The organism is Pseudomonas morbosilactucae (assembly GCF_023241715.1).
Lineage (GTDB): Bacteria > Pseudomonadota > Gammaproteobacteria > Pseudomonadales > Pseudomonadaceae > Aquipseudomonas > Aquipseudomonas morbosilactucae.
Map to the genome: position 1 here is coordinate 1 of NZ_JALQCW010000075.1, position 57,671 is coordinate 57,671.

The 57,671-nt window shown below is 62.3% G+C and carries 39 protein-coding genes and 5 pseudogenes (1 of these 44 running past the window's edge); 23 read left to right on the forward strand and 21 right to left on the reverse strand.

What is annotated here, in order from left to right:
- The 6 genes and pseudogenes from M1B34_RS25250 to M1B34_RS33785 form a co-directional block, all read right to left on the reverse strand.
- The coding region (locus tag M1B34_RS25250; RefSeq protein WP_279653456.1) for a helix-turn-helix domain-containing protein at positions 1 to 503 on the reverse strand (503 nt) is incomplete at its 3' end.
- 72 nt (positions 504 to 575) lie between these two features.
- Positions 576 to 1,799 carry a multidrug effflux MFS transporter gene (locus M1B34_RS25255; protein WP_268266540.1) on the reverse strand — a complete coding sequence of 408 codons (1,224 nt, stop codon included), beginning with the start codon at positions 1,797 to 1,799 and terminating at the stop codon, positions 576 to 578.
- A 141-nt stretch (positions 1,800 to 1,940) separates the two neighbouring features.
- Positions 1,941 to 2,559: pseudogene (locus tag M1B34_RS25260) on the reverse strand (DUF3156 family protein).
- Positions 2,504 to 4,003, reverse strand: coding sequence for an APC family permease (locus M1B34_RS25265; RefSeq protein WP_268266541.1), 1,500 nt, complete (start codon positions 4,001 to 4,003; stop codon positions 2,504 to 2,506). Before M1B34_RS25265 ends, M1B34_RS25260 begins: the two are co-directional and overlap by 56 nt.
- Before the next feature lie 254 nt (positions 4,004 to 4,257).
- A pseudogene (locus M1B34_RS34170) lies at positions 4,258 to 4,476 on the reverse strand (methyl-accepting chemotaxis protein); the annotation flags it as partial.
- An 81-nt stretch (positions 4,477 to 4,557) separates the two neighbouring features.
- Positions 4,558 to 5,217: pseudogene (locus M1B34_RS33785) on the reverse strand (PAS domain-containing protein); the annotation flags it as partial.
- A gap of 232 nt (positions 5,218 to 5,449) precedes the next feature.
- Between M1B34_RS33785 and M1B34_RS25280 the strand changes: the two are divergent.
- Together M1B34_RS25280 and M1B34_RS25285 are read left to right on the forward strand one after the other, a co-directional pair.
- Complete coding sequence (locus M1B34_RS25280) at positions 5,450 to 6,937, forward strand: aldehyde dehydrogenase family protein (protein WP_268266542.1); 1,488 nt, start codon at positions 5,450 to 5,452, stop codon at positions 6,935 to 6,937.
- Positions 6,938 to 7,175: 238 nt separating this feature from the next.
- Positions 7,176 to 7,811 carry a LysE family translocator gene (locus M1B34_RS25285; RefSeq protein WP_123334060.1) on the forward strand — a complete coding sequence of 212 codons (636 nt, stop codon included), beginning with the start codon at positions 7,176 to 7,178 and terminating at the stop codon, positions 7,809 to 7,811.
- A gap of 27 nt (positions 7,812 to 7,838) precedes the next feature.
- On the opposite strand, the gene M1B34_RS25290 is transcribed toward M1B34_RS25285, so the two are convergent.
- The 4 genes from M1B34_RS25290 to M1B34_RS25305 all read right to left on the reverse strand — a co-directional run bounded on the left by M1B34_RS25290 (position 7,839) and on the right by M1B34_RS25305 (position 11,498).
- A complete protein-coding gene (locus M1B34_RS25290) occupies positions 7,839 to 8,582 on the reverse strand; it encodes an SDR family oxidoreductase (RefSeq protein WP_268266543.1) in 744 nt (247 codons plus the stop codon).
- Between the two features lie 72 nt (positions 8,583 to 8,654).
- Positions 8,655 to 9,758 (reverse strand): alkene reductase, encoded by a 1,104-nt coding sequence (locus M1B34_RS25295; RefSeq protein ID WP_268266544.1) that lies wholly within the window; start codon positions 9,756 to 9,758, stop codon positions 8,655 to 8,657.
- A 55-nt stretch (positions 9,759 to 9,813) separates the two neighbouring features.
- A complete protein-coding gene (locus M1B34_RS25300; protein WP_268266545.1) occupies positions 9,814 to 10,395 on the reverse strand; it encodes a TetR/AcrR family transcriptional regulator in 582 nt (193 codons plus the stop codon).
- Between the two features lie 182 nt (positions 10,396 to 10,577).
- Positions 10,578 to 11,498, reverse strand: a complete 921-nt coding sequence (locus M1B34_RS25305) for a LysR family transcriptional regulator (RefSeq protein WP_268266546.1) — start codon at positions 11,496 to 11,498, stop codon at positions 10,578 to 10,580.
- A 309-nt stretch (positions 11,499 to 11,807) separates the two neighbouring features.
- Between M1B34_RS25305 and M1B34_RS25310 the strand changes: the two genes are divergently transcribed.
- Positions 11,808 to 12,647: a pirin family protein gene (locus M1B34_RS25310; protein ID WP_268266547.1), complete on the forward strand. Its 840-nt coding sequence runs from the start codon at positions 11,808 to 11,810 to the stop codon at positions 12,645 to 12,647.
- Positions 12,648 to 12,719: 72 nt separating this feature from the next.
- Positions 12,720 to 13,799 carry an alkene reductase gene (locus tag M1B34_RS25315; protein ID WP_268266548.1) on the forward strand — a complete coding sequence of 360 codons (1,080 nt, stop codon included), beginning with the start codon at positions 12,720 to 12,722 and terminating at the stop codon, positions 13,797 to 13,799.
- A gap of 11 nt (positions 13,800 to 13,810) precedes the next feature.
- Here the strand turns inward: M1B34_RS25315 and M1B34_RS25320 are convergent, their stop codons facing one another.
- Positions 13,811 to 14,674: an aldo/keto reductase family oxidoreductase gene (locus tag M1B34_RS25320; protein WP_268266549.1), complete on the reverse strand. Its 864-nt coding sequence runs from the start codon at positions 14,672 to 14,674 to the stop codon at positions 13,811 to 13,813.
- A 100-nt stretch (positions 14,675 to 14,774) separates the two neighbouring features.
- Here M1B34_RS25320 and M1B34_RS25325 point away from each other — a divergent pair, with 100 nt between their 5' ends.
- The 7 genes from M1B34_RS25325 to M1B34_RS25355 all read left to right on the forward strand — a co-directional run bounded on the left by M1B34_RS25325 (position 14,775) and on the right by M1B34_RS25355 (position 19,123).
- Positions 14,775 to 15,674, forward strand: coding sequence for a LysR family transcriptional regulator (locus tag M1B34_RS25325; RefSeq protein ID WP_268266550.1), 900 nt, complete (start codon positions 14,775 to 14,777; stop codon positions 15,672 to 15,674).
- Positions 15,675 to 15,878: 204 nt separating this feature from the next.
- Positions 15,879 to 16,514 (forward strand): TetR/AcrR family transcriptional regulator, encoded by a 636-nt coding sequence (locus M1B34_RS25330; RefSeq protein WP_268266551.1) that lies wholly within the window; start codon positions 15,879 to 15,881, stop codon positions 16,512 to 16,514.
- A 363-nt stretch (positions 16,515 to 16,877) separates the two neighbouring features.
- Entirely contained in the window at positions 16,878 to 17,261 is a 384-nt protein-coding gene (locus tag M1B34_RS25335) for a nuclear transport factor 2 family protein (protein ID WP_268262367.1), read from the forward strand.
- Positions 17,262 to 17,319: 58 nt separating this feature from the next.
- The gene (locus M1B34_RS25340; protein WP_268266552.1) at positions 17,320 to 17,706 is read left to right on the forward strand and encodes a nuclear transport factor 2 family protein; all 387 of its coding nucleotides are present in this window, start codon (positions 17,320 to 17,322) and stop codon (positions 17,704 to 17,706) included.
- Between the two features lie 62 nt (positions 17,707 to 17,768).
- Positions 17,769 to 17,948, forward strand: a complete 180-nt coding sequence (locus M1B34_RS25345; RefSeq protein ID WP_268266553.1) for a Rossmann-fold NAD(P)-binding domain-containing protein — start codon at positions 17,769 to 17,771, stop codon at positions 17,946 to 17,948.
- Between the two features lie 26 nt (positions 17,949 to 17,974).
- Positions 17,975 to 18,616, forward strand: coding sequence for a Rossmann-fold NAD(P)-binding domain-containing protein (locus M1B34_RS25350; protein WP_268266554.1), 642 nt, complete (start codon positions 17,975 to 17,977; stop codon positions 18,614 to 18,616).
- A gap of 57 nt (positions 18,617 to 18,673) precedes the next feature.
- A complete protein-coding gene (locus M1B34_RS25355; protein ID WP_268266555.1) occupies positions 18,674 to 19,123 on the forward strand; it encodes an SRPBCC family protein in 450 nt (149 codons plus the stop codon).
- Between the two features lie 42 nt (positions 19,124 to 19,165).
- Here M1B34_RS25355 and M1B34_RS25360 read toward each other — a convergent pair whose 3' ends face one another.
- A complete protein-coding gene (locus M1B34_RS25360) occupies positions 19,166 to 19,753 on the reverse strand; it encodes a TetR/AcrR family transcriptional regulator (protein ID WP_268266608.1) in 588 nt (195 codons plus the stop codon).
- 165 nt (positions 19,754 to 19,918) lie between these two features.
- On the opposite strand from M1B34_RS25360, the gene M1B34_RS25365 reads away from it, so the two are divergent.
- Positions 19,919 to 20,794: a LysR family transcriptional regulator gene (locus M1B34_RS25365; protein WP_268266556.1), complete on the forward strand. Its 876-nt coding sequence runs from the start codon at positions 19,919 to 19,921 to the stop codon at positions 20,792 to 20,794.
- A gap of 108 nt (positions 20,795 to 20,902) precedes the next feature.
- On the opposite strand, the gene M1B34_RS25370 is transcribed toward M1B34_RS25365, so the two are convergent.
- The 5 genes and pseudogenes from M1B34_RS25370 to M1B34_RS25390 all read right to left on the reverse strand — a co-directional run bounded on the left by M1B34_RS25370 (position 20,903) and on the right by M1B34_RS25390 (position 24,577).
- A complete protein-coding gene (locus M1B34_RS25370) occupies positions 20,903 to 22,162 on the reverse strand; it encodes a cation:dicarboxylate symporter family transporter (protein ID WP_268266557.1) in 1,260 nt (419 codons plus the stop codon).
- Positions 22,163 to 22,272: 110 nt separating this feature from the next.
- Positions 22,273 to 22,698 (reverse strand): VOC family protein, encoded by a 426-nt coding sequence (locus M1B34_RS25375; RefSeq protein ID WP_268262360.1) that lies wholly within the window; start codon positions 22,696 to 22,698, stop codon positions 22,273 to 22,275.
- Between the two features lie 357 nt (positions 22,699 to 23,055).
- On the reverse strand, positions 23,056 to 23,487 hold the full coding sequence (locus M1B34_RS25380) for a carboxymuconolactone decarboxylase family protein (protein ID WP_123334061.1): 432 nt from the start codon (positions 23,485 to 23,487) through the stop codon (positions 23,056 to 23,058).
- A 27-nt stretch (positions 23,488 to 23,514) separates the two neighbouring features.
- Positions 23,515 to 24,134 (reverse strand): annotated as a pseudogene (locus M1B34_RS25385) (FMN-dependent NADH-azoreductase).
- Positions 24,131 to 24,577 (reverse strand): GNAT family N-acetyltransferase, encoded by a 447-nt coding sequence (locus M1B34_RS25390; protein WP_268266558.1) that lies wholly within the window; start codon positions 24,575 to 24,577, stop codon positions 24,131 to 24,133. Before M1B34_RS25390 ends, M1B34_RS25385 begins: the two are co-directional and overlap by 4 nt.
- Before the next feature lie 86 nt (positions 24,578 to 24,663).
- Here M1B34_RS25390 and pdxR point away from each other — a divergent pair, with 86 nt between their 5' ends.
- Positions 24,664 to 26,076, forward strand: coding sequence for a MocR-like pyridoxine biosynthesis transcription factor PdxR (gene pdxR / locus M1B34_RS25395; RefSeq protein WP_268266559.1), 1,413 nt, complete (start codon positions 24,664 to 24,666; stop codon positions 26,074 to 26,076).
- A gap of 27 nt (positions 26,077 to 26,103) precedes the next feature.
- Here pdxR and M1B34_RS25400 read toward each other — a convergent pair whose 3' ends face one another.
- Together M1B34_RS25400 and M1B34_RS25405 are read right to left on the reverse strand one after the other, a co-directional pair.
- Positions 26,104 to 28,344 (reverse strand): ATP-binding protein, encoded by a 2,241-nt coding sequence (locus tag M1B34_RS25400; protein WP_268266560.1) that lies wholly within the window; start codon positions 28,342 to 28,344, stop codon positions 26,104 to 26,106.
- Positions 28,341 to 28,955, reverse strand: a complete 615-nt coding sequence (locus tag M1B34_RS25405; protein ID WP_268266561.1) for a biliverdin-producing heme oxygenase — start codon at positions 28,953 to 28,955, stop codon at positions 28,341 to 28,343. The genes M1B34_RS25400 and M1B34_RS25405 overlap by 4 nt, the downstream gene beginning before the upstream one ends.
- A 412-nt stretch (positions 28,956 to 29,367) precedes the next feature.
- Between M1B34_RS25405 and M1B34_RS25410 the strand changes: the two genes are divergently transcribed.
- The 4 genes from M1B34_RS25410 to M1B34_RS25425 all read left to right on the forward strand — a co-directional run bounded on the left by M1B34_RS25410 (position 29,368) and on the right by M1B34_RS25425 (position 33,708).
- Positions 29,368 to 30,345 (forward strand): helix-turn-helix transcriptional regulator, encoded by a 978-nt coding sequence (locus M1B34_RS25410; protein ID WP_123334075.1) that lies wholly within the window; start codon positions 29,368 to 29,370, stop codon positions 30,343 to 30,345.
- 148 nt (positions 30,346 to 30,493) lie between these two features.
- On the forward strand, positions 30,494 to 31,381 hold the full coding sequence (locus M1B34_RS25415; protein WP_268262353.1) for a transporter: 888 nt from the start codon (positions 30,494 to 30,496) through the stop codon (positions 31,379 to 31,381).
- Between the two features lie 23 nt (positions 31,382 to 31,404).
- Positions 31,405 to 32,568, forward strand: a complete 1,164-nt coding sequence (locus M1B34_RS25420; RefSeq protein ID WP_268266562.1) for an MFS transporter — start codon at positions 31,405 to 31,407, stop codon at positions 32,566 to 32,568.
- 33 nt (positions 32,569 to 32,601) lie between these two features.
- Entirely contained in the window at positions 32,602 to 33,708 is a 1,107-nt protein-coding gene (locus M1B34_RS25425; RefSeq protein WP_123334080.1) for a class II histone deacetylase, read from the forward strand.
- Positions 33,709 to 33,786: 78 nt separating this feature from the next.
- On the opposite strand, the gene M1B34_RS25430 is transcribed toward M1B34_RS25425, so the two are convergent.
- Both M1B34_RS25430 and M1B34_RS25435 read right to left on the reverse strand, forming a co-directional pair.
- On the reverse strand, positions 33,787 to 35,208 hold the full coding sequence (locus M1B34_RS25430; protein ID WP_268266563.1) for a diaminobutyrate--2-oxoglutarate transaminase: 1,422 nt from the start codon (positions 35,206 to 35,208) through the stop codon (positions 33,787 to 33,789).
- A gap of 26 nt (positions 35,209 to 35,234) precedes the next feature.
- Entirely contained in the window at positions 35,235 to 35,450 is a 216-nt protein-coding gene (locus M1B34_RS25435; RefSeq protein ID WP_268266564.1) for an MbtH family protein, read from the reverse strand.
- A 214-nt stretch (positions 35,451 to 35,664) separates the two neighbouring features.
- Here M1B34_RS25435 and M1B34_RS25440 point away from each other — a divergent pair, with 214 nt between their 5' ends.
- From M1B34_RS25440 to M1B34_RS25465, 6 genes and pseudogenes are all read left to right on the forward strand, one after another.
- Positions 35,665 to 36,630, forward strand: a complete 966-nt coding sequence (locus M1B34_RS25440; protein WP_425273544.1) for a TauD/TfdA family dioxygenase — start codon at positions 35,665 to 35,667, stop codon at positions 36,628 to 36,630.
- 7 nt (positions 36,631 to 36,637) lie between these two features.
- Positions 36,638 to 45,571 carry a non-ribosomal peptide synthetase gene (locus M1B34_RS25445; protein ID WP_268266566.1) on the forward strand — a complete coding sequence of 2,978 codons (8,934 nt, stop codon included), beginning with the start codon at positions 36,638 to 36,640 and terminating at the stop codon, positions 45,569 to 45,571.
- 8 nt (positions 45,572 to 45,579) lie between these two features.
- Positions 45,580 to 48,708, forward strand: coding sequence for a non-ribosomal peptide synthetase (locus tag M1B34_RS25450; protein WP_268266567.1), 3,129 nt, complete (start codon positions 45,580 to 45,582; stop codon positions 48,706 to 48,708).
- Between the two features lie 4 nt (positions 48,709 to 48,712).
- Positions 48,713 to 53,482, forward strand: coding sequence for a non-ribosomal peptide synthetase (locus tag M1B34_RS25455; RefSeq protein ID WP_268266568.1), 4,770 nt, complete (start codon positions 48,713 to 48,715; stop codon positions 53,480 to 53,482).
- A gap of 3 nt (positions 53,483 to 53,485) precedes the next feature.
- Positions 53,486 to 54,536 (forward strand): annotated as a pseudogene (locus M1B34_RS25460) (TauD/TfdA family dioxygenase).
- Positions 54,537 to 54,612: 76 nt separating this feature from the next.
- A protein-coding gene (locus M1B34_RS25465) for a non-ribosomal peptide synthetase (RefSeq protein WP_268266569.1) crosses the window boundary here: on the forward strand, positions 54,613 to 57,671 show its 5' portion. Its footprint extends 1,579 nt past the window's final position; the window shows 3,059 of its 4,638 coding nt (coding positions 1-3,059); its start codon is at positions 54,613 to 54,615; the stop codon falls past the right edge of the window.

Below are 57,671 nucleotides of genomic sequence, written 5' to 3' on the forward strand. Positions count from 1 at the left end.
CGTTTGGCATAGCCCTCGGACGTGGCGTAAATCAACTCCACGTGCAGGCTGTCGACGATGCCGAGGTAGGCGTCGCAGAACACCTCCAGTTGGTCAGGCTGGGCCCGCGCCCAGGCATATTGCTCCTGGGCGGCGTGCTGGAAGTACTGGCGGATCTTGGCCAGGTAGGCCTCGAACCCCACGGTGATGACAGGGCGGATAGACGCCGGTGGAAAGTAGGCCGTGCGCAATAAAAAGCGCAGGTGCGCCGACCCTTCATAACGCCCGATCAGCCGCTCAAGGTGCAGGTACCCGGGCACGCTGCTGCGCTCGCCCTCCTCCTCAAAACAACCGGCGATGTACTGGCGCTCATGGTCCAGGGCAATCTCGAACACCGTCTGGTACAGCGCATCCTTGCTGACAAAGTGAGCGTAGAGCGAGGCCTTGCGCATGCCCGCGCGGACCGCGATTTCATTAAGGGACGAGGCGTCATAACCCAGGTCGGCAAAATGTTCGACCGCCATCGCGCAAATATTGGCGGCTGAAGGGGTGAGTGGTTTTTTCACAGAGGATTCCCTGACTCATTGAAATAAGGCTCAGTGCCCGGCCATCGATTTGGAGGCGAGCGCAGCGTTGCGCGTCGCCCACCCGGTCAGCCCCCAGACCACCAGGGCCGACAGCAGCAAGAGTACCGCCCAATCGAGCAAACCGCTTTCCACCGCCGCACCGGCCAAGGGCGTGGCCGACGAAGAAATCATCAACTGCAAGGCCCCGAGCAATGCTGCGGTGGACCCCAGTGCCCGCTCCTGGGACGCCATGGCCAGCGCCATCAGTGTCGATTCACACAGGCCGAGCCCGAACAGGCTGAGGACCACGCCAGCCACCACGGCGCCCAGGGGCGCGGCCATCATGGCAGAAACCAGGGTCAATGCCGCGCCCAACAGCATGCACGCGGCGCCGAGCTGGGACAGCGTGCCGAGGCCAAAACGGCTGACCAGCCGCCCCGCGCTGATGGCGCCGAGCAGGATCGCCACCCCAGAGCCGCCGAACACGTAGCCGAAGCTGGACGCCGACAAACCGAAATGGGCCTGATAAACCAATGCCGCACCGCCGATGTAAGCGAAAAGGAAGAAGAACACCGCCGCCACCGCCAGGGCTGGGCGCAGAAAGCCGGGATCGGCCGCGATGTGTTTGTAGGTGCGGGCGATGGCCCGTGGCTGGAACGACAGACGCTTCTCCGGGGCCAGGGTTTCCTTCAGCACCAGGAAGGAATTGAGCCATACCGCCGCGCCCAGGGCCGCCAGCACCAGCATGATTGCGCGCCAGCCGAAGTGCACACTCAAAAAGCCGCCCAGGGCGGGGGCGATCACCGGCGCCAGGCCTTCAATAGTCATCAGCAAGGCGAAGATCTGCGCCGCCCGTGCGCCTTCGGCGACATCCCGCACCATGCTCATGATCACCACCAGCGTCAGGGCGCTGCCCAGGCCCTGGACAAAACGCGCCAGCAACAGCCACTCCAGGCTCGGCGCGACTGCCGCCAGCAAGGAGCTGAGGATGAACACCAGCAGGCCCACCAGCAATGGCCGACGCCGGCCCAGGGTATCGACCACCGGCCCGAACAGCAGTTGCCCCGCGCCCATGGCCAGCAGGAACACGGTCAGGGTCAGTTGCACCTGGGTATAGGAGCGGGCGTACTCCTGGGCGATGTCCGGAAGGCTCGCCAAATACATATCGACGGCTGAAGGGCCCAGGGCGCCGATCACGGCGAGTGAGGCGGCAAAGCGCAGGTGGGATTGGGTACCGCTGGCTGAAAAAGTCATGAATGTTCCTGAAGCCTGAAAAAAACAACCTACCGACAGGTAGGTAGCCAGCCAAGCTTATCTGCCGGCCTATCCCAGGTCAATTCATTAACAGGTTAACCAACCGCGCCAACCCAGAGCACAACGGCCTCAAAGCCCCCCTCAAAGCTGGCTCAACAGCCGCGGCAAGCCCGCCAGCACCGTCAACAGGTGATCACGCTGTTCGCCGCTCAAGGCGATGTAGCGCCGAAACGCCGGCATGCGGTTGACCACCTCGCTACCGCCCATGTGCTCGAGGCGCACCTGCCACTCGCACCCGCTCAACTCGATGCTCAGGCGCTTGAAGTCGAGCAGCATCAGCGCTTGATGCAGCGTGCTGTCGTGCTCCAGCCCGGCCTGGAGCCGGGTCAGCAGCGCCGGTTTCCCGGTGCGTTGCCGGTAGCCCAGCCCGGTGCGGCGAAGGGCGCCGCGGTGATGCAGTTCAAAGCGCGCGTTGCCCTCCTCCGAGGTGCTGGCCGTGACCCTGAACTCGGTCATCACCAGGTGCATCAGCAACTGCGATTCGGTGCGTTCGACCAGTTCCACCCGCACGCCAGGTGCTGGCAGAACCAACTCGCCCGGGCCGGCCTGTGGTGGTAAAACTCGCCAGGCCCAGGTTGCGCCGTAGGTACTCAAGCGTGACCCCGGGCCGATAGCCGGATGGGGCCCGCTGGGCGCTGAACGCTTCAGACAGTTTTTGCCGCAGCATTGAGATAACCGTGCTCAAGGTTGCCAGGCTCATGGGAAAACTCCTTGGCCAGCACTTCTTCTACCGAAGCCGGCTTGAATGGATTGACCTTCTGTACCACCAGCGTCCAGAACAACGCGTAGGTGGCGGTGATCCCGAGCATCACCCCGAACGGCACGTAGATATCGGCAGGGTTCATGCCCGGTGGGGTGATGAACCACATGCCCAGCAAGATGCCGACACTGGAGAGAATCTGCGGCAACGGGAAGAACGGCGAGCGGTAGGCCCGTGGCAGATCGGGGCGACGAATGCGCAGGATCACCACCGACAGCGTGACCAGCAGGTAGGAGAAACTCCAGGCACACACGGCGGCCAGCACCAGGTGCATGATGTTGTCGGTATTGCCCCCCAGCCACAGCGCGTAAAGGCACGGAATCAGCATCGCCACCAGAATGCACAGCAGCGGCGTCTTGAAGCGCGGGTGCAGGTAGGTGAAGACCTTGGGCAGCGCGCCGTCCACGGCCATGCCGTAGAGAATCCGCGGCACACCGGCCATCAGCGTGTTGATGGTCGCCGCCCCGGCAAACAGAAAGCCCAGGCCCAGCCACATCGGGCCGATATGCCCCATGACCTGCTCGGCAAACTTGGGAATGGCCATTGGCGTGTCGAGCAAATGCACGCCGGTGGCGGCGTCCAGCAGCACGTTCTCGACCTGGCGTTTCATCGCTGCGCCGTAGATAAACATGCAGGTGGCCACGCTCAACAGGCCGAGGATCATGGCCTTGGGCATGACCTTGGCTGAGTTGCGCAGGTCCGGCGCCAGCGGGGTGACGAACTCGCAGCCGACGAACATGAACATGGCCATGCCCACCAGCGACAGAATGGTGATCAGGTCGGTGCCCACCAGCGACACGCCGAACCAGCCTTCAAGTTCCACCGCCGGGGCCGCGATCAGCCCCAGCACGCCAAACACCATCAAGGTGGTCCACATGCCGAAGGTCAGGATGATCTCCGCCTTGCCAAAGGCGCTGACGCCAAAGGCATTGAGAATGCCGAACACCACGACAAAGCCCACCCCCAGCAGCCAGGAACCGCCGGCCGACTCCGCCAGGGTGTTCAGGTGTTCGAAGTTCACCAAGGCCATGACCCCGGAGAGGATGGTTTCCGCGGTGCCGGCAAACACGTGCACGATCAGGTACGCCGACAGGGTGCCGGTGATCGCGAAGAAACGCCCCATGCCGCAGTTGATGTAGTCGTAGACCGAGCCGGTGGTCGGCAGGATCGACGCCGCCTCAGCGAAGGTGCTGGCCTGGGCCAGCATCATCACCACCGCAATCAACATGGCCACCGCGAAGGCGCTGCCGCCAATGCCGAAGCCCATGGTCGCGGTCAGGATCACCGGGCTGGCCATGATCAAACCGATGGTGCTGGCTAACGCGGTGGGAAAACCAACTGACCCCCTTTTCAAATGCTCGGTGAGACGGTCATTGATCGACATGGTGCGGATCCTCGAAAGCGGATTTCTCAGTGGATGTATCGAGCCGTTCAATGAGCCGGCAATGGCGCCGGGCCCAAGCGGTTCCTGATCGGAACGACATCGTGTTCAGGGTCACTGTGCGCCCCTGTCACCCTGAGCGTCTTGCCCATGGCTGCCGCCGGTTTTGTTACTGCCTGCCAAGTCTGCGCGTAGCGCCGGCAGGAGCAATCACTCGGCGCCCCGCAGCGGCAAGCCTAGTGCCGGTCCGGCCCGTGCTGATGCAGCATCGTCTGAATCTGCTGGGTGGCGTGGCGGGTGCTTTCCGCCAGCTTGCGCACCTCATCGGCCACCACAGAAAAGCCGCGCCCGACCTCCCCGGCCCTGGCCGCTTCGATGGCGGCGTTCAAGGCCAGCAGGTTGGTCTGGTCGGCAATGCCCTTGATCACACTGACCACGGTGGCGATCTGGCCGTAGGTCGCCTGATTCTGCTCCAGCAGTTGTTGGTGGGTGATCTTCGCGGAGTGTTCATCGCTGATGTCGCGGACCGCGCCGATCACCCGGGTCAGGCGCCCCTGCGGATCACGCACTGCCCGCCCCCGCTCCCGGCACCAGATATAGCCACGGGTCTTGTGGCGCATCCGGTACTCGAACACGTATTCGCCGCTGCCGTGGCTGGCGAGAATCTCCCGTTCAAAAATCGCCATGATCTTCGGCAAATCGTCCGGGTGGGTGATGCTGACTTGCGCGTCCCAGCCATCGGGCAGCTCATGGGCGGCATAGCCCATCAGTTGGCGGAACTGATTGAAGATGCGCATTTGGCTGGCCGGGTCTTGCAGGTCGCCGTTGACCACGGTGATGTCCCAGCAGCCTTCGGTCAGGGTCGATTGCAGCAGCGCCCAGATCTGCGCCTCCTGCTGATGCTGGTGGGACAGCGCCCGCTGCTGGCTCAACTCGACGTCCAGGGCCTGCTCACTGAGCCGACGCTGCGCCAGTTCCAGTTGCAGCGCTTGTATTGCCTGCTCGCTGCGCTGCAACTGTACGGTTTGCTCGCGGACGGCGGCCTGAGCCTCCAGGCGTTGCCGGGCGTCTTGCGCCTGCTGCTGCGCCCACTGCCGCAGGCAACCCTGCAAGGGCGGAAAAGCCTCCAGCGCTGGCGCATCCAAGGCCCCACCGGCCAGCCAGGGCTCAAGGATGGCGGCGAGTTCGTGCAGCTGTTTATTTTTCCGGAAGAACATCAGCCAGCCCTTTGTTCAGCGAGTCGAGGCCCTCGATCTGATCGCAAATCGCCAGCGAATACTTGTTCCAGGCTGCTGGGCGGCTTGCTCCTGCCTGCCAAGCTGCACTGCAAGCGGCTGTACCAGCGCGTACTGGCAGCCACAGACATAAGCCCCGGCAGCCACAGTCAAGCCGCCGCGGAACGAGCGGCTTAACCTCGGGCTTTTCTTTGTTCGCTAACTGGAAAAGCCCATGAGCGATATTTCGTTACTGCCCAGCGTTGAAGCCTTCCTCAGCCGCCGCCACGCCTTGTTCATCGACGGCGCCTACGTCCAGAGCCATTCCAACGAAACCCTGGAGGTCATCAACCCGGCCACCGGCAAGGTCATTGCCCAGGTCGCCGACGCCGACCCGGCCGACATCGATGCGGCGGTGGAATCGGCCGGCCGGGGCTTCAAACACTGGTCCCAGGTCGCCCCCGCCGTGCGGGGCAATGTGCTGCTGAAACTGGCTGACCTGCTGGAGCAGCACCGCGAGGAACTGGCCCAGATCGAAACGTGCCAGTCAGGCAAGATCATCCAGATTTCACGCGCCTTCGAAGTGGACCAGGCCGCCCACTTCCTGCGTTATTACGCCGGCTGGGCCACCAAGATCAGCGGCCAGACTATTACCCCGTCGCTGCCGTCTTTCGCCGGCGAGCGCTACACCGCCTTCACCTTGCGCGAACCGGTCGGGGTGGTGGTGGGCATCGTGCCGTGGAATTTCTCGACCATGATCGCCATCTGGAAACTCGCCTCGGCGCTGGTGACCGGCTGCAGCATCATCATCAAGCCCAGTGAGTTCACCCCGCTGACCATCCTGCGCATCGCCGAACTGGCCATCGAAGCCGGTCTGCCGGCCGGCGCCTTGAACGTCTTGACCGGTGGCGGCGCGGTGGGCAAAGGCTTGATCGAGCACCCGGGCACCGACAAGGTCTCGTTCACCGGTTCGGTGCCCACCGGGATTGCGGTCGGCCGCAGTGCCATGGGCGCCGGCCTGACCCGCGCGACCCTGGAACTGGGCGGCAAAAACTCCGCCGGGTTCCTGCGCGATGTCGACCTGGACAAAGCGGTCAACGGCATCATCGAAGCCGGCTTCCTGCACTCCGGACAAATCTGCGCCGCCGCCGAACGCTTCTTCGTCCACCGCTCGCAGATCGACCCGGTGATGGACACGCTCAGCCAGCGCCTGAGCGCACTGAACATCGGCTCGCCACTGGATGAGCGCACCGAGTTCGGCCCGGTGACCAACCGCCAGCACCAGTTGAAGCTGGAAGGGTTCTTCGCCAAGGCCCGTGCCGAAAACAACCGCATCATCCACGGCGGCCACCTGATTGACCGCCCGGGCTGCTACGTCGAGCCCACGGTGATTCTCGCCAACAGCGTCAACGACACCCTGCTCAACGAAGAAACCTTTGGACCGATCGCCACCTTCTTCCCCTACGACAGCGAAGACGAGTTGCTGGAACTGATGAACAACACGCCCTATGGCTTGAGCGCCAGCCTCTGGACCAACGACCTGAGCAAGGCGCTGCGCATGGTGCCGGCCATCAACGCGGGCACCGTGTGGGTGAACATGCACACGATGCTGGACCCGGCCGTGCCCTTCGGCGGCAATAAATCCTCGGGGGTCGGCCGCGAGTTTGGCAGTGCTTTTATCGATGACTACACCGAACTGAAGTCGGTGATGATTCGCTACTGATCGCGGTGGAGTAAGGGGGGATGGGAAACGATTGTCCCCCCTGTTACTGGACGGCGCGGTGCAGAGCATGCGAACGCTGTATGACGTTTTGTCCGGCCATCTGTGTCTAACACTGTTTTTTTCAGCGCCCTACTATCGGCTGCGTCATCCCGTTGCAGGCCTCGGAAAGGGCAAAAACCGTTGTGCATTGATGTACCGGGGCTGGCCATTCGTTATCTGTCGCTTGAGGAGTTAGACGATGCCCGAGTTATCCACCCTGCTTGCCTACGGCCTGATCTCCCTCGGCATGGTGCTGACGCCCGGCCCGAACATGATCTATCTGATCTCGCGGTCGATCTGCCAGGGGCCCATGGCCGGGCTGATTTCCCTGGGCGGCGTGGCCTTGGGTTTTCTCATCTACATGCTGTGCGCCGCCTTGGGCATTACCGCCCTGCTCCTGGCAGTGCCCTATGCCTATGACGCCTTGCGCCTGGGCGGCGCGCTCTACCTGCTGTATCTGGCCTGGCAGGCCGTCAAGCCCGGAGCCCGCTCGGCGTTCCAGGTACGCGACTTGCCCCAGGACAGCCCGCGCAAGCTGTTCATGATGGGGTTGGTCACCAACCTGCTGAACCCCAAGGTCGCCGTGATGTACTTGTCGCTGCTGCCCCAGTTCATCACCCCCACCGGCCATGGCTCGGTGCTGGCGCAATCGCTGGTGCTGGGCTTTACCCAGATTACGATCAGCGTCAGCGTCAACGCGCTGATCGCCATCATGGCGGGTTCCATCGCCGCCTTTCTCGCCAGCCGCCCCCTGTGGCAGAGCGTGCAACGCTGGCTGATGGCTACGGTCCTCGCCGGCTTGGCGGTGCGCATGGCGTTCGAAGGGCGGCGGTGAGGCGGGCTGGGGGCATTCAGCTTCGGCTTACCAGTCCTGGCGGGTCGGCGAAATAATCAGGTCGTTGACGGTGACGTTGGCCGGCTGGTTCAAGGCATAGACCACGGCCTGCCCAATGTCCTCGGGGGCGATGGCGATCTTGTTCAACTCCTGGGCGGCCTTGCGCCCAGCCGGGTCGCTGACCTTGTCTGCCCAGCCGGTGTTGATCACGCCCGGGCTGATGGTGTTGACGCGAATGCCGTGCTGCACGCCCAGTTCCTTGCGCATCGACTCCGTCATGGCCTGAACGAAGAACTTGGTGGCGCTGTAGACGCCAGCACACGGCCCTACCTGGTGACCGGCCACGGAATCCATGTTCAGAATCTGCCCCGCCTGTTGCTTCAGCATCAACGGCAGCACCGCCGCGATGCCGTTCAGGTAGCCCTTGATGTTGACGTTGATCATCTTTTCCCAGTCATCGACCGCCAGGTCTGCCCAGCTGGAAAACAGCATCAGGCCGGCGTTGTTGATCAGGATGTCAACCGAGCCAAAGGCGTCTTGAGCGAACTGCGCCAGGGCCCGCATATCCTCCAGGTCGGTGACATCACTGACCCGGCCCAGCGCTTCGCCGCCATTGGCGTTCAACTCGCTGACGATGGCGTCCAGGCCTTCCTGGTCCAAGGCGGCTGCAACGATGCGAACGCCTTTCGCCGACAGTGCCCGTGCCGATGCAGCACCCAGGCCGGACGATGCGCCGGTGATGATGGCGGTCTTGTTTTGCAGGTAGTTCATGGAGGTTTCTCTCGACAGTGACTGCCCGCTCTTGTCGGGCAGTGATGGGTGATCGCGGATGATCAGGGAGGCTCAGTAATGGCCGACAGGCCAGTCGGTATAGCCCTTGGCACCGCCGCCGTAATACGACTCGCGCGGAGCAATGGTCAGTTCTGCACCCCGCCGCAGGCGCTCCACCAGGTCGGGGTTAGAGATGAACAGACGACCGAAGGCAACGGCGTCGATCTTGCCCTGCGCACGCCGCTCGATGGCCATTTCCAGGTCGTAGTTGTTGTTGCCGATGAAGGGGCCGGTGAACTGCGCGCTGAGGGCGTCCATGTCCACACCGGCGGGGACCTCGCGGGAGGTGGCGGTCGCCCCTTCGACGAAGTGCAGGTAAGCCAGATCGAGGGCGTTCAACTGCTGGATGAGGTAGCCATGCAAGGCCATGACATTGCTGTCCGGCGGCGTGTTGCCGGCGTCCGGTGTGACGGGCGACAAGCGAATGCCGACGCGTTCAGGGCCCCAGATCTGGACGATCGCTTCGGTCACTTCCAGGGTGAGCCGCGCGCGATTCTCGATCGAACCGCCGTAGTGGTCGGTGCGCTGGTTGGTGGAATCGCGCAGGAATTGGTCCAGCAGATAGCTGTTGGCCGAGTGCACCTCCACACCATCAAAACCCGCACGTTTGGCATTCTCGGCAGCACGCTTGTACTGCTCGATGATCCCCGGGATCTCATCGGTCTCAAGTGCTCGCGGCATCGACACAGGCACAAACCCCTTGGTGGTGTAGGTCTCGCCCTCGGCCTGGATCGCCGACGGCGCGACCGGTGCGGCGCCGTTGGGCTGTAACTCGACGCTGGAGAAGCGCCCCACGTGCCACAACTGGCTGACGATCTTGCCGCCGGCGGCGTGCACGGCGTCGGTCACTGTCTTCCAACCGGCCACCTGCTCATCGCTCCAGATACCCGGAGTCGCGGCATAACCCCGCCCTTGTGGCGAGATGTTGGTGGCCTCGGCAACGATCAGCCCGGCGCTGGCCCGTTGGGCGTAGTACTCGGCGTGCAGTTCATTGGGAATGCCATCCTCGGCGTAACGGCTGCGGGTGACAGGCGCCATCACGATGCGGTTGGCAAGTTCCATGGCCCCCAGGGCGATGGGGGTAAACAAATCGGTGCGGTTACTGTTGTCAGTCATGCTGAACCTGAATTAAATAGACCAGTCGTCTAGTGAAGTGATAAATAAAAAAGGCCTACGACAAGAGCCGTTTGGCCATGGTCAGGGCGTGGTCGAAAGCAACCTTGTCTTGGCCGATTTTTTTCATCAACGAGGCTCCAAGCCAAAGCTGATAAAGGGATTGCGCCAGCAGCGAGTCGGGAATGGTGCAGGTGATCGATCCGTCAACCCGACCCTGCCCGATGCCGCGTTCGAGCCGGGCCATGACCGCCTGGGTGCCCTTGTCGAGCACCTGGCGCATGGCTTCGGACAGGTCGCACACCTCAGCGCCCAATTTGACCACCAGGCATTTGTCCGTCGGCGAATCTGAGCATTGGGTTTGCGCCCAGTACTGGAAGTACCCGAGCAACCTTTCTGCAGCGGGCGCCGGGCCAGCCAACAGGGTGTCGACCGTCGCCAAGTAGTCGGAAAAGTACTGCTCCAGCAGTGCCTGGCCAAATTCGTCCTTGGATTTGAAGTAGTGGTAGAACGAGCCCTTGGGGACTTCGGCAGCGCCCAGCACTTCCGCCAGACCGACGCTGGTATAGCCTTTGCGCGTCATCAAGGTCCTGGCGACAGCAAGCAGATGTTGGCGGGTTTCAGTGCGGTATTTTTTCATAAGGTGGCTAGCCTAGATAAAATTAGACCAGTCGTCTAGTAAATATTTGAAGGGTCTAAAACAGCGTCTCTCACAGCCCCTTCCTGCCGCGCCGATGACGCCTGCTTTCGGCGAACCTTGATGAGCCCGCCTCGAAGCCCCCTTGGAAAGCCTGGGGGCACCGAGCCTCAGGGGCGGCGCCGCTAATGCGCCTGCAGCCTGGCCGGGAAGGCCTGTTCGTTGAGTTTTTCCATCACCAATGCAATGAACGCCGAGACCGCCAGCGGCAAATGTTGTCGACTGGGGTAAAGCACATGCAAGCCATAACCCGCGCGGTAGTAATCGGGTAGCAAAGAGACCAGGCGCCCAGCCTGCAGATCCATCTGGCTCATGGCCGACGGCAGCAAGGCAATGCCCAACCCCGCCAACGTCGCCCGCCGCAAGGCCTGGGCGGTGTTGCCATTGAAACGGCTAGTGATCTGCACGTCTTGCTCGACACCGTCGAGCCCACTGAGACGCCAGGTGGTGATCCCGCTGGGGTGCCCGAAACTCACAGCGTCATGATTGCCCAGGTCCTCCAGCCTCATGGGCACACCGCGTTTTTCGAGGTACTGAGGACTGGCGACCAGGCCCTCGTTACCGGCCGCGATCAGTTGCCGACCGACGTACCCCGAGTCTTGCAAGATGCCGCCTCGGAACGCGATATCAATCCGATCGGCGATCAAGTCGGCACGGGCATCACTGAGCACGAAGTCCAACTGCACCCGTGGGTGCGCCTGCAGAAAGTCGGCCACCCACTGCATCGGAAAAAAATCAAAGAAGTCGGCCATCGCCGCAATGCGCACCACGCCACTGGGCTCCTGGTTTGCCGTCATCAACTGTTGCCCGGCACCAAATAGGCCGTCCACCGCCCCGCAGCACTGGTCATGAAAGACCTGGCCTGCATGGGTCAGGGTGAGCTTGCGCGTGGAGCGCTGCAGCAACCGTGTGCCGAGCTGCGCCTCGAGTTGTTGAACCCGCCTGCTCAGGGTGTTGGAGGGCATTCCCAGTTGCCGCGCCGCTTGCGCGAAGCTGCCATTGCGCACCACCTGGACAAACAGAGCGACGTCATTCAGGTCCAGCATCCCAGCCCCTTAACTTCGTTTATTGGATCAGTTCACTCCAATTATGCCATCTAATAAGGCAATCCGAAGGGGCCTATCCTTCACCCATCGCGCCGTTGACCCTCCACTCCCCGGAACACGCCATGACCCCTCCTCCCCCCTGATCGGCATTGTCATCGGTTCGAGTCATGAGGCTCGCTTCGGTGAAAAACACGAGCGGTGGATCCACGAGATCGCCAAACAGCGCACTGATCTGGCCCAAGCCGCCAATGGGCTGCTCGACGACATGGCCAGGTTGGCCCAGGCCCTCAAAACCCCGAGAAAACAATCATGACCGCTACCGTCGCCAAGCTGCACCGCGCCATTGTCCATCGTACCCAAGGCAGTACCCATGGCCCGATCACGCGACTGGTGAGCCCGGGCGACCTGGGTGAACGGCTCAAGCCCTTTATCTTTCTTGATATTTTCAGTTTGAACGCCAGTCGCGGTCGGTCGAATTTCGGCATGCACCCGCACTCCGGGATCGCCACCGTCACCTTCATGAGCAAGGGCGATGTCGCCTATGAAGACACCACCGGCGCGGCCGGTGTGTTGCGGGCCGGAGGGGTCGAGTGGATGCGTGCGGGCAATGGGGTCTGGCATGACGCGACACTGACCAACCAGTCCTCGATACAAGGGTTCCAGCTGTGGGTGGCGCTCCCGCCGGCACTGGAAAACGCCCCTGCGCAGAGTGTCTACCTGGCGCCCGACCAGGTTCCCACTGCCGGCCCCGCCCGGGTGCTGCTGGGGCGCTACGAGGCCGCGCAAAGCCCGATTGAAGCGCCAAGCGATCTGAATTATCTCGCGGTTGACTTGAAGGACGGCGAGCACTGGCGATACACCCCGCCATCCGGTCATCGCGTTGCCTGGCTCGCGGTCAGTGCGGGACGGCTGGATGCCGGAAACCTGATTGAGACCGGCGAACTCGCGGTGTTCGAAGAGTCCGAGCGACCCATCGATTTGCGGGCACTGGGCGGCTGCTCATTCGTCATCGGCTCGGCGGTGAAGCACCCCCACGACCTGGTGACGGGGCATTACTCGGTGCACACCAGCAAGGCGGCCCTGGCCCAGGGTGAAAGGGAAATCCAGCGCATCGGCGCTCGCCTGCAACAACAAGGGCGACTGGGCTGAAGCCGCCTCGATAGCTTGCAAAAAGCCTTTTGCCGCCCCCACTCATTCCTACCCACCGTATTGAGAGACACCATGACCACCAGCCATCTCGAACTGCTTTTGTCCCCGACGCAGATCGGCAGCCTGCCCCTGAAAAACCGCATGATCATGGCCCCGCTGACCCGAAGCCGGGCCGGTGCGGGCGATGTGCCAACACCCAGCGTGGTCGAGTACTACCGGCAACGTGCAAGTGCCGGCCTGATCATTACCGAGGGCTCGCAAATATCCGCCCAAGGCAAAGGCTATATGAGGACACCAGGCATTTTTACCCACGAGCAGGTCGCCGGTTGGCAGCAGGTGACCGACGCTGTCCATGCACAAGGCGGACGGATATTCCTCCAGCTCTGGCACGTCGGGCGCCTGTCCCACTCTCTGGTGCAACTCAATCACAACCTGCCGGTGGCCCCGTCAGCGATCAAGGCCGATGGCGAGATTTACACACCCGAAGGATTGAAACCCTACGAGTTGCCACGGGCGCTGGAGCTCGATGAAATTCCCGGAGTGATCGCTGACTTTCGCCAAGCGGCCGAACATGCGAAACGCGCTGGGTTCGACGGCGTAGAAATCCACGGCGCCAACGGTTACCTGATCGACCAGTTCCTACGCGACGGCACCAATGCCCGAACCGATCTCTACGGCGGCCCTGTCGAGCATCGCGCTCGGTTTCTCAAGGAGGTCGTCGAGTCGGTTATCGAGGTGTTTGGTGCCAGCCGTGTGGGGGTTCGCTTGTCGCCGATCTTCAGTTACTTCTCCATGAGCGACAGCGATCCCCAGGCGACTTTCAATCACGTGGCGAACATGCTCAGCCGCTATGGGCTGGCCTACCTTCACGTGGTGGAACTGGGTGCAGAGCCCTTCAACTTCAGCGAAATGAAGTCCCGCTTCGATGGCACCTACATCGCCAATGGCGGCTACGACGCAGAACGTGCAGGGGCTGCGCTCGCCTCGGGTGAAGCGGACCTGGTGTCGTTTGGCAGCGCTTTCCTGGCCAACCCAGACCTGGTGGAGCGATTCCGACGCGGCGCGCCCCTCAACCAGGCCGATCCGAGCACGTTCTACCAAGGTGAAGAGCGCGGTTACACCGACTATCCCACCCTGGCACACAGCCAATAATCCTGGCCCGGTTATCCCAGCGTTTCCAACTCATCGAGCAGCTCAGGCGCCAGCACCAGTTCGCTGGCGCAGAGGTTCTCACGCAGGTGCGCCACCGAGGAAGTGCCGGGGATCAACAGGATATTGGGCGCCCGTTGCAGCAGCCAGGCCAATGCCACGCGCAAGGGGGAAGCGCCGACGCGCGTGGCTACGCTCGACAGCGTTTGCGACTGCAGCGGTGTGAAACCACCCAACGGAAAGAACGGTACATAGGCAATGCCCTGCCGGCCCAGCTCGGCAATAAGGCGTTCGTCATTGCGATGGGACAGGTTGTAGTGGTTCTGCACACAGACAATGTCAGCGATCCCCTGGGCCTGCTGGATCTGCGAGGGCGTGACATTGCTTACGCCCAGGTGACGAATCAGGCCCTGGCTTTGCAATTGTGCAAGCGTGCTGAAGGCCTCTTCGATGGAGCCCTCGGTGGGAAACACCTGGTCACCCATGGCCCGGAGGTTCACCACATCCAGAACCTCGACACCCAGATTGCGCAGGTTGTCATGCACCGCACGGGTCAACTCGGCCGGGCTCTGCGCGGGATTCCAGGCACCGTCAGCGCCGCGCTGAGCACCGACCTTGGTCACGATCACCAGGTTGTCAGGGTACGGGTGCAACGCTTGCCGAATCACTTGGTTCGTCACATGAGGGCCGTAAAAGTCGGAGGTATCAATGTGGTTCACGCCTGCTTCCAATGCTTCACGCAGTACGGCGATGGCCGCTTTCGGGTCTTTGGGAGGGCCGAAAGCGTTAGGCCCGGCCAGCTGCATCGCCCCGTAGCCCATCCGATTGACTGGACGATCGCCCAAAAGGAACGAACCTGCGTTGGTCACTTTGCTCATGTTCTTAACCTCGATCAGATGATGTGTAGCGCACTATAGGCGTTGACCACTTCAGTGATAATCAGGTGCAATCGGCACGGGTTGTACGGCAGAGAGAACAATGAACACCCACATTCAAGACGTGCTGGCCTTCATATCGGTAGTCAATGCAGGGGGCTTCCGCGAGGGGGCCAAGACCTCCGGCAGATCCGCCTCCAGCCTCAGTGATGCGGTGCGCCGCCTGGAGGCCGGGCTCGGCGTACGACTACTCAACCGCACCACCCGCAGCGTGGCGGCAACTGAAGCGGGCATGCGACTGATGGAGCGCATCGTGCCGGCCCTGGGCGAAGTCGAGTCGGCCCTAGATGTGGTCAACGACTTCCGCGATCGCCCCTCGGGCACCCTCAAGCTGAATGTGCCCGCCAGTGCCGCAAGGCTGGTGCTGCCATCGATCATCACCCCCTTCCTGCAGAAGTACCCCGACATCACCCTGGAGGTGATAATTGAAGAGAGCTTCGTCGACATGCTCAGCGCCGGCTGTGACGCTGGCATTCGCTACGATGAACGGCTTGAGCAAGACATGATTGCGGTCCCCATCGGCCCGCGATTTCAACGCTTCGCCACAGCGGCATCACCGGCCTACCTTGACGCCAGGGGTCGGCCCGAGCACCCGCGGGACCTGTTGAACCATGCCTGTTTGCGGGGCAGATTTCCCAGCGGCGCGATGCCGCTCTGGGAATACGAGCGTCGCGGCGAGACTGTCAGCGTGGACCCGACCGGGCCGTTGATTGTCAGAGTGGGAGGCGCCATCGACTTGAACATCCAGGCAGCGGTGGACGGGTTGGGCATTGTCTACCTGTTCGAGGAGTGGCTTCGCCCCTACCTGGACAGCGGCGCCCTTGAGCCCGTGCTGGAACCCTGGTGGCAACGCTTCACCGGGCCATTCCTCTATTACCCCGGCCGCCGCTACCTGCCCTCCCCCTTGAGGGCCTTCGTGGACTTCATCAATGATGCGCGCTGAAACCGATCAATCCCGCTGATTGCATCGGTTGCCACCGCTGTTCTGCACTGTCATTCGCCAGCGCGCAGCAAGCACAACGGTTGCAGCGCCGCACTGGAAAGCGACGGCCGGGCTCCGTGCCTTTTGTGTATCATTCGATTTTCCCGACCATCACCGAGCCGCTTCTTTAGCTGATTGGCCCTGCATCATCGAGGCAACTCACCCATGACCGACCCCTCCTCTGCCTTGCCGGTACGCCCCCGAAAAGGACGCCCGCGCGCCTTTGATCGTGAGCAAGCCCTCTTCAGTGCCCTCGAAGTGTTCTGGAAGCGCGGCTATGAACCGGCCTCTGTGGCGGAGTTGTGCACGGCCATGGGGATCAACCCGCCGAGCCTGTATGCCGCGTTTGGCAATAAATCGAAGCTCTTTCTGGAAGCGGTGAATTATTACGAAGCCCGGTTCTGGGACGCCACCTGGGAACGCATGGACAGCGAGCCCGACCTGTACCGCGCCATTTCCGAGTTTTTCCTCTCTGCCGCAGCGATCGTCACCGAGCCCGAGGCCCCCTGCGGCTGCATGGTGGTCTTGGCGGGCGTCAACGTGTCGGAGAGCGCCCAGGAAATCACCCATGCCCTCAAGGCATTGCGCCAGGAGGGTCGGGATTACTTGCAGCAACGACTCGATCGCGCGGTACGAGATGGGCAGCTGCCACCTCAGATTGACACCCGCATCCTGGCCGCCGCGTTGAATACCTTGCTGGAGGGCATGTCGTTGCAAGCCCACGATGGGCTGAGCCGGCAAACCCTGGAAGGCATCGCCGCCACCGCCGTTGGCATGCTGCCCGCACCCGCCAGCCGATAAGCCAGGAAAGCCCCCCTCGCGCTCCCGCTCGGCGATTAGTCACCGCTCGACCGGTTCCCGGCACCCTGCCTCCCTCTAGAAACGCCCTCAACGGGCCCCGCACCTAGCGGCGGCCTCGATGGCGCTCACCCTCTCTGCCCCTTATCCGCTGTCGTGCCGGTGGCTCATCTGTGTGCGGCTGCCCCTGGGCGAGCAAACGCCTTGACACGATATGTATCGATCACTATAGAATGCGCAACATTCATAGCGACCACTACATATATCGAAAGGCTGATCGACGCGAGCCTGCAATCGGCTCGCTCCTGTTCAGGCTTCGACCCACACCGAGCCCTCAAGGCACCTATTCAAATCAGGAGAAACACCATGAGCAAACCCACCTACGTGCAGGAATACAAGGCCATCGTTGAGGTGCTGAACCACTACAACGAAGGTGGCAAACAGGCCAACAGCCGCTTGATGAAACCGGCGTTCAGCCAGCAGGCCACCATTTTTGGCGTGGATGCCGACGGCCAGTTGACGGGCGGTCCTATCCAGGGCCTGTTCGACATCATCGACAGCGCCTTCCGCCCCTCCCCAGAAGCCCAGGGCGTGATTGTCAACGTCGACATCGTCGGCACGGCCGCCAGTGCTCGCATCGACACCAACGACATCTCCGGCTTCTGCTTCACCGACTTTTTCAACCTGTTGAAGGTGGACGGCCAGTGGACCGTGGTGAGCAAGATCTACCACACCCACGTTGCCCCTTGACCCCCGACGTTACGCCCGCCGGACGCCGATGGCGTCCAGCGCCGCAAGGACCTAGACGATGAGCAAAAACATCAAAGCCGTACCCACCCAGGAATACACCGCGGTTATCGCTGTCGCCCAGCAATATGCCGACAGCCTGAAGACAGGCAGCGCACAAGGGCTGGCCGAGGCCTTTCATCAGGATGCCGTCATGTACGGTTTCACCAATGGCCAACTTCTGGGCGGCCCGATCACTAACCTGTTCGCCTTCGTCGAGACCCATGGCAAGGCACCGGACATCAGCACCCGCCTCGACGTGCTGGCCATCACCCCCACCACCGCCGTGGTACGGGTGGACATGGAAAATGATGCCATCGGCGCCGACTACAACGATTACCTGACGCTGATCAAAATCGACGGTCGCTGGCAAGTCATCGCCAAGGTCTACCACCAGTTCGAAGGCTGACGGACCTGCACCGGTTCGCTTGCGCGGGCCGGTGTTACAGCGTCGCTCGGCCAGGAGATTTCATGAACAACGTTTTTATCCTCGGCGGTGCGGGCAAAATCGCCCGGCGCCTTGCTCCACAACGGGTGGCCCGCGGTCACCAGCCTCGCTCGCTGTACCGCCATTCGTCACAGGCCCAGGAGCTTGAGGCCCAGGGCGACACTCCGGTTGGTGAGGCAATTCAGCGATTGGCTCGCGATTGAACATCAAAACGAACAAGGAGCGAACCGTGAAATTGCTGTTGATCGGTGCCAGTGGATGGGTTGGGCGCCATGTTCTGGAGCTGGCGCTGGCGGACCCACGGGTCAGCGTTGTGTACGCCCCGACACGCCGGGCATTGGCGCACCATCCGAAACTCATCGCGCCCATCACGGACTTCCAGCGCCTGGATCATCAGGCCCCCTGGTGGCACGTCGATGCGCTGATCTGCACCCTGGGTACGACCTTGAAAGCTGCGGGCTCCAGGCCGGCGTTCAGGCAAGTCGATCATGACTACCCGCTGGCCGTCGCCCAACTGGCACGCCGCCGTGGTACGCCGACCTATGTGCTCAATTCAGCCATCGGCGCCGACGCCCAATCGCGGTTCTTTTACAACCGGGTCAAAGGCGAGCTGGAGCGGGAACTGGCGCAGGTGGGTTTTGACTCCCTGACCTATGTCCGGCCCGGCGTCATCGGTGGCCGGCGTGAAGAAGTCCGGCCTGGCGAGCGCGTGCTGGTGGCCTGCCTGAAGTGGGCCGGCCCCTTGCTACCTCGACGGTGGCGCCTGAATCCGCCCTTGGTCATCGCCCGCGCCTTGCTGGAGGCCGCCATTGCTCAAGCCCCCGGCACTCGGGTGGTGACGTCCGAGCGCCTGGTCCAGAGCGCCTCGTAAACGCCTCGCCCTCCCCTGCATACACCTGAACATCACCCAAGATTGAGGTTTTAAACCATGGCAAACGTTGAGTACTGCGCCCTCATTGAGGCCGACGCCGCTCGTGTCTGGAATGTTCTGAAGCAATTCGGCCAGATCAGCCAATGGCACCCCGCGATCCCCGAAAGCTTCATTGAAGATGGCCAGCCAGACGGCCTGGTCGGCTGCATTCGGCGATTGACCTTGCAAGACGGTGCGATTCTGCGTGAAAAACTGCTGGCCGTTGATGAAACCAATCTGCTGTTCTCCTACCGCTTTGAAGAAGCACCGCTGCCCGTGGACAACTACGTGGCCCGCGTGAAGTTGATTCCACTGACAGGGAAAAACCAGACGCTCATCCAGTGGTCGGCACGTTTCGATACCCGCCACCCCGACCCTCAGGGCGAGCAGGCTGCCGGTATTCAATCGCTGATCGAGGGCGGCCACCAAAGCCTTCAACGCTACCTCAACGACAACCTGGCGGCGTAAGCCCATCGCCCCGGACACAGAGGTGTGACCGGGGCGTTGGACTCAAGGCTGTGACAGAAGACGGCGACTCATTTGCGTCGCGACGTCAAAGGGCTGCGGGGTTCTGCTGAGTTTGACCAGCAGGGAGGCACCTAACCACATCTGGTAAAGCGCCGCGGCCAGGGTGGCTGCATCGGCGGTTGCCGCGATAGACCCGTCCACCTTCCCCTGCTCGACACAACGGGTGATCCGCTGGACGATCAGGGCGGTGCCTTTTTCGAGCACGGCACGCATGTTCTCGGACAGATCACACACTTCGGCCCCTAGCTTGACCACCAGGCATTTCTGGTCAGTGTGATCAAACGCCTGGGTGTCGGCCCAGTAACGCAGGTAGCTCAGCAGCCGCTCCGCACCCGCCCCCTCGCCGACCAGCAGCGAATCGACCCGCGCGATGTAGTCCTGGAAATACTCGTCCAGCAGCGCTTGGCCAAACTCGTCCTTGGAGCGGAAGTAGTGATAGAAGGAGCCCTTGGGCACGCCTGCGGCAGACAGGATTTCGGTCAGCCCGACAGCCGTGTAGCCCTTGTGGGTCATGAGCGACCGGGCAACATCGATGATGTGCTGGCGCATGTCGTTGAGGGGTCTTTTCATAGTGCGCGGCATGCTAGCAAAAAATCGATCCATCGTCTGGCTGCTCCCTCAAGCAGCCCTCGCACACACGGCGTGTCTCGGAGCCCGGCCCGACCGGCGTCATATCCCAGCCCATTACAAAAAAAATAAATATATCCATGCCCAGAACACAATTAATATTTGCCAATGATTAAAGAACTGAAAACATTCATCGCCGTGGCGAGAGAAGGCACCTTTGCGGCTGCCGGCAGCAAGATTGGCCTGACCCAGGCCGCCGTCAGTGCCCAAATGCAGCGCCTTGAGGCGGAGCTTGGGGTCGAACTGTTCGATCGCAAAGGACGTTCCGCCCACCTGAACCGAATGGGCCATCAGGTTCTGCTGCAGGGGCAGGAGCTGGTCCGTCAGTTCAGCAATCTCGGCACTACCACCGTGGGGCTGCCCGCCAGTGTCCTGGTCACCATTGGCGCCATTGCCTCTGTGCAGCGCTCCTTCCTGCCCGACGCCCTCGCGCACTTTCAGCAGCAGTGCCCGGAATGCCGCAGCCGCGTGATCCCTGGGCTCTCCATGGAGTTGGTCAACCAGGTGGATGCCGGCGAGATCGACATGGCGGCAATTATTCGCCCGCCGTTTTCACTGCAAAGCGACCTGCGTTGGACAACCTTGGCGCGTGAGCCCTACCGACTCATTGTGCCGGTCGATATGCCGGGGGATGACTGGTCGGAACTGGTTTCCAGCCAGCCCTTCATCCGCTACGACCGCTCGTCTTTCGGTGGCCGGCAGGTGGATCGCTTCCTGCGCCAAACCCACGTGTCGTTGCGCGAGGTCTGCGAACTCGATGAGCTGGACGCAATCATCAAGCTGGTCGCCAATGGCGTCGGCGTGGCATTGGTCCCTGAAACCGCCACGCATCAGGGATGGCCTCCTGAAGTACGCGTGCTGGACTTGAAGCAACGGACCTTCCACCGCGATATCGGCCTGGTGCATCGCGCACGCAGAAGCCTGACGGAACCGGTGAAGGTGCTGGCCCAGTTGATGACCGAGCAGGTGCAGAAAAAGCAGTAGAACAGCGCTGGGCGCTCATCGAGGGGAACGCGTCGTTATTAGCGGCACCGCGAAAAGCAAAAGAGCCCTCGGCATGGGGCACGCCGAAGACTCTTTTTCAGGGGAGGGTTAAGCCTTGTGTTCCATTGCCTCGACGGATGAAGGTTCGAGGCTGGCCTTCTCCCACTTGGCGATGACCAAGGGGGCAATGGCGTTGCCCAAGACATTCAAGGTGGTGGTTCCGCTATCGATGATTCTGAAGATGCCTGCGATCAATGCGACCCCTTCCAACGGCAGCCCGGCAGAGGCCAGGGTGGCCGACAGAATGATGATGGCAAAGCCCGGAACGCCAGCAGCGCCTTTAGAGGTCAACACCATCGTCACCACCAGCAGTATCTGCTGAGTCAACGACAGATCGATGCCATACAACTGAGCGATAAATATCGTCGCCACACCGAGAAAAATGGAAGCACCGTCCAGGTTGAAGGCGTACCCCACCGGGACCACGAAGCTGACGATCCGTTGAGGAACACCGTAGTTCTCCAACTTCTTCATCAACTGCGGCATGACCGCCGCCGACGCCGCACTGGAGAACGCCAGAATCAGCTCATCGCGGAAGTACTTGATCAACCTGAAGATGTTTTCGCCAATCAGATAGCAAATCCCCCCCAGGAACACCAAGGCAAAGCTGATCAACGCGAGGTACACCACGCCAATCAACTTGAGCAGCGGCAACAACGAGGCGAAGCCAAACGTGGCCACCGTCGCGCCGATCATGCCGAACACGCCGATTGGCGCATAAGCCATGACAAACGAGACCACTTTGAACATCGCATCCGACAAGCCCTGGACCACCGCTATGACCGGTGCGCTTTTCTGTTTGGGCAATGTGTTCAACGCCATTCCCAGAAGCACGGCAAAGAACAGCACCGACAGCAACTTGCCTTCCGACATCGCCACAATCACGTTATCGGGAACAATGTTCTGCAAGATAATCAGGGCGCCTTTCGAAGGCTCCATGTTGACCGTTGATGTGCTGTGGGAGATGCCGGCAATTTCAGTGCCTTGGCCAGGTTCAAAGAAATTAGCAAAACACAGACCTAGGACAATCGCCAAACTGGTAATCGCAAAGAAGTAAGCCAGCGACTTCGCCCCCATGCGACCAAAGGACTTGTTATCACCGCCACCGGCAATACCGAGGATCATGCAGCAAAAAACAATGGGCACTACCACCATCTTCATCATCTTGATAAAGATGTCGCCAAGGGGTTTAAGAATTTCGGTACTGACCCAAACCTGATGTTGCGGATGAGTATTGAAGTACCAACCAACGAGCACGCCAAGCAACAGCCCGGCAACAATTTGCCAAACCAATGGGATACGTTTCATGTCTAGCCTTTTTTTTGGAATGAAAGGACTGCTAGAGGGCAGTAGCTAGATTCATGAGCTTCCAGCTCATTTAGGGATTCCTGGCGCAATGGGCTTGCGCCAGGTTTTTATTATTTTGCGAAGAGCTGACTCATATCCTTGAATGCCTTGAACTCAAGCGCATTACCACAGGGGTCGAACAGGAACATGGTGGCTTGTTCACCCACCTGCCCTTTGAATCGAATGTAGGGTTCGATCACAAACTCAGTACCAAAGGACTTCAAACGCTCGGCCAGGGCTTCCCATTGTGCCCACTGCAAAATGATGCCGAAGTGCGGCACCGGTACATCGTGGCCATCAACCGGGTTGCTGTGCACACTCTCTTGGGACGCCGTCTTTGGGTGTTCGTGAATAACCAATTGGTGACCATAAAAATCAAAGTCGACCCACTGATGACTGGAACGCCCCTCGGAAAGACCGAACACTTCACCGTAAAAGTTACGTGCAGCGGCCAGGTCATAAACAGGAATTGCCAGGTGGAAAGGAGAAAGACTCATCAGGACTCCGATTACAGTTTTTATTGGCTTATGAAGTCGCACAGCACACTGGCTGTCCGACGGCTTTTTTCAAGTTGGATTTATGCTAAAGCTGTAACCACTTTAAAAAAATCAATATATATTTTTCACAAGCACAAATTATTTTTGTATTTTTCAGCGCCGAATCCCCGGCAAGAAATCCTCCGTCAAGGCGTCTACGCAGCGCCTGAAGCCCGGTGTCACAATTCGGGTCAAAAGGGACGGCTGTTGGTTCATATCGATAAAACCGCCGAAAAGTGCCCGGGCAAAGCAAAAAAAAGCCCTCGTCGCGGAGGGCTTTCTATTAGCAGTGTGGCTCAGCGAGGTTGGTCACGAACCTTAGAGTTTCATCCCTACCGCAAGGCGGTTAAAGGCATTCATCAAGGCGGCGGCCAAGGTCAGGTCGGAAATCTCGGCGTCGCTGAAGTGGGCTCGCAACGGCTCGTACAGCTCATCGGGTGCACCCTTTTCGCTGACGTGGGTCAGGGTCTCGGCCCAGGCCAGGGCGGCGCGCTCGCGGTCGTTGAACAGCTCGCTGATGCGCCAGCCGGCGAGGCAATCCAGCTTCTCTTGCGCCACGTCACATTCACGCAGGGTCGCGGAGTGCTTGCCCAGGCAGAAGGCGCAGCCGTTGATCTGCGAGATGCGCAGGTACACCAGCTCCAACAGCGGCAAGCCGAGCGGGCTCGACGCCAGGGCGGTGTTGCAGGCCAGCAGGCCCTGGTAGGCCGCAGGCGACAGGGAAGGAAACGGCAGTCTGAGTTGGCTCATGGTGAAACTCCTGTGTAGAAAAAGGGATCAGGCGCGAACAAGGGGGCTGAACAGCGGCTCCAGTGCCAGTCGCGTGCGGGCCGATTCGAGCGTGGCCGCGACGGCCTCTTCACCGAACACCAAGCCCTGGAGGTAGGAAAAGTGCAGGTCGAACAGCCCTAGGGTGTTCAGCACATGCCGCAGGTAGGACGTCAGAAAATCCGGCTGGCGTGCCGACTCGCCCTGATGAAAGCCGCCGGAACCGACCAGCACATACACCGGGCGTCCCGCAGCAGGCCTGTCTTGCCCTCGGGACCGGAGCTGAAGGTGCGGTGAATGCGCAGCACGTAGTCGATCCAGAGCTTGAGCGCGGCGGGCAACGTGAAGTTGTGCATCGGGGTGGCAATCAACAGGACGTCGGCGCGCTCCAGTTCGCTGATCAGTGCTTCGGAAACGTCGAATACCGGTGCGTCGAACGGCGTGGCCGTGGTCAGGGCCCGAGCGTAGTCGCTGCCCAGTGCCGGCGGGGGCTGGGCCCCCAGGTCACGTTCCACCAGCTCCAGTCGCGGATAGCGCTGGCGCAGTGAGGCCACTAACGCCAGTGCCAACTGGTTGGCATGGGAAACCTGCCCATGGGGGCTGGCGTTGATCAATAGCAGGTTATTCATGCCAGACTCCCGGCGCGAAGGTTTTGGGTGAAGTGCATGCCCCGGGCCAGCAGCCCTTGGCGAAAATAGAAGCGTTGGGCCAAGGGCATATGCAGCCCGGTGTCCAGCACCAGGTGATCGCAGCCACGCTGCAGCGCCTCCTGGCGAACCGCAGTCAACAGCCGACCGCCCAGACCGCCGCGTTGGAGATCGGGGCTGACCACCAGGTCATCGACGTAGATAAAACGACCGTAGAGCAGGTTTTCCAGCCCGCGATAACCGGCCAGGCCGGCTATCCGCTCACCGCTCCAGGCCGCCAGCAAGCGGTAGCCCTGTTCAGCCTGGCGCTGCAGTTGGGCAACATAAGCGGCCCGGTCAGTGACATGGGGGCGCAACACGCGCATCAGCTCGAAACTGGCCGCAAAGGCTTGCGGGCCCTCAAGGTGTTGAAGTGTGTCGGTCATGGGCGTGGTCCGCTGAGAGAGTTCGCTCACCTTAAGGTGCCTATGCCTTATGCTACAGGGCCGAAAAATGCATAAACGACTAGGCCATGATGTTTCCCTTCGAATTCGACCGCAGCCAGTCAGCACCGATCTACCGTCAGTTGTATCAGCGATTTTGTGCCTCGATTGCCGACGGCCGCCTGCGCTCGGGCGATCGGGTGCCGGCCGTTCGCGCCCTGGCCGCCGAGCTGAACCTGGCGCGCGGCACGGTGGAAGCGGCCTACCAACTGCTGATTGGCGAGGGTTACCTGATCACTCGCGGGGCCGCCGGGACCTTTGTCACGCCGTTGTTGCCACCGGTGGCTGCGCCGCCACTGCAGGCGCCAATGGCACAGCCAGCCTCCCCCGCCACTCATTCCGGGACCTTGCCCCTGGCCCTGCAGATGGGCCTGCCGGCGCTGGATGCCTTTCCGCGCAAGCTGTGGACCCGCTTGGCCGGCCGACAGTTACGCCAGGCCGGCGTCGAAGGGCTGGTCTACCCGGACCCAAGAGGTTATGCGCCGTTGCGCTCGGCCATTGCGACTTACCTGGGGATTTCACGGGGGATCACCTGCCGCCCGGAGCAGGTTTTCGTCTGCGCCGGCTATCGCGCCTGCCTGGACCTGATCAGCCACACCCTGATGCAGCGCGGCGATCGTTGCTGGCTGGAAGAGCCCGGCTATTTCATGGCCAGGAGTGCACTTCTAGAGGCCGGGGTCCAGTTGGTGCCGGTCCCGGTGGATGACCATGGGCTGGACGTCGCCCAAGGCATCGCCCGGGCGGTCGATGCGCGCTTTGCGGTGGTCACGCCGACCCACCAGAGCCCCCTGGGGGTGTCGCTGTCATTGCCGCGTCGGCTGGCGTTGCTGGAGTGGGCCAACCGCCAGGGCAGTTGGATCATCGAGGACGATTACGACAGCGAATACCGCTACCAGGGCAAGCCCCTGCCCGCCCTCAAGAGCCTCGACCAACAAGGCCGTGTGCTCTACACCGGGACCTTCAGCAAGGTGCTGTTTCCCGGATTGCGCCTGGCCTACCTGGTGGTGCCGGCGGAACAGAGCGAAGCCTTCGCCCAACAGGCGGATCGCCTGCATAACCACTGCCCGACGCTGCTGCAGGCGACCGTCAACGTATTCCTCAGCGAGGGCCATTTCGCCCGGCATTTGAACAAGATGCGCAACCTCTACGCACGCCGCCGGCAATGGCTGGTGGAGGCGCTGCTGCAACACCTGGGGGAACGCCTGTTGATCAACCCCCAGGCGGGCGGCATGCACCTGGTGGCGGGCCTTCGCGAGGCTGACGATGTCCAGGTCGCCCAGCGCGCCCGGGGCCTGGGCATCGCCATGGAACCGCTGTCGCAGTGGTACCTGGAAGCCGAGCCCAGGCAGGGTCTGGTCATGGGCTTCACCAACATCGCCAGTGCCGAACAAGCGGCGAGCGTGGCACGGCGATTGGCTGACATCATCCCGGGCCCCGCGTAAAGGCGGGGCACGAATAACGGCCCCCCATTACGTCCGGTTTTTCGGCACCGTGAAGCGGAATTCCGTGCCGCAGCCCTCTTCACTCTCGGCCACGATGCGCCCGCCGTGGGCTTCGACAATGCCTTGGGTGATGTAAAGCCCGAGCCCGGTGCCCGTGGGGTTGCCTTCCTTCAAGGTCCAGTAGCGATCAAACACATGGGGCAACTGGTCCTTGGCAATCCCCTCCCCGGTATCACGCACGCTGAACACAATGTCATCGCCAGCCGCCATGGCCACCACGCCGATCTTGCCGCGACGGGGGGTGAACTTGATGGCATTGCCCACCAGGTTGGACAGCACCTGGAACAGCCGCTCGGGGTCGGCGTGAATCGTCAGCGCCGGCTCGGAATGAAAGGAAATCTCGATGTCTTTATCCAGCGCCAGGGGCGAGAGCAGCGCGTTGGCCTCTTCAAACATCTCCGCAACCTCCAGCTGCTGCGCGGTGATGGTGTAGCGCCCGGCGTCGATCTTCGAGGTGTCCAGCAAATCTTCCAGCAGCGTGTTCATACGGCCCGCCGCCTGTTGCATGGTGTCGATGGCCGTGGAGATGCGCCGAGAGGTGTGAGGGCCATCGGAGCTGAAGGCCTTCTGCATCATGCCGCAGAGCATTGAAATCACCGTCATCGGGTTGCGCAGGTCGTGGGATACCACCGCCACCAGTTCATCACGCGCCTGCACCGCACGCTGCTCACGCAGCACCTGTCGCGCCAGGTCACTTTCCAGGGCCGAACGCCGCAGGTCATTGGCGGCAAACAGGTCGCCGGGTGTCCACTGGGTGGAAATACCCGCCATCTCCACCTTCCAGATCTCGAAGGACGTGCGCGGCCGCAGGCGCAACCCCGATTCCGAGTCTTCCATATTGAGGGGTTTGCTCGGGTCGCCGCTCCAGTTGATGCTCTCTTTCACCTCTGGGCGGAACCAGATCACGCCGTTATCCACCGGCTTGGGCAAACTCATCGCCAGCACACCACTGGCGACCCGGGTGAAGGCTTCGGCAGGCGGATAGACCAGCGACAGTTGATGGCTGGAAAACACTTTTTGAGAAGAGGATTGCAGCCACTTGTGCAGCGCGCGGATCTCCTCCGGCTCCGGACAGTTGCCATAGCGGTGCAGTTGTTTGTCTTCAATGATTGCCACGCCACCGGCGTGGGTCAGGGCCATCAGCGAGGCCGGTTGCTGGGCCAGGCCATCGAAGACGTTTTCCGGCGAGTCGATCATTGCTTGATTGAGCAGCGCCAGGGTGTCGACCTTTTCTTCCCGCTGCCGGCTGACTTCCAGCGCTTCCATGGCACTGATCTGCAGGGACAGCACCTGGCCAATGGTCTGGCAGGCACTGCGCAATTCATGGGGCACATGCAATGGCTGACGATGGCCACAGCTGATCAGCCCCCACAGCTTGTCATCCTTGAGCAGGGAAATGCTCATGGACGACAGCACCCCCATGTTTTTCATGTACTGGCAGTGAATGGGCGAGACGCTGCGCAGGCTGGCAAAGCTCAAGTCCAGCGGCTGGCCGGTGTCAGGGCGCAGCTTCGGCACCAGCGGTACCGGCTGGTAATCCGCGTCCGGGATGATCCGCAACCAGTTGGTGCGATACAGCTCCCGGGCCTGCTCGGGGATGTCAGACGCGGGGAAAAACAGCCCCTGGAACACCTCCATGGACGGCGACGAGGCTTCGGCGATCACCTGGCCGTGGCCTTCCTCCTCGAAGCGATAAATCAGGACCCGGTCGTACCCAGTGATCGCCTGGATTTCCTTGACGCTGACGTCATACAAGGCCTCAAGGCTTTTCGCCGCATGCAAGCGCTGGAGCATGCGACCGAGGTTGTTGAGACGACCATCAGCCCCTAGAGACTCGATCGGTTTGGCCTGGACTTCCAGCTCCAACACCAGCACCCCTTGATGCCGGTGCACAAAGCCCTCAAAGACGCCGCCATTGAGGGTGAAATACAGCTCCGGCGCATCCAGCGGATGGTGCTGCTGCGCAGCCAACTGCACCTGCTGCGCGTAATCCTCACCGAGCAACAGGGCCAGCGGCGCACCCAGCACATCGTCCACGGCCTTGCCGAGCAGGGATTGGACGTTGGCACTGACCTGCACCACGTGCATCTCGGGCTCGGACAGGGTCAACAGGACCCCGTGGGGTTGAATGGCGCCAGGCGTGCGAATGGGCTCGTTGGCACAGTTGGCCAACAGCTCCTCAAAGGCTTTCTTTTCAAGCGGATTCATAACAGCACCTCTGAGCGATCAAGCCAGTGTTCAAAACAGGCAAACGTATCCTGGGCCGCGCTGACGGCAGTTTGCCGCTCACCCTCAGTCAGGGATGAAGTGCCCAGGGCCTGGGTAAATTCGCGCCAACGCTGGCCGGTGGCGGCGCCGTAGATATCCAGGAACGCGGCCCCGGTGCTGGCGTCCAGTTCGAGCCGGGTGGCGATTTCACGGCGCAGGATCTGCCCGCCCAGCGTCGCGCCTTCCAGCACGTACAGCACCCCGAGGCACGCCGCAGCGGACGGGGTAGCGGGCAGCGACTCGCACAACGGCAAATCAGCGATGGCTTGCTCCGTCAGCCCCAGGGCCTTGAGGTCGCGGTGCAAGGTGGCGGTCTTGAGGCGCTCGGCCAAGTCAAAGTCCTGGAAAACCACACCGCTTTCCAGCAGGCGTTGTTCCAGGGGCAGATAAAAACCGTAATAGGCTTGAATCAAGCGCAGGTAATGGGGGGTATTCAAGGCAGGCGAGAAAAACGGCAGGCGTTTCTCCAGGGCGGTGTGCAACGAGGCTGTACCTGACCTCAGGTTCTGAAGCAGCAAGGGCACAACGACGCTACGGGCATCTGATTGCATGTAAGTAAGCTCTAGCGGTCGGGCCTCATCACGGCCATGGGTCAAAGAAAAGCAGCCGGAAAGAGTACACAAGATTAGCGGAATCCGTACAACCGATCCGCCAAATGGATACAACAGCCCCAGTCAGTGATTTCGAGTCACCGAGGCCGGAAAAATTCATCTATTTTCCGAGGCGTTTCGCGGGGGCTGAACATCGGCAGCCCGAGCAGGTACCGCCGCTGCAAGGCCGCAAACCCAGCCTGCGAGCACCTTTGATGAAGAAAAACCCTGCCATCATGCATCTGTAGGATAGTGATCGCGCCGCAATCCTCCGATACTTCGAGCCAGGCCCTGCCCACGTCTGCACGACGTTCCGGTCCTTACTGACCCCGTGACGAAACCAATAAAAACAGTCGCACAGAGGTACTCACCAATGAGCCGTCAAGAACACCGTCTCGCCAGCCTTCTTGGGGCGTTCAGCACGATGACTCTGGAGCTTCAGCGCCTGGCGCAGAACAAGGATATCGAGCACTTTCACCAGCCCGCCCTGAGCTGCATCGCTCAGTTGCTGCCCTTCGACAGTGCCTGGTGGGGGCGCGCGGCGATGATTGACGGGTTGCCGGTAGAACACAGTTCCTACCTGTACAACCTGCCCCCGAGCTACCTGGCGGACTGGCAATCGATTCGCCACACCGACGTGACCATCGACCGGGTCTACGAGCAGCCCGGGCAAGCCGTCATTGTGGACATGGGCGACCCGGCCAACGGTCCCGGCCTGACCTGGCTTGGCCAGACCTACGGCATTGGCGAACTGCTCTGCGTGGTGTACGTCGACCCGCGAACCCACCTCAGCGATCACCTCACCCTGTATCGCCAGCCCGGCGCCCCAGGCTTTACCCCCCACGACTGCCTGATCGTGAACAACGCCATGCTGCACCTGGTGGCAGCGGTGTCGGCCAATCATATTCGGACCCTGGTGGCCAAGCGCGAAACCATCACCGCCTCACGCCACCTGGCCCTGGCGGTGAGTGACCCACGCGGCGCCCTGCACTGCGCGGAACGAGGTTTTGTCGACTTGCTGCTCAGCGAGTGGCCGGACTGGACGGGGCCGTTCTTGCCCGTGGCCATGGACGCCCGCGGATATGAGGGCAAGCACTTGCAGATCGAGGCGTCGGCGGTGGGTGACCTGTTCCTGCTGGCCGCCCGCAGCCGCAACGTGTTCGTGCAACTGAGCCCCCGGGAAAACGACGTCGCCCAAGGCTTTGGCGAAGGCAAGACCTACAAGGAAGTCGCCCGGGACCTGGGTATGTCGCCCAACACCGTGCGCCATCACATCCGCGCCATCTACAGCAAGCTGGGGGTCAAGGACAAAGCCCGCATCGCCCACCTGCTGCATAGCACCCCCGACTGACCCCCACCGCTGACCCACGCTGATTTTTGCGCTGTCGTTTTGACGGCCTTAGGCGCCCTTTGCCTTTTTTTTGCCACTGCACTTTTTTGACTGCCCAGCACCGGCGAACCGTTCGCCACACCACCACTCAACGAGAGGCGCTACGCCCATGAACAACACCTTCACCCGAACACTGGCTTTCACCACCGGACTGGCCTTCAGCAACGGACTATTGAGCCTGCCGGCCAGCGCCGCCGACCTCAACGCCCGGGACTTTTTCGGCGCCCCTTCGGGCACCTCCCTGGGCGTGCTGTACCTTCCGGCCACCCGCGCCGATGACTTCCACGGCCCGGCCGACAGCAACGGCAAGGCCGAGCTGAAGGTCAACGCCGTGGCCTATCGCCAAGTGTTTTTCACCGACCTGTGCGGCACCCTGTGCACCCCGCAATTCATCGTGCCATTCGCTGATATCGATGCCCGCTTGCCCGGTTCCAGCCAGCACACCGCAGAGCGTGGCTTCGGCGACCCGCAAGTCGGCGGCACCGTGTTTTTCATCAATGATCCGGCCACACGCACCTACAGCGGGCTGCTGACCCTGGTCACCCTGCCGGTCGGCGAGTACCACGCCACCCGCCCCGACGTGTCCCCCGGGGCCAATCGCTGGGGCACCACCTTCGTTTACAACTACACCCAGGGGGTCGGCGAAAAGTGGGTGCTGGAAGCCAACCTCGAAGCCCAGCTCTACGGCAAAAACGACGACTACTTCGGCAGCGAATTGAAACAGGACCCGCTCTATCGCCTGCAAGCCTTCGCCTCCTATGACTTCACCCCCGCAACCTACGGCGCCCTGCGCCTGATCCACGCCGATGGCGGCGAACTGCGGATCAACGACCAACGCATCGACGACACCCACAAGCGCTACACCCAGGCCGGCTTCGAGGTCGGGCATTGGCTGGATAAACAGAACCAAGTGATGTTCAGCCTCTCGCAAAACCTCGCCACCGATAACGGCTACCACGGCACCGACGCCTTGCTGCGCCTGGTTCACGTGTTCTGAATCGACTTTCCCGGAGCTTGCCCATGAACGCCCAGCCTCAACCCCTGTCCGGCGACGCCCTGTTCAGCGCGTCGCAACGGGCCCTGCTGGCAGCCATCGTGCTGTTCGGCGCAATAACCCCGACCATTCTCATGACCGCCCCGGCGATCGCCGCGCAATTGGCCACGCAATGGCACCTCAGCCCGTCACAGATCGGCGACCTGTTTTCCACCGAGCTGGGCGCCATGAGCCTGGCCACCCTGCCCGCTTTCTGGTGGCTCAAGCGCATCAATTGGCGCCGCGCCGCCGCCCTGGCCGGGGTGATCTTCATCGCCGCCAACCTGCTCTCCATCTGGGCCGAGGATTACAGCACCCTGCTCGCTCTGCGCTTTTGCAGCGCCCTGGCCGGGGGATCACTGATGATCGTCTGCCTGTCCAGCGCAGCGTCCACCGCCAACCCGAGCCGGGTCTACGGTTTGTGGGTCATGGGCCAACTGGTGGTCGGCGCCATTGGTTTGAGCATCCTGCCGCGGCTGTTCGAACACTATGGGTTAGGGGCCTGCTACCTGATCCTGGCCCTGCTGATGGCTCTGTTTCTGCCACTGGCACGCTACTTTCCCCAGGGCGCGCCGGTGGCGGCAAGCAACGCCGAAAAGTCCACCCGGGCCTCTACGTGGAAGGTCAGCCTGGGCATTCTCGGCATCCTGACTTTTTACATCAGCCTGAGTGGCGTCTGGACCTTTATCGGTGCCATCAGCGCCAACGCCGGAATTTCCGCCGAATCCAGCGGCGAGGTCCTCGCCATCGCCACCCTGATGGGGATTGTCGGTGCCGGCTGCGCCTCACTGATCGGCGACCGCCTGCCACGGCCTCTGTTGCTGTTGCTGGGTTACGGCTTGATGGCCGGCTCGGTGCTACTCCTCCTGGATCAGCCACCCCTGGCCCGCCTGGCCCTGGCAGCCCTGGCCTTCAAATTCACCTGGACCTTCATCCTGCCGCTGATCCTCGCCAGCCTGGCAGAGCTCGACCGCTCCGGAAAGCTGATGAACGCCTCCAACCTGGTGATCGGCGGCGGCCTGGCCATCGGCCCCACCGTCGCCGGGCACCTGATCGAAAACACCGGTGGTTACCAGCCGTTACTGATCGGTGCCGCCGCCATCACCCTGCTCTCCCTGGTGCTGATTCTCAGCTGCCGCACAAAAGCTTGAGTGACCCTTTTACCCTCGAAAAATGGAAAAGACATGAGCCGAAAAAGTGCATTTTTCTTCGACGAACTCAGCCTCTGGCACAGCGCCGGCCCCCACGCGCTGATCTTGCCGGTGGGTGGCTGGGTGCAACCTCCAGCCGCCGCCGGGCATGCCGAATCACCGGAAACCAAACGGCGGCTGAAGAGCCTGCTGGACGTCTCCGGCCTGACCCGACAGCTGCACGTACGCAGTGCCGAGACGGCCACAGAGGAAGACCTGCTGCGGGTGCACACGCCTGAGTACCTGCAGCGCTTCAAAGCCATGAGCGATGCCGGCGGCGGCCTGCTGGGCCCCAACGCCCCGATTGGCCCTGGCAGCTACGAGATCGCCACCCTCTCCGCCGGCCTGGCCATGGCCGCGGTCGAGGCCGTGTTGTCCGGCGAAGCCAACAATGCCTACGCCTTGTCCCGTCCGCCAGGCCACCACTGCCTGGCCGACAGCGCCATGGGCTTTTGTTTCCTGGCCAACATCCCGATCGCCATCGAAGCCGCCAAAGCACGTCTGGGCCTCGGCAAGGTCGCGGTGATCGACTGGGACGTACACCACGGCAACGGCACCCAATCGATCTTCGAAGAGCGCGGCGATGTACTGACCATTTCCCTGCACCAAGACGGCTGCTTCCCGGCCGGCTACAGCGGCGACACCGATCGTGGCCGAGGGCCGGGGCTGGGGGCCAACATCAACATCCCCCTGCCCCCGGGCAGCGGTCACGAGGCGTACCTGTATGCCCTGCAGCGCATCGTCATCCCGGCACTGGAGCAATTCGAACCGGAACTGATCATCGTCGCCTGCGGTTACGACGCCAACGCCGTCGATCCCCTGGCACGCATGCTGCTGCACAGCGACTCGTTCCGCGAGATGACCCGCCTGGTGCGCACAGCCGCCGAACGCCTCTGTCACGGAAGGCTGGTTCTGGTGCATGAAGGCGGGTATTCCGAAGCCTACGTGCCGTTCTGCGGGTTGGCGACGATTGAAGAGTTGTCGGGTATCAGGACCGAAGTGATCGACCCGCTGCTGGAATTCATGCAGTTGCAGCAGCCCAAGGAGGTACTCCTGGCGTTCCAGCGACAGTTGATCGATGGCTTGATCGAGCAACGTTAAAACGACGTCCGTCTCATCTCCCTGGGATGAGACGGACGCTGCTGCCGGACAGCCGGAGGGCCAGCTCCCAACATCGATCTAGCCTTTTTTGACCGCACGCTCTTCAACCGCCATGGCCAAGGCGCGCTGAAATTTTTCCACCAGCAGATCAATCTCGTCCGCTTGAATCGTCAAGGGTGGCAAGAACCGTACAACCGCACCGTGGCGCCCGCCCAACTCAAGAATGATGCCTTCGCGCAGGCACTGCTGTTGAATGGCTTTTGCCAGCACGCCATCAGCCGGCGCTACACGAGCGCCTGGGGTTGGCAGCGAAATGACTTCGACCCCGACCATCAAGCCGCGCCCGCGAACCTGGCCGATGCACGGGTAGTCGCGCTGAACATGCCGCAGTTGCGACATCAAGCGTTCACCCATCTCTTCGGCATGGGCCACCAGCCCCTCGGCCTGAATAAACCGCAACGTGGCAGTCCCTGCCGCCATCGCCATCTGGTTGCCACGGAATGTCCCAGCATGCGCGCCGGGTTTCCACAGATCGAGGCTCGATCGGTAAACCATAACCGACAAAGGAAGGCCACCGCCGATGGCTTTAGACAGCACCAAAATATCGGGCTCGATGTCGGCGTGCTCAAACGCAAACATTCGCCCCGTGCGCCCGATTCCGCTCTGGACCTCGTCGATAATCAACGCAACACCGTGCTCCTGGGTCAACTTGCGCAACCCTTGGAGCCAGCGCACCGGCGCCGGAATCACGCCCCCTTCCCCTTGTACAACCTCCACCACAACTGCTGCGGGAAGCAGCACGCCGGACTCAGGATCGGTGAACAATTGCTCGATGTAATTCAGACCGGCATCGATCGCCAATTCGCCACCGATACCAAACGGGCAACGGTAATCATAGGGATATGGCAACACCTGGACATCGGCCATCAACGAACCCGGCAACTGCTTGGGCCCAAGGTTGCCCATCAGGCTCAAGGCGCCTTGGGTCATGCCGTGGTAGCCGCCGGAGAAACAGAAAATGCCTTTGCGACCTGTCGCAATCTTCGCCAGCTTGAGCGCTGCTTCAATCCCGTCGGCACCGGTCGGCCCGCAAAACTGAATACGCGCCTGGGCGGCAAAAGCGGGGGGCAACGCGGCGAACAGCGTCTCGACAAACTCGTCCTTTACCGGCGTGGTCAGGTCCAGGGTGTGCAGCGGCAAGCCCGAATCGAGCGTCGCGCGCATCGCATCGATGGCCTGCGGATGGTTGTGACCCAGGGCCAGCGTCCCAGCGCCCGCCAGACAGTCCATGAACAACTGGCCGCGCGTATCGAGCACGTACAAACCATGGGCCTCTTTCAGGGCCAATGGAATGCGCCGCGGGTAGGAACGGGCGTTGGACTCTCGTTCGGCCTGGCGCTCCAGCAACGCATCAGGGGGGAAGCTGCGCGGGGGTTGTTGACGGAAATACTCAAGGGTAAAGGTCGAACTGGATTCCAGCAGGCACTGAAAACGTTCCATGGAAAGGTCCTTGTCTGGGGGAGCGGTCAGCTCTGGCTGCCGGCTTGGAGGGCCACACGCAGACTCAATGGACGCATGTCCGTCCAGTGTTCCTCGATCCAGGCCAGGCATTGCGCCTTGTCACCCTGCTGGCCAACCGTACGCCACCCCTCGGGCACCGCCTTGTAATCCGGCCAGATCGAATATTGTTCCTCGTGGTTCACCACCACGACAAAACCGCTTTCTGCCTTGTCCCAACTCATTTTTTGTTCCTTGTATGAGAGTGATTGGTTGACGCCTGGCGCTTGAAAAAACGGGAGGAAATGCGCAGCAAGACCAGGAATGCGAATGTTAATAAATACTATTAACACTTGATATTGGTTTCGGATAATATTCTTCGGCGCGAGGAAGCGCACTAAAAAGTGGCACTCTGGCGCTATAAAAATTACAGAAAGGAACAAGTGCATGGGACGAGCAATCGAGCACGGTACAGGTCTGTCCGTGCGCCCACTTTTGGCGCATGAAACCCTGCCGTTACTGGTCGAGAACCTTGAGCGCAGCCAGCCCTGCCTCAATGAACTTCGCGCGTTGGCCGATACTCATTTGCTCGAGACCGGCGCCTTGCTATTGCGCGGCTTTGACGTCCTCGGTGAGCAGGCCTTCCAATCGCTGGTTCGCGGTTTTGGCCACGAGCTTCTCAACTACGAATTCGGCTCGACACCGCGCAAAGCCATCGAAAAGGGGGTCTACACCTCAACCGAATACCCCGCCCATCAAATCATTCCGCTGCATAACGAGCAGTCCTACACCCTGCAGTGGCCAATGAAGATCTGGTTCCACTGCGTGCAGCCCAGCGTCGAGGGCGGCGAAACGCCGATCGCCGACAGCCGGCGCATTTTCAACACGCTCGATCCCGCGCTGCGCAAGCGCTTCAGCGAAAAACGCCTGATGTATGTACGCAACTATGGCAACGGCCTGGACCTGTCCTGGGAGCAGGCCTTCAACACCGAAGACCGCGCAGTCGCCGAAGCCTACTGCCGAGCCAATCGTATTGCCTTCGAATGGAAGGACGACGGTGAACTGCGCACCCGCCAGATCTGCCAGGCCGTGGCCCGCCATCCAAAGACACAGGAGTCGGTGTGGTTTAACCAGGCCCACTTGTTCCACGTTTCCAACCTGCCAGAAGCGGTCCGCGAGAGCCTGATGGACTTGGTCGACGACCCGCTCGATCTGCCGCGCAACGTGTACTACGGCGACGGCAGCGCACTCGAGGAGAGCGCCTTGGCGGAAATACGTGGGGTCCTGGCTGAATGCAGCGTGTACTTCCCCTGGGAACAGGGCGACGTGCTGATGCTCGACAACATGTTGGTCGCGCACGGGCGCGCCAGCTTCAAAGGGCCTCGACAAGTGATCGTCGCCATGGCCGAACCGGCACAGGAATAAGACCAACATGACGAGCGCCCACCCTCTCCATCTGGCCAGCCCCGGACAATACGCGCTGTGGCAGTTTCACCAACTGCACCCGAACAGCCATGCCTACAACATGGTGGCCGCACGCGAGTTGCGCGCCGACCTGGACGCACCCACGCTGTGCAGAGCCTTTACCCGAATCGTCGAACACTGCGACACCTTGCATTGCGGTTATCGCGAGCTGGATGGGCAACTCTGGATGCAGCGTCCCGAACACGTTCGCGTCGACGCCACGTTCCAGCGTAATGATGACCTGGATACGCCAGGGGTCGAGGCGTGGATCCAGCATCAGGCCGACCTGCCCTTTGATCTGGCTTCGGCCAACATCTGTCGTCTGCGCCTGCTGGAAAGCCGCGGCCGCCTCTATCTGTGCATGGCCGCGCACCACATCAGCGGGGACTTTCTCAGCGTCGAGTGGATGCTCAAACTGACCTTCGCCGCCTACCATGCCGAGCTCACGGGCCAGGCACTGGAGTTGCCGGAGCCGGGCTTGTACATCGAATGGTTGCACGACCAACGTGAGCTGCTGGCAAACGGCAAACTCACCGCCTCGTCCAACTACTGGCGCGAGCAACTCAGTGGCGCCCCGTCGGCCTTGGCCCTGACACCCGACCGAGCACGTCCGCGTACAGCTGATTTCGCAGGCAACGAGGTCGAATGGCTGCTCAGTGAAGCCCAGAGCAGCGAGCTGCGAACCCTGGCCGACGCGCACAATGTCAGCCTTTTTGTGCTCTTGGCCGGACTGTTCCAGCTGTTTATGCATCGCTACACCGACCAGGATGACTTCCTGATCGGCACACCGACCATGGACCGGCACAAAGCCAAGTACAAAAACCTGATCGGCTTCACGCTCAACAGCCTGCCACTGCGCGCCCGTTTCGATCACAACCCGACCCTGGCCGACTGCCTGCGCGAGACCGCCCAGCAACTGCGTGAAGGGTTGCGCCATCGCCGCTACCCGGCAGCCCGCATGCAGGAAGACGCCGGCAGCGGCCCGCTGTTCCACTGCATGATGACGTACATGCCCAGCCGTCGGGACGAGCACTTCAGCGAATACAGCTTGCACGAACACCTGTTCACGCAGCGCGGCGCAGCCAACGAGCTGAACCTGCGCTGGCAGGACGACGGCATCCAGTTGTTGGCGCAGTGGCGCTACCGTACCGACTTGTTTGATGAGCCACGGATAGCTCGGCTGGCCGAAGACTTCACCTGGTTCGCCAGTCAGGTTCATGCGATGCCGGGAGCCCGTGCCAGCGACCTGCCCGCCTGCGCACCGCACAGCGCTTCAGCGCAATCAGGGCGCCGCCGCCCGCCAGCCTTCGCTACTGCAGTGGCCGCCTTCGAGCATCAGGTGCGCACCCACGGCCAGCGCACCGCCCTGCGAGACCGCCACGGCGCACTCACCTATGCCGAGCTGGACCAGGCGGCGACCGAACTCGCTCAACAGTTACGCAACACCGGCGCGGGCGCAGGCCAGATCATTGCCCTGGCCTTGCCTCGCGGCCGTGCATTGATGACCGCCATGCTCGCCAGCTGGAAGCTGTCAGCGGCCTACCTGTGCCTGGACCCGAGCCTGCCGCAATCGAGGCAACAGCAATTGCTCGACAACAGCGGCGCCAGCGTACTGATCAACCCCGACCAGACGCTACAGCCCCTGACTCAGAGGGCTGCCGTCGCCAGCCCCACGCTCGACGCGGCCCATCCGCAGCAACTGGCGTACCTCATCTACACCTCGGGCTCGACCGGCACGCCGAAAGCCGTGCGCGTGACCCAAGGCAACCTGATTCACTACGCAGAAGCCGTCATGCGCCCCCTGGCGCTCAGCGAAGAGGCCAGCCTGACGGCGCTGGCCAGTGTCGCGGCCGACCTTGGCTACACCGCCTGGTTCGGCGCGCTGCTCAGCGGGCGAACGCTGCGATTGATAGATGACGAATTGGCCAGCGACCCGGAAGAGCTGGCACAAAGCCTGGCGGCAGAACCGGTCGACTGTCTGAAAATCGTCCCCTCGCACCTCAACGCATTGCTCGCAGTCGCCGACCCGCAACGCCTGCTACCGCGCCAATGCCTGGTACTCGGCGGCGAAGGCCTGGACCTGGCTTTGGTCAAGCGCCTGCAAGACCTGGCGCCAAGCTGCCGGATCATCAACCATTACGGCCCGACAGAAACCACCGTCGGCTGCCTGACCCAGGCAGTGGACAGCGCCGCTGCGAGCCTTTCAGGTTTCGCCCCGATCGGCCGGCCGCTGGACAACGTCGATGTACACGTGCTGGACCGTCATCTCACGCCCCTGCCAAGCGGCAGCGTGGGCGAGTTGTACATTGGCGGCGCGGGAGTCACCGATGGCTATCTGCAACAGCCGGCACTGACCGCAGAGCGGTTCATCCCCAACCCCTTCAGCGGAGACGGCCAACGCCTCTATCGCAGCGGCGACCGCGTGAGGATGCTGCCATCGGGGGCCATCGAGTTCCTAGGGCGTATCGACGATCAAGTCAAGATTCGCGGCTTTCGTATCGAGCCGGGTGAAATCGAAGCCTGCCTGCGGGCCTGCGCGGGAGTACGCGAAGCCGTTGTGGTGGCCCGGACGCTGGGTGACAGCGATGCAGCACGGCTGGTCGCTTATGTGGTGACGCAAACAGGGCTGGATCACGGGCAACTGCACCGCCAACTGGCCACCCAACTGCCCGAGCCCATGCTGCCAAGCCAGTACGTCGAACTGGAGCAATTACCCCGTTTGGGCAATGGCAAAATCGATCGCCACGCCCTGCCCACCCCGGTGCAGGAACACCCCCAGGACAAGCAACAAACGGCACCAAGGGACCCCGTCGAGGCGTTATTGCTGGACCTGTGGTGCAAGGTACTGGGTACCTCGTCACTGTCGATACACGATGACTTCTTTGCCTTGGGAGGCGACTCGATCATCGCCCTGCAATTGATCGCGGCGGCACGCAAGGCGCAGCTCAAGTTCAGCCCCAAGCATTTTTTCGCACACCCAACGATCGCCCAACTGGCCGCCACCCTGGACTCGCCCCTCAAGCAGTTGGAAAACCAGTTATCCGAGCTGTGGCGTGACGTGCTGCAACGCACGGATGTCAATCGCCAGGATGACTTCTTCGCTCTGGGCGGCGACTCCATCATTGCCCTGCAATTAATTGCCAAGGCACGTAAACAAGGGCTGCGCTTCACGCCAAAAGAGTTCTTCGCCCACCCGCGTATCGAGGCCTTGGCCACCCTGCTCAGTGGTCGCGAAGCCGCGCCTGTAGTGCCGGTAATACAAACTCCGCCACCTCTGCCGCCGACAGTCACACTGAACCACGCCGAACGCACGTCGCTGCAAGCCCTGGCGGGCTGCGAACTGGAAGACGCCTATCCACTTTCCCCCCTGCAAAAAGGCCTGCTGTTTCACAGCCTGCTGGAAGGCGGCAACGGGGTTTACGTCAACCAGTTACAAGCCGAATTGCAAGGTCCACTGCAACCTGAACGGTACCTGGCGGCGTGGCATGAAACCTTCGCCGCACATCCCTTGATGCGCACCGCCGTTCTCTGGCAAGGGCTCGACGAACCGATGCAGGGGATCTGCCGTGACCTGCAACTGCCGGTACAACGCCTCGACTGGAGCACACTCGACGAGCCGCAACGCCAACAGGCGCTGGCCGACTACTGCCAGGCCGACCGCGCACAGGGCTTCGACCCACAACGCCCACCGCTGCAACGGGTGGCACTGATCTACCTCGATCAGCAACGCACCTGGCTGATCTGGAGCCGCCATCACTTGATCGCCGATGGCTGGAGTTCGGTGATGCTGATGGAGGAAATTCTCGCCCGCTACAACAGCCTTCCGGTTGCACCTCGGCCGCCCTATCGCGCCTATATCGATTGGCTCGCCTTGCAGCCGCAAGCCCAGAGCCACGCTTATTGGCAGCAGCGCCTGGAGCGCTTCGAAGGCGCGGGCACGCTGCCCTGCCTGAGCCCGGCAGACAGCCAGGCGGCCCCTGTTTACTACACCCGCAGCCTGCAGCTGAGCGAAGCCCACACCGCCCAACTGAACCAACTCGGCAAAACCTGCCGAGTCACCCTCAATACCCTGGTGCAGGCCGCCTGGGGTTTATTGCTGGCACGCTGCAACAATCAGACTGACGTGATGTTTGGTGTCACCAGCAGCGGGCGCCCCGGCGATCTGCCGGATGCCGGGCAAATGCTCGGTGTGTTTATCAATACCCTGCCACTGCGCTTGCAAGCATCACCCGACCTGACCTTGGCCGACTACCTGCATCAGGTGCAATCCATCAGCGTCGGCATGCGCGAACATGAACAAACGCCACTGGCCGAGATTCTCCAGCAACACCCACGCGGCGCGGAGCTGTTCGACACCCTGCTGGTGTTCCAGAACCTGCCGGCACTCAGTGAGCGACAACTGCAATCCGGTGAGCTGACCCTTAAGGTCATCGACAACCTGGAGCAAACGAGCTACGGCCTCACGGTCGAAGTGCTGCCCGGTCGCTGCCTGCAGGTGCTGTTCAGCGCTGACGCCCAACGCTTGCCAGTGCCGTCGCTGCAGGCACTGATCGATCAACTGCACAGCCTCTTGCGGGCCATGAACACGGCTCCGGAGACACGCCTGGAGGCGTTGTCGATCCTCAGCGCACCGGAGCGCCAGCGCTTGCTGGACTGGGGTACCCACACCGCAACCTACAGCTTGGACGACAGTTGGGAGCAGCGCGTGGCCGCGCAAGTGGCGGCGCACCCACAACGGGTCGTCGCCCGTTGTGCCGGGCAGTCGCTGACGTACGCAGACATGTGGCAACGCTCGAACGCCATGGCTCGCGGGCTCCAGGCACTGGGAGCTCGACCCGACCAGCCGATCGTGCTGCTTGCAGACCGGGGAATCGAGTGGTTCTGCCTGATGATTGCGACCTTGCGGGCCAACGCTGCCTGGCTGCCGCTGGAGCCGTCGCAGCCTCCCGCTCGCTGGAAACAGGTGCTGGATCGCCTTGACCAGCCACTGGTGATCTGCAGCGCCGAGCACAGCGAACGCCTGGCCTCGGTCTACCAGGGGCATTGCGCCCTACCCGCCGACCTTGAAGCACTGAGTTCGGCCGGACGCTTGCCTGCGCAACCGGCACGCAACGACCAACTGGCCTACGTGCTCTTCACCTCCGGCTCGACCGGCCAGCCCAAAGGCGTGATGGTCACGCGTGCCGGCATGCTCAACAATATGCTGGCCAAGCTTGAGCCATTGGGGTTGAACCAGGACGATGTGATCGCCCAGACCGCACCGGCCTGCTTTGATATTTCAGTCTGGCAGACACTGACCGCACCGCTGTTCGGGGCCTGCGTGGAGATCATCGGCGACAGCCTGGTAAAAGATCCCCAGGCACTGCTCCAGGTCATCCAGGCGCGCCGGGTCAGCCTACTAGAGCCGGTGCCAGCGCTGCTGCAAGCCATGCTGGAAAGCCAGTCCGAGCAACCCACCGCCTTGCCGCACCTGCGCTGGGTCTTGCCCACCGGGGAAGCCTTGCCGGTGGCCACAGCCCAGGAATGGTTCCGCCATTACCCACACATTCCGTTGATGAACGCCTATGGACCGGCCGAGTGCTCTGACGACGTAGCGTTCCAACCGCTCCACGAAGCGCCGGCACAAGGCAGCAGCGTGGCGATCGGCCGGCCCACTGCGAATGCCGAGTTGTACGTCCTGGGTCACGACCTACAACCGTTGCCTGCGGGCATCGCGGGTGAGCTGGCAATCGGTGGCATCGGTGTCAGCCGCGGCTATCTGGCTGACCCATCGCGCACCGCCGCCAGCTTTGTTCCCAACCCGTTCGGCGCCGCTGGCAGTCGCCTGTACCTGAGTGGCGATCTGGCACGCTGGGGCGAAGATGGCGTGCTGCAGTACCTGGGCCGCAAGGACTTCCAGCTCAAGCTGCGGGGTTTCCGCATCGAGCCGGGCGAAATCGAAGCCCATCTGGAACAACACCCGGATGTACTGCGGGCGCTGGTCAACCTCCAGCACCTGGGCAGCAGCGACCTGTTGGTGGGCTATTGGCAGGGCCGTAGCGGGCATGCACTGAACGACAGCGTGCTGGCGCAATTCGTGCGCGACAGCTTGCCGGCGTACATGGTGCCAGCTCTCTGGGTACAGATGGACCACTGGCCGCACAATGCCAACGGCAAAGTCGACCGCAAAGCGCTGCCGGTGCCCACCCTGGACAGCATCGTTGTCGAGCCACTGGCGAGCGCCAACGAACACCTACTTGGCGAACTCTGGGCAACCCTGTTGCCACCGCAGCCGCTAGGGCGCAATAGCCACTTCTTCGAAGCCGGCGGCCATTCGCTGCTGGCCACAAGATTGATTGCCCGTATTCGCCAACGCTGCGCCCTGGAACTGCCGCTGCGCAGCGTGTTCGATGCACCGCTGCTGTGGCAACTCGCCGAACGCCTGGATGCCTTGGCGGCACAACCCGCCAGTCTTGCCCAGACAAGCCTGCTCCAGCCTGTCGAACGCCGTGCGCAGATGCCGCTGTCGCTGAGCCAGCAGCGTTTGTGGATGATCGATCGCCTCAACGGTCCATCGGCCGCCTATAACATGGCGGCCACCCTCAGCCTGCAGGGCGACCTGGACCTGAATGCGCTGCGCGCCACCTTCAACGCGTTGCTCGAGCGCCATGAAGTGCTGCGCACGGCCTATTCCGACATCGATGGCGAGCCGGTTTCGCTGATCGCACCGCACCTGGAAATGAACCTCACCCTGAGCGACGCCTCGCACCTGAGCGGCGAGCAACGGCAGGCCATGGCCGAGCAGCAAAGCCTGGACAACTTGAGGCTGCCCTTCGACCTGACAGAAGCGCCCTTGATCCGGGCCAGTGTGCTCAAGCTCGATGAGCACCAGCACCTGCTCTTCCTGGCCTTGCACCACCTGGTGGCTGACGGTTGGTCGGTGGGGGTGCTGATCAACGAGTTCAGCCAGTTATATGCGGCGCTGCGCGATGGCAAGGACGCACTCCTGGCGCCATTGCCGGTGCAGTACGCGGACTACGCGGTCTGGCAGCGCGAGTGCCTGCAGGGTGTGTCACTGGACCGCGAATTGGCGTTCTGGCAAACCCACCTCCAGGGCGCGCCACAGGTCTTGCAATTGCCCACGGACTGGCCACGTCCGGCACAGGCGGACGCCCGCGGTGCGGCCAGAACGCTGGAAATACCTGCACCGCTGCTGTCTCGTCTCGACGCCCTGGCCCTGGCTGAAGGGGTGAGCCTGTACATGTTGCTGCTCAGCACCTTCGAACTGCTGATGCACCAGCTGACAGGCACCGACGAGTTGTTGCTGGGCACCGATGTGGCAGGTCGCGACGAGGCCAGCCTGGAAGGGCTGATCGGTTTCTTCGTCAATGTCCTGCCCTTGCGTTCACGCCGGCTTGCCGGGGATCGCTTCAAGGACTTCCTGGGTCGCACCCGCGACACTTGCCTGGAAGTGTTCGAGCACCCGGCATTGCCTTTTGACCGGATCGTCGACGCCCTGCAAGTGCCGCGCGAGCGCAGTCGTAACCCACTGGTGCAGGCGTTGTTTGTCCTGCAAAACACCCCACACAGTGATTTCTCGATCCCGGGCCTGGAGGTGCAGATGCAGCCTCCCGCCGAGCGCACCAGTAAATTCGACATGGCCCTGTTTCTTGAGCGCCAGGGCGATGTCATGCGCGGCGACTGGGTCTACGCCCGCACCTTGTTCAAGGGCGAGCGCATCGACGCCTTGATCCGCGCCTGGCTGAGCCTGTTGCAGCAGGTAGTCGATCAACCCGACGCCCCCCTTACCCTGTTCTCCGTCACGCTGCCTTCTGTGGAGTCACCGGCCTTGGCACACCCAACCCCATCGTCCAGCAAGCTCGACAAATTGAAAAAGATCCCGGCCCGCGCTTCCGCGCCCAAGCCGCTTATTCGAACGTCCGCCCTGCTACCCGGTCGCGAGTTTCCACTGCTGATTGAACCCGGCGCACCCGACCTGGATCCGGTGGGCTGGGCCCAAAGCTCGCGAGACCTGATCGATACCCTGCTATGCCGGCATGCCGGCCTGCTGTTTCGCGGGTTCGCCCTCGACGATGCCAAGGCTTTCGAAGCCTTTGCCGAGGCCATTCATCCTGGGCTGTTCGGGGGCTACGGCGACCTGCCGAAAAAAGAAGGGGGGCGCAACATCTACCGTTCTACGCCTTACCCCGAGCGGGAAATGATCCTGTTTCACAACGAGAGTTCGCACCTGCCCCGCTCGCCTCGCAAGCAATGGTTTTTTTGCGAACAGCCCTCCCCGGTTGGCGGCGCCACGCCCATCGTCGATTGCCGCGAGCTGTACCGTCGCTTGCCCACGGCACTCGCCGAGCGCTTCGAACGTAAAGGCTTGCTCTATGTGCGCACCTTCACCGAGCGCCTTGACGTCAACTGGCGGGAGTTTTTCAAGACCGACAGCCGTGCCGAGGTCGAGGCCCTGTGCCAGGCCAGTGGTACCGAGTGGCGTTGGCTGGCCAATGATGAATTGCAAACCCGCACCCACTGCCCCGCGGTGATCCGTCATCCGGTGAGTGGCGAGCGCAGCTTCTTCAATCAGATCCAGTTGCACCACACCTTCAGCCTTGAAGCCCAGGTGCGCGAAGACCTGCTGCGAATGGTTGGTCAGGAGCGCATGCCGCGCCAGGTGTACTTCGGTGACGGCAGTCCCATCGACAACGAAACCATGTCCTTGATCGGTCGCCTCTATGAAGAGTGCGCCGTGCGTTTCGATTGGCAACGTGGCGATGTGGTGATGCTCGACAACCTGCTCGCCGCCCACGCTCGGGACCCGTTTGAGGGAGCACGAAAAATCGTCGTGGCCATGGGCGACATGCATGAGCCCGCTCGGCTTGCGAGCCACAACAACGCCATGGAACTGCAGGATTGAGCCTCACAATGAATGACAATGCGCAAATCAGTCATGGCCTGCCGCTCAGCGCAGAGCAGGTCCTCGCCGTGCAGAACAACCGTCTGCCCTTGCGCCTGGGGATGAACCTGGTCGGTGCGGTGCACCCTGGCCAGTTACATGAAGCGTTGCTGCAAGTGGTCGAACGCCACACCAGCCTGCGTGTCGCACTGCGACCGTCGAGCCTGTACCGAAGCCTGCGCCAACATGTCGTTGAGACGAGCGTGGAGTGGCATGTCCTGGACGCCTCTATGTCCAGCGCCGAACAGCAACAACAGTCTGAAAACCTGGCGGCCACCCCACTGGCCGTCGACAGTGGCTGCCTGGTTCGCGGCATCCTGCGCCCACTGGCCGCCAGCGAATGGCACCTCGACCTGCAAGTAGCGGCCTGCGCAAGCGATCGCCTCAGCCTGCACAATCTGTTCACCGAACTGACGCAGCTTTACGCCCATCCCGCTTCGACACTGGAAGAGGCCTTCCAGTATTCGCAGTACGTCGAGTGGCGTAATGATTTGGATGCCGATGAAGAGGCCCCCATAGGCCGCGCCTACTGGGCGGGGCTGGGGCTTGATGAGGCGCTGCCAATGCACCTTGGCGCCCGGCGTGAGCCCTTGGCCCAGACGGCTGCCACACAGGCCGAGCAGGCGCTGCCGGCGGAGCTGTACCGAGCCCTTGAACAACTCGCCGATCAACAACAGCAACCTCTGGGCACGCTGCTGCAAGCGGCCTGGTGGCTGCTGTTGGCACGCATCAGCGGGCGTGGGAATTTCGCCGCCGGCTGGCAACAGGATTGCCGTATCGACTACGAGACCTTGGCCGACGGCATCGGGGTTTATGAGAAGGTTCTGCCACTGGTACTCAAGCTCGACTTGAGCAGCACATTCGACCAGTGGATGCACAGCCTGGCGAGTCAACTCGAAGCACACACCCAGCAGCAGGAATATTGGAACGTCGCCACCTGCGCCGCGACCCAGCATCGCCAAGTAGGCTTCCACCTCGTCAATCACTGCCCAGCAATCAGCAGCGGCAGCCTGCACTGGACCGTGGATGCGTTACCCGGTGTCGACGCAGATTTCGAACTGGCGCTGCAAGCCAGCCTGAATGAGCAGCACCCAGGCCTGCACCTGAGTCTGCAATCGCCAAGCGGGCATTACGCCGAGAACGACCTTCAATGCCTGCTGGAGCAATATGCTTGCCTGCTCCAGGCACTGCCCCAACAGCATGACAGCCACGCCCTGGGCGAGTTGCCACTGAGTAGCACCCTGCACCGTGAACGCCAACTGCAATTGAATGGTCCCACCCGTGACTTCGGCTCCCGCGCGCTGATCCAGCGTTTGGCAGACTGGGCCGAACAAACACCGGATGCGCCTGCTTTGCAGGAAGCCAACCAAACCCTGAGCTACCGGCAACTGCACGATCAGGTCGAACACTTGGCCGGTGCCTTGCGCACGCGGGGCATCGGTCGCGAATCGACTGTTGCCCTGTTGCTGCCGCGCTCGACAGACTTGCTCCTGGGCGTATTGGCGGTGCTGCGTTCCGGCGCCGCCTACGTCCCTCTCGATCCAGCCTGGCCAGCCGCCCGCTTGGAAAAAATCCTCGCCGATGCCCAACCACACTTACTCATCGGTACGACCCAAGGCACTCGTATGGCCGAGTTGCAAGACTCGCCGCCCGCGGCTGCGGTTGCCGTCGACAGCATCGCCCTCGGCGATGCTGCGTATCTGCTCTACACCTCCGGCACCAGCGGCGAACCCAAGGGCGTAATCATCGAGCACGCCAACCTGCTCAACTACACCGCCGCGATCAGCGAAGCCCTGGACCTGGCGCAGTGCAAACGCTTCGCCCTGATCTCCTCGGTTGCCGCAGACCTGGGCAACACCACCTTGTATGGCGCGTTGTGGAATGGCGGGTGCCTGGTCATCGCCAGCGATGAGGCCTGCCGTGATGCCTCCGCGTTCGCCCGCTACATCCGCGAGCAACAGATCGACTGCCTGAAAATCGTCCCATCCCATCTGGCTGCGCTGCTGGAAGACCAGGCCAGCGTTCTGCCGAAGGTGGTAATACTCGGGGGCGAACCCTGCCCTGCCGTCTTGCGCCAGCGCATCCAGCAATTGGCACCGGAAAGCCGAGTGCACAACCACTACGGCCCGACCGAAACCACGGTTGGCGTGCTGTACAGCCACGGCCAGGCGTTCGACCATCACGCGCCATTGCATCTGGAACGGGCTCTGGCCAACACCGTTGCCCGGGTGCTCGAAGCCACCCGCGCCGGCCTGCAGCCGGCGCCCCTGGGTGCCTTGGGCGAGATCTACATTGGCGGCGCACAAGTCAGCCGCGGCTACCTGAACCGCCCTTCGGATGCCTTTATCGACGACCCTCTGCAACCGGGTCGACGCCTGTACCGCACGGGGGACTTGGCACGGCTGGCGGCGGATGGCAGCTTGCACCTGGCGGGGCGCAGCGACCAGCAAATCAAGATTCGAGGTTTTCGCGTCGAACCGGGAGAGCTCGAAGCCGCGCTCCTGGCGCTGAACGGCGTCAGCCAGGCGGTGGTGCATTTCAGCGCCGGCCAGTTGCTGGCTTATGCCGTCAGCCCCCGGCAAAGCGCCGAATTGCTCGACCAATTGCGCCCACAGCTTCCCGACTACCTGATGCCCACCCAATTGCTGTGTGTGCAGGCACTGCCTCGATTGGCCAATGGCAAGATCGACTACGCCGCACTCCCCGCCCCTGAGAGCCTGACCAGCCAACGCGTCGAGCTGCCGCCACGCGATGCGCTCGATGGGCTGCTGCTGGACCTTTACAAAGACCTGCTTGAACGCGACACCCTGAGTATCAGCGACAGCCTGTTCGACCTGGGCGGCCATTCGTTGATTGTCATCAAGCTCTGTACCCGCCTGCGCAGCTTGCTGCACCTGGAAGTGCCGCCGGCAACGGTCTTCGACCACCCGAGTATCGAGACCCTGGCGGACGCCCTACGCGCGCAGGAAAGCCAGCCTGGACGGCTGCTGAAGATCGCCGAGCTGCGACGGGTGCTGGCCGCAATGCCCGCCGAGGAACGCGCCGCCTTGCAGGCCCGCGCACAGAACAACGCAAACCCTGATGCCCCAAGGATGTGACGCCATGGAACTCAATGCACAGCACCTTGCCGAGCGCATCGCCAGGCTCACCCCGAACAAACGCGAGGCGTTCGCCGCCGCGCTCGCGGCGCAAGGGATAAAGCTCAGCCGCCTGCCGATTGTGCCGGCGGCCGACGAAGGCCCACGCCCGCTATCGTGGGCACAGCAACGCCTGTGGTTTCTCTATCGCCTCGACCCGGCCAGCAGCGCCTACAACATGCCTGCGGCATTGCGCCTGCGCGGCACGCTCGATCTGACTGCGCTGCAACGCAGCTTCGATCAACTGCGGCAACGGCATGCCATCTTGCGCAGCACCTTTGACGAGACCGACGGCCAGGCGCGGCAGATCGTCCATGAGCAATTGCCCATGGTGCTGACGCACGTGGATCTCTCTGAAGCCGATTGCACGGATCAGCCGCTGCGCCTGCAACAGCTGATCGATGCCGAGACCAACCGCACCTTCGACTTGCAGCAGGCTCCACTGCGCGGCCTCGTCGCCAAACTCAGTGATCGCGAGCATGTGCTGATCCTGACCGCACAACACATAGTCGCGGACGGTTGGTCCCTGGGGATTCTGGTCAAGGAGCTGGCCGCATTCTACAGCGCGGCCCTGGAAGGCCAGGAGGCACAGTTGCCGCCCTTGCCGATCCAGTATCACGACTACGCGCTCTGGCAGCAGACCAGCCTCAGTGACAGTGCACTCGCCCCTGAGCTGAACTATTGGCGCGAACACCTGGCCGGCGACCAGCCATTGCTTGAGCTCCCCACCGACCACCCTCGGCAGAAGCACTCAAGCGGCCGCGGCGCCCGCCATTACCTCACCCTTGAGGCCCCGCTGTGCCAAGCCTTGCGAGCGATGGCAAAAACCCGTGGCACGACCTTGTTCACCGTACTGCTCAGTGCGTTCAATGTGCTGTTGTACCGCCTCAGCGGCCAGACTGACTTGCGCGTCGGCGTGCCGGTGGCCAACCGCACGCGGGTGGAAACCGAAGACTTGATCGGCTGTTTCATCAACACCCTGGTCATGCGTTGCGAACTCCATGGCGGGCAAAGCTTCAACGAGCTACTCGCCAACGTCAACGATACCCGGCGCAAAGCGCTCGAGCATCAGCAACTGCCCTTCGAACGCCTGGTGCAAGCACTCGAACCAGAGCGCCAGTTGTCGCACTCACCGCTGTTCCAGGTGATGTTCAACCTGCTCGACGAGCACACCCCGCGTCGCCTGCAATTGCCGGGGCTGGAGATCGAAGAGATCGAGCGCGAGCAGATGACTGCGCAATTCGACCTGGTGCTCAATGTCGTGGAGCGCAGTGACCGGCTTGAAGTGTGCTTCACCTACAACAGCGACCTGTTCGAGCACGCCAGCATCGTCGGCCATGCCCACAGCTATGGCGTCCTGCTTCAGGGGCTGGTGCAGGCGCCGGAGCAAAGAATCAGCCAGGTACCGATTCGCGATGCCGACGACGAACAGCGCCTGCTCACCCAATGCCAAGCCTCCCTGACACTTTCGCCGCTGCCCGAACTGGTCCACGTTCGATTGGCTGCGCAAATGGCAAAAGCCCCCGATAGCGTGGCGTTGATCCATGACAACCAGTGCTGGAGCTACGCCGAACTGCAGCATCGGGCAGAGCAGGTCAGCCGTCATTTGCTGGCACTGGACCTGCCTGCGGAGTCACGCATCGGCCTGTGCCTGCCCCGTGGGCTGGATATCGTTGCCGCCGTGTTCGGCGTCCTCAAGGCCGGGCTGGCCTTCGTGCCGCTGGACCCGCAATTTCCAGCGGAACGCTTGGCCCACATGATGGAGGATGCGGACATCCGCCTGGTGTTGGTCGCGCCCTCCACCGAACCAGTCATGGCGCCCTACCAACGGCCGTGCCTGGATCTGACAACCCTGGACAGCACCTCAGCCGCGTTGGCCTCCACGCCAAGCGAACGCACGGTGCACCGCGAGCAGCTGGCCTACGTCATCTACACCTCGGGCTCCACCGGCAAGCCCAAGGGCGTGGCAGTCACCCACCGCTCGCTGGCCGGTTATGCTGAAGTCGCCCGGGCCTATTACGGCGTCAGCGCCACGGATCGCGTGCTGCAGTTCTCGACGTTCAACTTCGATGGCTTCGTCGACCAGCTGTTCCCGCCCCTGGTCTGCGGCGCCAGCCTGGTGGTGCGCGGCCCCGAACTCTGGGACAGCCGCGAATTCCATGCCCGGCTCTATCGCCACGGCATCACGGTGGCAGCCTGCCTGACCACCGCGTATTGGTTCCAACTGGCCCAGGACTTCGCCCTTGAACCGGCCGAGGCGTATGGCGCCCTGCGCCTGGTCAGCGTCGGGGGCGAAGCGATGCCACCCGAGGGCCTCAACGCCTGGCGCAAGGCGGGCCTGTCCCATGTCCGCCTGCTGAATATCTATGGCCCCACGGAAATCACTGTGGTGTCGAGCATCCAGGACTGCACCGAGCTGCTGGCCAACCCAAGCCTGCCGGTGCAAATGCCCATCGGCGCACCCCTGCCCGGGCGCGCCTATTACTTGCTCGACCGCGATGACAACCTGGCACCGGAGGGTGTACCAGGAGAACTGTGCATCGGTGGCGACCTGTTGTCCCGTGGTTACCACGACGTTCCCGGACTGACCGCCGAGCGTTTTTGCCCCGACCCTTTCGGTGCGCCGGGCAGCCGCCTGTACCGCACCGGTGATCGGGTACGACGCTTGCCCAACGGCACATACGAGTACCTTGGGCGCATCGACCAACAGGTCAAGCTGCGCGGCTTCCGCATTGAACTGGGGGAAATCGAATCACGCCTGCAGAGCCATCCGCAAATACGCCAGGCCGTGGTCATCGTCCGTGAGGACCGCCCTGGCGATCATCGCCTGGCCGCCTATGTGGTTTATCACGCAGCGCCCATGGACCTCGTGGCACTGCGCGAGCACGTCTGCGAGCACTTGCCTGAATACATGGTGCCGTCGGCCTTTGTAGCGCTGCAGCAATTGCCGCTGACGCCGGGTGGCAAGCTCAATCGAGCCGCCCTGCCGGCCCCCGACTATGCCGTGCAGAACACTCAGGTACGCGAGCCGCAGAGCGAGGCTGAACGTCAGTTGCTGGTGCTTTGGCAGGACGTGCTGGGGCTTGAGTCGATCGATACCCAGGACAACTTCTTCGCGCTGGGCGGGCACTCGCTGCTGGCCGCTCAGTTGGTCACGCGAATCCGCTTGAAGCTGCACGTCGAAATGCCGCTGCGCGCACTGTTCGAAGCACCGACGATCGCCCAACTCGCCGCGCTCTTATCCAAGGCCACTGCGAGCAGTGAAGCGCCGATCACCCCGGCACCGGTCCCCGCCCATGGCCGTCGCGTGCTGTCCCACGCGCAACAAGGGATGTGGCTGGTGCAAGCCATGCAACCTGAAAGCTCGGCGTATCACATTCCCAGCGCCGCACGCTTGCACGGCCGGGTGGACATCACCGCCTTGCATCAGGCCTTCCAGGCCCTGGTAGAGCGCCATGAAGCCTTGCGCAGCAGCTTTCATGAACTCGACGGGGAGTTGTTTCTACGGGTCCAGGACAGCGTTGAGCTGCCATTGCCCCTGCACGACCTCAGCGCACTGGCAGACGATGAGCGCGAACCTGGCGCCAAGCGACTGCTGATCGACCTGGCCACTCGCAGCATTGATTTGCGCCAGGCACCGCTGATTCGCCTGCATTTGATCAAGCTCAAGAGCGACGAACACATCCTGCTGCTGGTGCTGCACCATATTGTTTCAGACGGTTGGTCCATGGGCGTGCTGATACAAGAACTCAGCCAGCTCTATGGCTCTGCCCTGACCGGGACCACACTGGCACTCGCGCCCCTGCCCATCCAATACTCCGACTACGCCGCGTGGCAGCAGCGTTTCCTTGATGAGCCAATGCTTGAGCGTCAACTCGGCTACTGGAAACAGGCACTGGGTGAGCCGCAACCGCCTCTGGAGCTGTTCACTTATCGACCGCGCCCCGCCGCCATGAGCGGACAAGGCGCACGAGTGCAATTTCGCATCCCCGAGGCCGGTTCCCAGGCCCTGAAACAGCTGTGCCTGGCAAATGGGGCAACGCTGTTCATGGGTTTGCTGGGGGTCTTGCAGTTGTGCCTGTATGCACAAAGCGAACGCCCGCACCCGGTGATCGGCACGGACGTCGCCAATCGCAACCATGCTGAAACCGAAGGGCTCGTTGGCTTTTTCATCAACCAGTTGGCCCTACGCGGCGACCTGACCGCAGACCCGACGTTCAGTGCGCTCCTGCAACGCTTGCGCACTCAGGTACTGGACGCCTTCAAACATCAGCAATTGCCCTTCAACAAACTGATCGAGGCGCTCAACCCGCCCCGCAGCCTGGCCTACAACCCGTTGTTCCAGGTCAAGCTGGTGCTGCAAAACCAGCCGACAAGCCTGCTGCAGATGCCGGGGATCGAGTTTGTACCCGAGCGCATCGAACACGGCCAATCCCAATTGGACCTGCACCTGACGGTCGAAGAAGACCAGGGTGAACTGGCCTGTACCTTGAAGTACAGCACCGACCTGTTCGATGCCACCGGCGCCGAGGCATTCGCCAACGCCTTCAGTGAGCTGCTCGAACAAGTGGTGGCCGATGCCGAACAGTCGGTGCAGGCCCTGACCCAACCACTGAAACAGCGCCTTCATGAGCAACACTTGAAACAGCTGAGCGTACGTAACGAGCAGAGCCTGGCACGCTTGGGCAGCGCACGTCGCCGTACTCGATTCACCCCTGACACGATGGAGGGATAAGACATGAACGGTCCCGCGACACTCAAGCTGGGCGGCATGCGCCGCAAACCGATTCGCCTGGACGAAGACACACTGGTCACCTTCAGGCCGCTCAACGACGGCCAGGACTACACCGCGGTGTGTGAACCTGCCGGCCGGCGTTAGCCTCATCGCCTGGGCGCAGGCCCATCGAGAGTTGATCGAACGCAAGCTGCTGGAACACGGCGCGCTGCTGTTTCGCAATTTTCAGGTGGACAGTGCCGAAGCCTTCGACCGTTGCATCAGCTCACTCTCGGGCGGTGCACTGGAGTACAAGTTCCGGGCTTCTCCGAGAACCCAGGTTGACCCGCGCCTGAACATCTACACCTCCACGGATTACCCGCAAGATCAGCGTATTTTCCCCCACAACGAACACTCTTACTCCCCCATATTTCCGTTGAAAATCTTCTTGTGGTGCGATGTCGCGCCGCTGTGGCGCGGTGAAACCCCGATCGGCGATACCCGCGCCATCAGCCGCGGCATCGATCCGGAAATCCGTGAGCGTTTTGCCCGCTTGGGCATTATGTATGTACGCAATTATGGCGACGGCTTCGGCCTACCCTGGCAGAACGTTTTCCAAACCGAGGACCGTGCCCAGGTCGATGCCTACTGCGCCAGCGTCGGTATCCAGACCGAGTGGAAAGAGCACAATCGACTGCGCACGCGACAGGTCGGCCCGGCCCTGGTCCGGCACCCACGCACGGATGAAATCCTGTGGTTCAACCACGCGACGTTTTTCCATGTGAGCACCTTGCCCGCCACCGTGCGTGATGCCCTGCAGGCCGACTTTGCCGACGATGACTTGCCGCAGAACACCTTCTATGGCGATGGCAGCCCCATCGAGCCCGAAGTCCTTGAGCACCTGCGCTCGGTGTACCTGCAGAACATGATTGAGTTCACCTGGCAACACGGGGATGTGTTGTTGCTGGACAACATGCTCTCAGTGCATGCGCGCAACGAATACGACAGCCCGAGGCGCATTCTGGTCTCAATGGCCGAAGCCCTGAACAGCACTGATGTGGCGCTCAAATCCTGACGCGCCCCCAGCTTTCCAGATCGTTGCAACTGACCGTTGTCACTGACTTTGCCCCCATCATCAAGGCACCCATATCATGTCCAGCATCGCCCTCGAGGGCTTTCGCCCTGCCCTGCAACAAACCGCCCAATGGTCGCGTGCCGAGGAGCGCAACGCAGTCCTGTACCTGACGCTTGCCCTGCCGGAGGGGATCGATCGCACCGCCTTGCGTACCGCACTGGCAGAGGTTCTGGAGCGTAACGAAATCCTGCGCACCCGGCTGGTCACCAGCCCGGGCATGGATCTGCCGGTGCAAGTCATCGCCGATCAGGTGCTGATCGACTGGCGTGAGGCTGACGCCGCCGAGCCTGACGCCGCGCTGAAGTCCTCGCTGCGTGAAGCGCTGGATCAACCCCAGCCACCCGCGCTGGCCGTGGCCCTGCTGCCATCGACGCCCGCCACGCTGCTGCTGGCAGTGCCCGCCGCCACTGCCGACATCACCACCCTCGAACAACTGTTGCAGGAGTGGCAGGCGCTGTATCAGGGCTCTGAGCTGCCGGAGCCGTCTGTACAGTTCGCCGACTTCGCCGAATGGCAGTTCGAACACCTGAGCAGCAGCGACAGCGATGCGGGCCGTGCATTCTGGCAACGCCAGCAGGCTCCGGACTTGCTGGTGGCCATGCACCCGTTCCAGCGCAGCCAAGCAAATGCGGCACGGCAAATGGCCTGTGTCGAGCACAAGCCTGATCTGGAGCTTCAGGACCGGCTCAACAGCGCCCTTGCGGGCCTCGACACCCCGGCACCGACGTTGTTCGGCCTGTGCTGGGCGGTGCTGCTGCAGCGCCATCTAGGCCAGTCTCAGGTGCTTCTGGGCTGGGAACATCAGGGCCGCAACAGCGCCACCGCAGGCGCCCTGGGCCCGTATGCCAAGCGTCTGCCCCTGCTGCCGGCCCTGGACGACCATCAGTCGTTGAGCAATGCGCTGGCTGGGTTTTCGTCGTTATTGAAGGAGGCTCAAGCCTGGCAGGAAGAGTGGCCGGTGCAGTCGCAAAGCACCCCGTTTGGCTTTCGCATGCGCCAACCGCTGTCCTCTGCCTGGCCGGTGCTGGCCCTGGAAGGGGAACCTTGCCCCCACGCCTTGCTGCTGGACGTCACCAAGCATGCAGGCGGTTTTGATTTTCGCCTGCACTATGACGCCGCCACACTGGACGCCAGCGGGGCACAGATGCTGCTCGATCAGTTCATGACGCTGACCCTGCAAGCCAGCGCCAGCAGCTCGCAAGCGCTGCGCGACGCCAATGGTATCAGCACGGTTCACCAGCACTGGTTGGCCGCGTTGAACCAGACCCGCAACGACCTGCCCGCCCCGGCACTGTTGCAGCAGCTGTTCGAAGCACAGGTCGAGCTGCAACCCGATGCCATCGCCATCACCCATGGCGACCTGCACCTGAGTTATCGAGCCCTGGAGCGCCAGGCCAATCAGGTGGCCCACCAACTGCGCAAGGCAGGCCTGGCAGCCGGGCAACCTGTAGGCCTGTTCATGGGGCGCTGCACCGAGGCCATCGTGGGCATCCTGGGCATCCTCAAGGCCGGGGGCGCGTACCTGCCGCTGGACCCCAGCTACCCGGCCGAGCGCCTGAGCGACATGCTGGAGCAGACTCGTGCCCCGCTGCTGCTGAGCCTGAGCGGCCTGCAAGCACGCCTGCCCAAGGGCGACTATGCAACCCTGTGGCTCGACCAGATGGACGCTGACAGCGACCACGAGCAACGGCCGGAGCCCATCACCGATGCCGACAGCCTGGCCTATCTGATCTTCACGTCGGGTTCCACCGGACGCCCCAAAGGCGTGATGGTTTCGCACCGCAATGCCGTGCATTCGACCTCGGCGCGTTTTCTCGTCTACCAAGAGCCACTTGAAGCCTTCCTGCTGGTCTCGGGGCTCTCGTTCGACAGTTCGGTAGCCGGGCTTTTCTGGACCTTGGGTCGCGGCGCTCGCCTGTGCCTGCCCCATGACGACCTGGTGCAGGATGCCCTGGCCCTGGGCCGCTTGATCGCCACACAGCGCATCAGCCACACACTGATGCTGCCATCGCTGTATGCCCAGGTTTTGGAGCAGGCCGCGGACCAGATGGGCAGCTTGCGCTGTGCCATCGTCGCCGGTGAAGCCTGCCCGGCCAGCCTCGCCAGGCAACACCGTGAACGCTGCAGCCACGCGCAGTTGTATAACGAGTACGGCCCGACCGAAGGCACCGTATGGTGCACTTGCTACCCTGCCCGCGGCGATGAACAAGGCGTGCTGCCCATCGGCAAGGCCATCCCGAACATGCAGGTGTATGTGCTTGACGAGCACCTGCAACCAGTCGCGGCCGGCGTGACCGGAGAGATCTACCTGAGTGGCGCCGGTATCAGCCAAGGCTACCTGGGACGGCCTGACCTGAGCGCCGAACGGTTTCTGAACAACCCGCTGGATCCGGCAGGCACCGCCCTGTACCGCAGCGGTGACCTGGGCCGGCTCAACCCCCAGGGCGATATCGAATTTCTCGGGCGCGTGGACGACCAGGTCAAGATTCGCGGGTTCCGCATTGAGCTGGGTGAAATCGAAGCACGCTTGCTGACCCATCCCGGGGTTCGTGAAGCAGCCGTGGTGGCGCGCCCGAACGATCTCGGAGACACCGAGCTGGTCGCCTACCTGGTGGCCCGCGACGTCTGCCCCGGGGCCATCGCCTTGCAGGCCTACCTGAGCACCCAGGTTCCCGAACACATGTTGCCCAGCGCCTACGTGATGCTGCCGGCCTTCCCCTTGACGCCCAACGGCAAGCTGGACCGCAAAGCCCTCCCCGCCCCGGCCCGTGAACGCCAGGCCAGCTACCGCGCCCCGCGCAACGAACGCGAGACACTGCTCGCGGAGCTGTGGAGCCAAGTGCTCGGTGTGGAGCGCGTCGGCCTCGATGACAACTTCTTCGAACTGGGCGGCCACTCCCTGACCGCTACCCGGCTGGTGTCGCGCCTGCGCAGCAGCCTGGGGCTTGAAGTGCCGGTGCGGGCACTGTTTCAACATCCAACGCTGGGGGCATTCGTCGAACAGGCGCTCCCCAAGGCGCAGGTGTCGACTCTGCCAAAGATCACCGCCCAGCCTCGCAATCACTCGATCCCGAT

What these genes read in the sequence shown, in the direction of transcription:
- M1B34_RS25450 (WP_268266567.1), top strand. Translation starts at nt 45,580, where the DNA reads ATGAATGACAATGCGCAAATCAGTCATGGCCTGCCGCTCAGCGCAGAG.
- M1B34_RS25325 (WP_268266550.1), top strand. Translation starts at nt 14,775, where the DNA reads ATGAACACCCACATTCAAGACGTGCTGGCCTTCATATCGGTAGTCAAT.
- M1B34_RS25410 (WP_123334075.1), top strand. Translation starts at nt 29,368, where the DNA reads ATGAGCCGTCAAGAACACCGTCTCGCCAGCCTTCTTGGGGCGTTCAGC.
- M1B34_RS25435 (WP_268266564.1), bottom strand. Translation starts at nt 35,450, where the DNA reads ATGAGTTGGGACAAGGCAGAAAGCGGTTTTGTCGTGGTGGTGAACCAC.
- M1B34_RS25445 (WP_268266566.1), top strand. Translation starts at nt 36,638, where the DNA reads ATGACGAGCGCCCACCCTCTCCATCTGGCCAGCCCCGGACAATACGCG.
- pdxR (WP_268266559.1), top strand. Translation starts at nt 24,664, where the DNA reads ATGATGTTTCCCTTCGAATTCGACCGCAGCCAGTCAGCACCGATCTAC.
- M1B34_RS25330 (WP_268266551.1), top strand. Translation starts at nt 15,879, where the DNA reads ATGACCGACCCCTCCTCTGCCTTGCCGGTACGCCCCCGAAAAGGACGC.
- M1B34_RS25310 (WP_268266547.1), top strand. Translation starts at nt 11,808, where the DNA reads ATGACCGCTACCGTCGCCAAGCTGCACCGCGCCATTGTCCATCGTACC.
- M1B34_RS25305 (WP_268266546.1), bottom strand. Translation starts at nt 11,498, where the DNA reads ATGCTGGACCTGAATGACGTCGCTCTGTTTGTCCAGGTGGTGCGCAAT.
- M1B34_RS25295 (WP_268266544.1), bottom strand. Translation starts at nt 9,758, where the DNA reads ATGACTGACAACAGTAACCGCACCGATTTGTTTACCCCCATCGCCCTG.
- M1B34_RS25280 (WP_268266542.1), top strand. Translation starts at nt 5,450, where the DNA reads ATGAGCGATATTTCGTTACTGCCCAGCGTTGAAGCCTTCCTCAGCCGC.
- M1B34_RS25300 (WP_268266545.1), bottom strand. Translation starts at nt 10,395, where the DNA reads ATGAAAAAATACCGCACTGAAACCCGCCAACATCTGCTTGCTGTCGCC.
- M1B34_RS25425 (WP_123334080.1), top strand. Translation starts at nt 32,602, where the DNA reads ATGAGCCGAAAAAGTGCATTTTTCTTCGACGAACTCAGCCTCTGGCAC.
- M1B34_RS25290 (WP_268266543.1), bottom strand. Translation starts at nt 8,582, where the DNA reads ATGAACTACCTGCAAAACAAGACCGCCATCATCACCGGCGCATCGTCC.
- M1B34_RS25340 (WP_268266552.1), top strand. Translation starts at nt 17,320, where the DNA reads ATGAGCAAAAACATCAAAGCCGTACCCACCCAGGAATACACCGCGGTT.
- M1B34_RS25355 (WP_268266555.1), top strand. Translation starts at nt 18,674, where the DNA reads ATGGCAAACGTTGAGTACTGCGCCCTCATTGAGGCCGACGCCGCTCGT.
- M1B34_RS25345 (WP_268266553.1), top strand. Translation starts at nt 17,769, where the DNA reads ATGAACAACGTTTTTATCCTCGGCGGTGCGGGCAAAATCGCCCGGCGC.
- M1B34_RS25430 (WP_268266563.1), bottom strand. Translation starts at nt 35,208, where the DNA reads ATGGAACGTTTTCAGTGCCTGCTGGAATCCAGTTCGACCTTTACCCTT.
- M1B34_RS25360 (WP_268266608.1), bottom strand. Translation starts at nt 19,753, where the DNA reads ATGAAAAGACCCCTCAACGACATGCGCCAGCACATCATCGATGTTGCC.
- M1B34_RS25380 (WP_123334061.1), bottom strand. Translation starts at nt 23,487, where the DNA reads ATGAGCCAACTCAGACTGCCGTTTCCTTCCCTGTCGCCTGCGGCCTAC.
- M1B34_RS25455 (WP_268266568.1), top strand. Translation starts at nt 48,713, where the DNA reads ATGGAACTCAATGCACAGCACCTTGCCGAGCGCATCGCCAGGCTCACC.
- M1B34_RS25420 (WP_268266562.1), top strand. Translation starts at nt 31,405, where the DNA reads ATGAACGCCCAGCCTCAACCCCTGTCCGGCGACGCCCTGTTCAGCGCG.
- M1B34_RS25315 (WP_268266548.1), top strand. Translation starts at nt 12,720, where the DNA reads ATGACCACCAGCCATCTCGAACTGCTTTTGTCCCCGACGCAGATCGGC.
- M1B34_RS25335 (WP_268262367.1), top strand. Translation starts at nt 16,878, where the DNA reads ATGAGCAAACCCACCTACGTGCAGGAATACAAGGCCATCGTTGAGGTG.
- M1B34_RS25405 (WP_268266561.1), bottom strand. Translation starts at nt 28,955, where the DNA reads ATGCAATCAGATGCCCGTAGCGTCGTTGTGCCCTTGCTGCTTCAGAAC.
- M1B34_RS25265 (WP_268266541.1), bottom strand. Translation starts at nt 4,003, where the DNA reads ATGTCGATCAATGACCGTCTCACCGAGCATTTGAAAAGGGGGTCAGTT.
- M1B34_RS25255 (WP_268266540.1), bottom strand. Translation starts at nt 1,799, where the DNA reads ATGACTTTTTCAGCCAGCGGTACCCAATCCCACCTGCGCTTTGCCGCC.
- M1B34_RS25285 (WP_123334060.1), top strand. Translation starts at nt 7,176, where the DNA reads ATGCCCGAGTTATCCACCCTGCTTGCCTACGGCCTGATCTCCCTCGGC.
- M1B34_RS25370 (WP_268266557.1), bottom strand. Translation starts at nt 22,162, where the DNA reads ATGAAACGTATCCCATTGGTTTGGCAAATTGTTGCCGGGCTGTTGCTT.
- M1B34_RS25415 (WP_268262353.1), top strand. Translation starts at nt 30,494, where the DNA reads ATGAACAACACCTTCACCCGAACACTGGCTTTCACCACCGGACTGGCC.
- M1B34_RS25320 (WP_268266549.1), bottom strand. Translation starts at nt 14,674, where the DNA reads ATGAGCAAAGTGACCAACGCAGGTTCGTTCCTTTTGGGCGATCGTCCA.
- M1B34_RS25390 (WP_268266558.1), bottom strand. Translation starts at nt 24,577, where the DNA reads ATGACCGACACACTTCAACACCTTGAGGGCCCGCAAGCCTTTGCGGCC.
- M1B34_RS25365 (WP_268266556.1), top strand. Translation starts at nt 19,919, where the DNA reads ATGATTAAAGAACTGAAAACATTCATCGCCGTGGCGAGAGAAGGCACC.
- M1B34_RS25400 (WP_268266560.1), bottom strand. Translation starts at nt 28,344, where the DNA reads ATGAATCCGCTTGAAAAGAAAGCCTTTGAGGAGCTGTTGGCCAACTGT.
- M1B34_RS25375 (WP_268262360.1), bottom strand. Translation starts at nt 22,698, where the DNA reads ATGAGTCTTTCTCCTTTCCACCTGGCAATTCCTGTTTATGACCTGGCC.